Below are 54736 nucleotides of genomic sequence, written 5' to 3'. Positions count from 1 at the left end.
CGGATGCAAACATAGCCCTGGCCGGGAAGCCGCGCAATCGGTGGCCGCACCTTTTTTCGAGTTGTGGGCGATGATTGCACGCTTTGCGGCGGCGTCCCACAGGCGCCAGGGCCAGGCCCCGGCCCGACAACGGGCGCTCCACGCTCTTGCCGCCCCCGCGCCATTGGCCGCTCCCTCACCCATCTGACCCAGGAATTCAGGTTTTCATGCTGTATGCCATCACCGCCTTGTTCGCCTTCCAGTTGCTGGGGGAGGCCATCGTCCAGCTCACGGGGCTGCCGCTTCCGGGCGCGCTCGTGGGCACGCTGCTGCTGCTGGCGGCGCTGTTGCTGCACGGCCGCCTGCCCGAGTCGCTGGAGAAGGCCGCCGGCGTGCTGCTGCAAAACATGATGCTGCTGTTCATTCCCGTCATTGCAGGCGTGATGCTGGAGTTCGACCGGCTGTCGCGCGAATGGCAGCCCTTCGTGATCGCCTGCGTGGCGGGTGCGGCCATTACCTTCCTGGCCACGGCCTTCACCTTCCGCTGGTGCCTGGAGCGCCAGCGCGCCCGCGAAGCGGCCGCCAGCCGGGGAGACAAGGCATGAGCACGCTCACCACCCATTGGCAAAGCGCCTGGGAGTCGCTGTACGGCAATGCCTCCACCGCCCATCTGCCCTGGCTGGTGCTGACCATGGCCGTCTACCTGGCGGCCATGGCGCTGTACCGCCGAAGCGGCAACCATCCGCTCCTGATTCCCGTGTTCACGGCCGTCGTCGTCATCGTGGGCGTGCTGCTGGCCACGGGCACCTCCTATGCCAGCTACCGCAGCGGCGTCTCGCTGCTGGGGCTGCTGATCGGCCCGGCCACCGTCGCGCTGGCAATTCCGCTGTACGCCCAGCGCGAGCGCATCCGCGCGCTGTGGCTGCCCATCAGCGTGGCGCTGGCCGTGGGCTGCGTGGTGGCGTTGCTGTCGGCACTGCTGATCGGCTGGAGCCTGGGAGCGACGGTGCAGACGCTGGTGGCGCTGGCACCCAAGTCGGCCACCATTCCCATCGCCCTGCCCATGGCCGAGCGCTTTGGCGGGCCGGCCTCGCTGGCGGCCGTGGCCGTGGCCATCACCGGCATTGCGGGCACGATGATGGCGCCGCTGCTGATCCGCCTGGTGCGCAGCGATGACCCGGCCGTGCAGGGTTTTGCCCTGGGACTTACGGCCCACGCCATTGGCACGGCACGCGCGCTGCAGGTGAATCCGACCATGGGCGCCTTCTCGGCCCTGGCCATGGGCCTGAACGGCGTGGCCACGGCCGTGGTCATGCCGCTGTGCCTGGCCGTGCTGCCCTGGTTTTGAGCGCGATTGCGGGTTTTCCCCAGAGACACCCCCACAAGCCTGTGGACAAGCGCCACCAGCAGCAAGGATAAGTCAGTTAAGTGACTGTCATCGTTGAACAATCCGAAGCCTGCTTAATTTTCAGGCAGGCCGGTGCTCCCTGGCGCGCTGCTGCAGCCATGAAGAGAACACGCGCAGGGCGGGCGCGGGCTGCGCATCGGGCGCCAGGGCCGGCGTGACCAGGTAGTAGGCACGGTTGCCGCGCAGCGGCTGCGGGCAGGCAATGATGAGGTCACCGCGCGCCAGTTCCTGCTCGATCAGCATGGGTGGCATCAGCGCCACGCCCAGGCCCTGGCTGGCCGCCACGGCCAGCATGGAGAACAGCTCCAGCCGCATGCCGTCCAGCGCGCGCGGCGCGGCCACGCCCATGGCATCGAACCACTGCTGCCAGCCGTAGGGCCGCGTGCTTTGCTGCAGCAGCGGCATCCGGGCCACGATGTCCGCGCCCACGGGCAGCCAGGCGCGGCCCGGCTCGCGCGCCTGGGCCGTGGCCAGCAGTTGCGGGCTGCACACGGGCACCACCTCTTCGTCCATCAGCCATTGCGCCTGCACACCGGGCCAGCGCGCCACCTGCTCGGGCGTGCCTGCATAGAGCGCGGCGTCGAACACGGTATCGGCGAAAAGGAAGGGCCGCGTCTGCACGTCGATGTGCACCGTGACCTCGGGATGCTCGCGCGCCAGCTGGGGCAGGCGCGGCAGCAGCCAGCGCGTGGCGAAGGTGGGCACGGCCGCCAGATTGAGCGGGCCGCCTTCGCCCTGGTGGGCCATGATATCCAGCGTGTCGCGCTCCAGGCCGTGCAGCCAGCGCGAGACCTGCTGGGCGTACTGCGTGCCCGCCTCCGTCAGCAGCACGCCGTGGCGCGTGCGCCGGAACAGCTGCACGCCCAGGAACTCCTCCAGCGCAATGATCTGGCGCGATACCGCGCTTTGCGTGAGCGACAGTTCCTGCGCCGCACGCGTGTAGCTGATGTGCCGGGCGGCCGACTCGAAGCAGGCAAGGGCTTGGGTGGATGGCAGGGCTCTACGCATATCTCATGAATTCAATGCACTTCAGAGCCTCACATCATAGGGAATAACCCGCAACAACCCATTCATACATGCGTTTTACGCATTCATGGATGAACAAACATCGTTTGCGCCACGCGCAGGCCCGCTTCTAAGATGCGTCGCAACAACGCTCCATGGCCACAGCCTGCCCGGCTTTGGCATATGGCAGCGACCCGCCCTTGACCTCTTTGTTTTTTGGAGAAACCACGCCATGGCCCGCAACAGCTTCCAATGGGATGACCCCTTCCAGCTCGACCAGCAACTGAGCGAAGACGAGCGCATGATCCGCGACGCGGCCCATGCCTACTGCCAGGAGAAGCTGGCCCCCCGCGTGCTGGAGATGTTCCGCCACGAAAAGACCGACGTTAGCATCTTCCGCGAGATGGGCGAGCTTGGCCTGCTGGGCCCCACCATCCCCACGCAGTACGGCGGCGCCGGCCTGAACTATGTCAGCTACGGCCTGGTGGCGCGCGAGATCGAGCGCGTGGACTCGGGCTACCGCTCCATGGCCAGCGTGCAAAGCTCGCTGGTGATGGTGCCCATCAATGAATTCGGCACCGAAGACCAGAAGAACAAGTACCTGCCCAAGCTGGCCAGCGGCGAGTTCATCGGCTGCTTCGGCCTGACCGAGCCCGACCACGGCTCCGACCCCGGCAGCATGTCCAGCCGCGCCTACAAGGTGGACGGCGGCTACCGCCTCAAGGGCAACAAGATGTGGATCACCAACAGCCCCGTGGCCGACGTGTTCGTGGTCTGGGCCAAGGAAGTGACCGAGGACGGCCATGTGGGCGAGATCCGCGGCTTCATCCTGGACAAGGGCATGAAGGGCCTGTCGGCCCCGGCCATCCACGGCAAGGTGGGCCTGCGCGCCTCCATCACGGGCGAGATCGTGATGGACGATGTCTTCGTTCCCGAGGAAAACGCCTTCCCCGAGGTGCGCGGCCTCAAGGGCCCCTTCACCTGCCTGAACAGCGCACGCTTCGGCATCGCCTGGGGCGCCCTGGGCGCAGCCGAGTTCTGCTGGCACACGGCGCGCCAGTACACGCTGGACCGCAAGCAGTTCGGCCGCCCCCTGGCCGCCAACCAGCTCATCCAGAAGAAGCTGGCCGACATGCAGACCGAGATCACCCTGGGCCTGCAGGCCGCGCTGCGCGTGGGCCGCATGAAGGACGAGCACCAGAACGTGATCGAGATCACCTCGCTGATCAAGCGCAACAACTGCGGCAAGTCGCTGGACATTGCCCGCATGGCGCGCGACATGATGGGTGGCAACGGCATCAGCGACGAGTTCGGCGTGGCCCGCCACCTGGTCAACCTGGAAGTGGTCAACACCTACGAAGGCACGCACGATGTGCATGCGCTGATCCTGGGCCGGGCTCAGACTGGCATCGCAGCTTTTGCCAACTGACCCCCTGAGGCGCTTCGCGCCTTCCCCCTTCTCGCTTCGCGGAGGGGGACGACGCCCTCGACGCGAGGCGGCTCTTGCTCGGCGTCCCTGGCCTGTTCCACGCCCGTGTCACACGCTATGGGTGATGGAAGCTCAAGCCCTGAGCTGAACTACCAGCGGCATCGGGCGCGCTCATATTTCTTCCCTCTCATGTCCTCCACATCCTCCGCGCCGGCCGCATTGGCCGGCATCAAGGTGCTTGATCTTTCCCGCGTGCTGGCCGGGCCCTGGTGCACGCAGACGCTGGCCGACCTGGGCGCCGACGTGATCAAGGTCGAGCGGCCCGTGGCCGGCGATGACACGCGCCACTGGGGGCCTCCGTTCCTGGCGCGCGACGATGGCCAGGCCACGCAGGAGGCCAGCTATTTCACGGCCTGCAATCGCAACAAGCGCTCGGTCACCATCGACATGTCCACCCCCGATGGGCAGCAGCTGATTCGCCAGATGGCGGCCGGGGCCGACGTGCTGGTGGAGAACTTCAAGGTCGGTGGCCTGGCGCAGTACGGGCTGGACTACGAAAGCCTCAAGGCGCTCAACCCGCGCCTGATCTATTGCTCGGTCACGGGTTTCGGCCAGACCGGCCCGTATGCCGAGCGCGCGGGCTACGACCTCATGGTGCAGGCCATGTGCGGGCTGATGAGCATCACCGGCCATGCCGACGAGGCGCCCGGAGGCGGCCCGCTCAAGGTGGGCGTGGCCGTGATCGACGTCTTCACGGGCCTGTATGCCAGCAATGCCATCCTGGCCGCGCTGCATGCGCGCCAGGCCTCGGGCCGGGGCCAGCACATCGACATGGCCCTGCTGGACGTGGGCATGGCCGTGCTGGGCAACCAGGCCGCCGGCTTTCTGGCCACGGGCGAATCGCCGGGCCGTGCCGGCAACATCCACCCCAGCCTGGCGCCCTACCAGGACTTCGCCACGGCTAACGGCAACGTGCTGCTGGCCATTGGCAATGACGGGCAGTTCGCGCGCTTTTGCGCCGCCGTCGGCGAAGCCGGCTGGGCGCAGGACGAGCGCTTTGCCACCAACACCGCCCGTGTGCGCAACCGCCAGGCGCTGCTGGAGCGGATGGTGCCCCTCATGAAGACACGCGGCACGGCCGAATGGATTGCGCTGCTGGAAGACAAGGCCGTGCCCTGCGGCCCCATCAACACCATCGCCCAGGCCTTCGACGACCCGCAGGTGCGCGCACGCGGCATACGCGTCGAGCTGCCGCGCGAGGCCGGCGACGGCATCTCGCGCATCGCCGGCGTGGCCAGCCCCATGCGCCTGAGCGATACCCCGCCCGTGCTGCGCAGCGCACCGCCCTCCCTAGGCCAGCACACCGATGAAGTGCTGGGCGAGCTGGGCATTGCGCCCATGGCCATCCAGGCGCTGCGCTCGCGCGGCGTGGTCTGATCGCCAGCGCCGCGCAACACCTCCTCCACATTTCTCAGCCCAAGCACCGCCATACGAATGTCCTAAAGAATCACGCCCTCCCACCCGTCGGTGCCTCACAACAAACGTCCACAACATCCATTCAAGGAGACAACACCATGACTCACACCTCCCGCATCGCGCTCGCCGGCATCCTCGGCGCCCTCGCGCTTTCGGGCGCAGCCCATGCCCAGGGCTACCCCACCAAGCCCATCAAGCTGCTCGTGCCCTTCGCGGCCGGCGGCACCACCGACCTGATCGCGCGCATCGTGGCCGAGCCGCTGGGCCGCGCCCTGGGCCAGCCCGTGGTGGTCGAGAACAAGGGCGGCGGCGGCGGCAGCATCGGCGCGGCCGAGACGGCGCGCTCCCAGCCCGATGGCTACAGCCTGGGCATCGCCACCGTGTCCACCACGGCCACCAACCCGGCGATCAACCCCAAGATCCCGTACAACGTGCTGACCGACTTCACGCCCATCGTGAACATCGCAGCCACGCCCAACATCATTGCGGCCAACCCCAAGTTCGCGGGCAAGAACTACCAGGAGTTCCTGGCCGAGGTGAAGAAGAACCCCGGCAAGTACTCCTACGCCTCGCCCGGCAACGGCAGCATCACCCATCTGATGATGGAGATGTTCAAGCTGTCCACTGGCACCGACATCACCCACGTGCCCTACCGTGGCAGCGGCCCCGCGCTGAACGACGCCGTGGCCGGCCAGGTTCCGCTGATCTTCGACAACCTGCCCTCAGCCCTGGGCTTCGTCAAGGAAAAGCGCCTGGTGCCCATCGTGGTGGCCGCGCCCCAGCGCCTGGCAGCGCTGCCCGATGTGCCCACCTTCAAGGAAGTGGGCCTGGCCCCCGTCAACCGCATGGCCTACTACGGCATCGTCGGCCCCAAGAACCTGCCGCGCGACATCGTGGACAAGGTCAACGCCGCCACGCGCAAGGTGCTGCAGGACCCGGCCATCAAGAAGCGCATCGAGGAAACCGGCTCGCTGATCGTGGCCGACACGCCCGAGCATTTCTTTGAAGAGATCAAGGCCGAACTGGCGGTCTACAAGGACGTGGTGCAAAAGCAGAACCTGACGATGGATTGAGCCTGCGCGTCACCCACTGACCATCCCCGCCACGGCGGGGATTTTTTCAGGCTTCGCCAGCGGCAGGCGACAGCAACGCCTCGCACACCTCGCTCAGGCGCTCGGCCAGGCGCCGCCCCGGCGCCGACAACGGGGCGCGCACATGCAGTGCCACCTCCACATCAGGCACGGGGGCGAAGCCGGCCATGCCGTCGAGCAGGCGGTGGCCGGGCCCGACCAGCCGGCGCGGCAGCAGGCTGATGCCCAGGCCCTGCTCCACGGCGGCTTCCAGGCTGGCCAGGCTGGCGCTCACATAGGCCAGGCGCCAGCGCCGGCCGGCGGCATCCAGCGCATGCGTCATCTCGCTGCGGTACAGGCCGCCCTGCGGAAATACCACCAGGGGCAAGGGATCCATCCCGTGGCAGGGATGCCGCGCACTGTCTATCCAGGCCAGCGGTTCGGGCCAGCGCGCCATGCCGGGCGTGCTACCGCTGCGCTGCTTGACGATGGCCAGGTCCAGCTCGCCGGCCTGCAGTTGCTGCCATATCGCCTGCGACAACCCGCTGGTCAGCTCCAGGCGCAACTGCGGCTGGCTGCGCGCCAGCGCGCCCAAGGCGGGCATCAAGGCATGGCCGGCAAAGTCCTCTGGTACGCCGATGCGCAGCACGGCTTCGGTGGCGCCGGCCAACTGCTCCACGGCCTCGTCCATGAGGGCCAGGATGCGTTGCGCATAGGCCAGGAGGCGCTCTCCTTCCAGCGTGCATTCCACATGGCGCCCGCTGCGGTCCAGCAGCGTGCAGCCCATTTGCTCCTCCAGCCTGCGGATCTGCTGGCTGACCGTGGACTGGGTCAGGTGCACGCCCTGCGCCGCGCGCGTGAAGCTGCCGGTTTCGGCCACGGCGCAGAAGCTGCGCAGCAGGGTGGGGTCTATGGAAGAGGGTTGCATGGGGCGTGGGCGGATTTCAGTGGCTTTGTCACTGCCCGGCATTTGATCATTTAATTTTCCAATTGATGGCCCCCGTCCTAGACTGCGGCCTCAGCTCCCGATTGCCCAGCCATCCCCATGCAAGAACAAGAACACATCCGCCTGCTGCGCCATGCCGTGCAGTTGGCGCACGACAACCGCCTGCGGGGCGGCCGGCCCTTCGGCGCCCTGCTCGCGCGCGAGGGGCAGATCCTGTCCACCGGCGTCAACGAGATCGTGCAAAGCCATGACCCCAGCGCCCATGCCGAAATGCAGGCGCTGCGCGCAGGCACGCGCGCCCAGGCCAACCCCAGCCTGGCTGGCTGCACCATCTACGCCAGCGGCCACCCTTGCCCCATGTGCCTGGCGGCGCTGGTGATGGCCGGGGCCGAGCAGGTTTTCTTCGCCTTCGACAACGCGGACGCCCAGCCTTACGGCCTGTCCAGCGAAGGCGCCTACCAGCGGCTGCGCATGCCGCTGCAGCCGCCACCGCTGCCCCTGACGCGGCTGGACACGGGCATCACGGCGGCCCAGCTGTATGGCAACGCCCCCTGGGCCTGAAGCCATGTCGTCCATTGCGCCTGCACGCACCGAGGCGCCTGCCGCAGCGCACGCCATTCCAACGGCGCTGTGGCTGGCCACCGTGGTCCTGGTCACGCTGAACCTGCGCCCGTTTCTCACGGCCATCGGCCCGCTGGGCCCGCAGATACAGTCCGCCACCGGCATGGATCTGTCCACGCTGTCCTGGCTGACGCTGCTGCCCATGGCGTTGATGGGCGTAGGCGCCTGGCTGGCCCCGGCCGCGCTGCGGCGCCTGGGTCCGCGCCGCGCCGTGATCGGGTCCTTGGCGGTGATTGCGCTGGGCTGCGCGCTGCGCGTGGCGGGCTCCAGTGCGGCCACCCTGCTGGCCACGGCCGCGCTGTGCGGCGCTGGCGTGGCCCTGGTGCAAGGCGTGCTGCCGGGCCTGATCAAGCGCCAGTCGCCCGCACGCATGGCCCAGATGATGGGGTTGTACTCGGCCGCGCTCATGGGCGGCGGGGCGCTCGGTGCCCAGATTTCGCCGCTGGCCGTGCAATGGGGGCTGGACTGGCGCTTTGCGCTGGCGCTCTGGACTGCGCCCGCCCTGCTGGCCTTGGTGTTGGCGCGGCATGCGCTGAGCACATTGCCCGGTCCGGCGCCCATGGCGACCCAGGCCTCGCAAGACACCGGCTGGCTGCGCCAGCGCCCGCGCACCTGGCTGCTGATGGCCTGCTTCGGCCTCATCAACGGCGGCTATGCGGCCATGGTGGCCTGGCTTGCGCCTTTCTACCAGACGCACGGCTGGAGCCCCGCGCAAAGCGGCGGCCTGGTGGCCCTGCTGTCGGTGGCCCAGGCCAGCGCCGCGCTGGGACTGCCCGTGCTGGCTTCGCGCCATGCCGACCGGCGGCCATGGCTGGGGTTCACGCTGCTGTGCCAGATCATCGGCCTGGCCGCGCTGGCCTGGTGGCCCGATGCGGCGCCGCTGCTCAACATCGTCATCCTCGGCATCGGCCTGGGTGGCTGCTTCGCGCTGATGATGGTGGTGGCGCTGGACCATCTTCCCCACCCCACGCAGGCCGGTGCGCTCAATGCCTTGATGCAGGGCGGCGGCTTTCTGATTGCGGCGCTGGCGCCCTATGTGATTGCCCGGCTGCATCAGTTCACGGGCGGATTCGGCGCCGGCTGGCTGGCCCAGATGGCCGCCGTGCTCGTGGTCTGCGTGCTGGTGTCACGCCTGGCGCCGCAACGCTACGCCCAGGCCATGCGGTCACCCGGCGACTGACCTGCTTCAGTGCGCGGCCTGGAAGCCGGCCGACCAGCGCACAAAGGCCCAGATGCACCAGGCCAGGCCCAGCGCCACCAGGCCGCCGCCGATCCAGCCGATGTTCTGCATGCCCGCGTGCATGCTGACCTGGCTGCCCAGCAGCGCACCGCCGCCAATGCCGATGTTGAAGATGCCCGAGAACATGGACATGCCCACGTCGGTGGCGTCGGCCGCCAGCTTGAGCACCTGGGACTGCATGGCCAGGGCGAAGCAGATCATGGCGACACCCCAGACCGAACTCATCACGTAGAGCGATGCCTCATGGCCCGAGGCCGGCACCAGCATCAGCAGGCTGGCCGACAGCACGCCAATGGCGGCCAGCAGAAAGCCGCGCGGATGGCGCAGGCCCCACCAGCTGAACATCACGCTGCCCACGATGCCCATGCCGCCGTACAGCAGCAGCACGGCCGTGGTCACCTTGCCCTCGAAGCCCGCGATGTCCTGCACGAAGGGCTCGATATAGCTGTAGGCCGTGAACTGCCCGGTGATCACGACCACCAGCAGGATGTAGATGGACAGCAGCGCCGGGCGGCGCAGCAGCATGGGCACGCTGGCCAGGTTGCCCGCGTTCTCGCTGGGCAGGCGCGGCAGCAGCCGGGCCAGGGCCACCATGACGATGGCGGCCACCCCGCCCACGGCCAGGAACGTCGTGCGCCAGCCCAGCCATTCGCCCACGATGCGGCCCAGCGGAATGCCCAGCACCATGGCCATGGAGGTGCCGGTGGCCAGCAGGCTCAGCGCCACGGCCTTCCTGCCCGGCGGCGCCACGCGCACGGCCAGCGAGGCGGTGATGGACCAGAACACCGCGTGCGACAGCGCAATGCCGATGCGGCTGACCATGAGCGAGGCAAAGCTCCAGGCCACGCCCGACAGCACATGGCTGGCCACGAACAGCGCGAACACGCCCATCAGCAGCTTGCGCCGCTCCACATTGCGCGTGAGCAGCATGAAGGGCAGCGAGGCCAGGGCCACGATCCAGGCATAGATGGTCAGCATCAGCCCGACCTGCTCGGTGGGCATGCCAAAGCTCGCGCCAATGCTGCTGAGCAGGCCCACGGGCACGAACTCGGTGGTATTGAAGACGAAGGCGCCCAGCGCCAGCGCGATCACGCTGAGCCACGCCTGGGCGGCCGTGGGTGTGGATGACGCGGAAACGGAGCCGGCCGCAGCGGAAACGGAAGGGGGCATGGGGAACGTGGGGCCTTTTTTATTGCAGCGCAATATTGTGCTGCGCCATGCGACCGCCTGATGTCAGCTGCCGCGCAGGCCCCAGTGCCGCCAGGGGGACTCAGGCGGGCGGGAGGTGGCAGACCGCCTCGATGTTGTGGCCGTCGGGGTCGAGCACGAAGGCCGCGTAATAGTCGTCGTGGTAGTGCGGTCGCAGGCCGGGCTCGCCGTTGCAGCGCCCGCCTGCCGCCAGGGCCGCAGCATGGAAGTCATCGACCATGTGGCGGTTGTCCACGCGGAAGGCCACATGGATGGGCGGCTGGTTGGGCGTGCCCCCGCTGATCCAGAAGTCGGGCTTGGGCGGCTCGCCGAAGCCCGCAGTGTCCGTATGGCCCGTGACTTCGGCAGAAAGCTCCATGAGGATTTCATAGCCCAGCGGCGCCAGGGCGCGTGCATAGAAATCCTTGCTGCGCTCGAAGTCCGATACGAGGATTCCCGTGTGGTCGATCATGGCTGTGCTCCTGCCTGTTCATGACGGACACCAGCATGCCATGGAGACCGCTGCGGCACCAGTGGACTGGCGCAGGTGTTCAGTAAGCGACGGTGAAACGCTGGCGCAGGTGCAGGCCCTTGTCCAGCGCGTCGACCAGGGCCACGGCCAGGTCCGCTGCCGAAATCGTGCCGGGCTGGCCATCGGCCTGCATCAGCGGCTCATCCTTGCCCGTGCGGTACTGGCCTGTGCGTTCGCCATGGTCGCCCAGGTGCAGGGCAATGGGCGGGCTCAGCATCGTCCAGTCCAGGCCCTGCTCCTTTTGCAGATCGTTGAGGGCATCGCGGGCAGCCGAGGCGCCGGGCTTGATGGCGGCCGGGAACTCGGGCGTGTCCACCAGTTGCTTGCCGGGTGCGATGTAGAGGCTGCCTGCGCCGCCGACCACCAGGTAGCGCTTGATGCCGGCCGCCTTGGTGCCCGCCACGATGGCGCGCGAGCCGCGCATGAAGTCCTCATAGATGTCGGGATTGCCCCAGCCCGCGTTGTAGGCGCTGACCACGGCGTCCGCGCCCGCCACGGCGCGCTGCACGGCGGCGGCGTCCAGTACATCGGCCTGCACGGCCTGCAGCCGCGGCTGGGCCGCCAGCTTGGCGGGGTCGCGCACCAGGGCCACGACCTCATGGCCGCGCTGCAGCAGCTCCTTCAATACCGCCGAACCCACAAAACCGGTTGCGCCAATCAATGCCACTTTCATCTTCGGTCCTTTATGGCGCCAGGGCGCCTGTTCACGATGGCATTGAGATTACGCCGTTCACAATGCGTGCGGTAGACGGCAATTTTTACCAAGACCTTGAAGTGCAGCTTCACAATACAGCCCATGGATGACTACAAACGCATGGCCGTTTTCGCCGCCGTGGTGCAGCACGGCTCCATGAGCGCCGCCGCGCGTGCCCTGGGCATGAGCCCCTCGGCCGTGAGCCAGCAGGTGCGCCAGCTCGAACGCGATGGCGGCGTCACCCTGCTGCACCGCTCCACCCGGCAGATCGCGCTGACCGACACGGGCGAGCGCTACTACCAGCAGTGCGCCGCCATGGCCCAGGCCGCCAGCCAGGCGCGGGCCGAGCTGGCGGCCGCGCGCGACGAGCCCGGCGGCGAGCTGCGCCTGTCAGCCACCGTGGGCTTTGCCCGCCACATCGCGCCGGCCCTGGGCCACTGGCTGGCCCGGCACCCCGCACTGCGCCTGCACCTGGATGTGGACGACGCGCCCATCGACCTCATACAAAGCCGCATCGACCTGGCCTTGCGCTTCGGCCGGCTGGCCGATTCCGGCTGGGCCGCCCGGCGCCTGGGCGCCATGCGCAACTGGCTGTGCGCCTCGCCCGCATGGATACAGGCCCAGGGTGGCAGCGCGGCCTGGCGCCACCCGGCACCGCTGGCCAGCATGCGCTGGCTGGGCCTGGCGCGCGAGGGCCAGGGCCAGGCCCTGCGTGCCGAGGCGCGCCACCCTGACACGGGCGAGACCTACAGCCTGCAGGTGCTGCCGCATGTGGCCAGCAACAACCAGCTGTCCATCCAGCAGATGTGCGAGGCCGGCCTGGGCCTGGCCCTGCTGGGCAGCATGGACGTGGCCGACACGGTGGCCGAAGGCCGCCTGGTGCGCCTGCTGCCCGACTGGGACTTCGGCGGCCTGGACATCTGGGCCGTCACCCCGCAGCGCCAGGCCCAGCCCGCCAAGGTTCGCCAGGCCATCGCTGCCTTGCAGGCCTATCTGGCCCGGTTGCCGGGCGTGGTCGATGCGCCGGCGCCGGCCTGAGGATCATGGACGGCGCACGAAAAAAAGCCCGCACGGGGCGGGCATGAAAACGAAGGAAGGACGCTCGCTCAGTCGAGGGCTGTCTTCTGGCCGTTCTTGAACACGCTCAGCGTGTACGAGGGGTTCTTCATCTCGCCGTTCTTCTCGAAGGCGATCTTCGAGGTCACGCCCGAGTAGTCGGCCTTTTGCAGGAAGGGAATGTAGACCTTGGGGTCCCAGGAGTTGGCGCGCTTCATGGCGTCGGCCAGCATCATGGTGGCGTCGTAGAAGTACGGGCTGTAGACCTGGAACTGGCCGGGGTACTTGGCGTCGTAGCGCTTTTTCCATTCCGTGCCGCCGGGCATCTTGGCCAGCGAGGCGCCGCCATCGGCGCAGATCACGTTGTCCAGCGGCTTGGCACCGGCCGCCACCTTGGCCAGCTCGGGCACGCACAGGCCATCGCCGCCGAAGTACTTGGCATCGTTCAGGCCCAGCTGGGCCATCTGGCGCAGCATGGGGCCGGCCTGGCCGTACATGCCGCCGTAGAAGATGCCCTCGGGCTTCTTGGCCTTGATGGAGGTCAGGATGGCCATGAAGTCCGTGGCCTTGTCGTTCGTGAACTCCGAGGCCACGACCTTCACGCCCAGCTTTTCCGCATCCTTCTTGAACACATTGGCCAGGCCCTGGCCGTAGGCCGTGCGGTCATCGATGATGGCCACGGTCTTGAGCTTGAGCGTTTCGGCCGCGTACTTGGCCAGCGCCGCGCCCAGGGCGTTGTCGTTGGCGATCACGCGGTAGGTGGTGTTCCAGCCGGGCTTGGTCAGGTCGGGGTTGGTGGCCGCGCCCGTGATCATGGGAATGCCGCAGTCCTGGAAGACCTTGGACGAGGGAATGGCCACGCCCGAGTTGAGGAAGGCCACGGCGCCGGCGACCTTGTCGTCGCACAGCTTCTGCGCGGCGGCCGTGCCCTGCTTGGGATCGGCCACATCGTCTTCGGCCACCAGCTGGAACTTGACCTTCTTGCCGGCGATCTCCATGCCCTTGGCATTGAGCTCGTCGATGGCCATGCGTACGCCGTTTTCGTTGTCCTTGCCGAAATTGGCCTGGGGTCCGGACACCGGGCCGATGTGGCCGATGCGGATCACCTGCTCCTGGGCCATGGCCACGCCACCCATGCCGGCCACGACGGCCGCAATACACAACTTCCGGGACATCTTCATCGCGCACTCCTCAGTTGAAACAGGCCGTCACGTTATTCCCGTCATCGCGGCTTGGCAATGCCGCGTGACGGGGCCGCGACACTCGGCACCAACTCAGTGTTTACGAGCATCCGTCCCCACCCAAAGCTGTGCTGGGTGGCGCGCCGCAACCGGCGACGCAGGCGACGCTTGCAACTCAGGCCGCGCGGGCCTGGCCCAGCGCCTGCACCTGGGCCAGCTGGTCCAGGGCCGCCAGGCAGGCATGGGCCACCTCCACGCCCTTCTTCACGAAGTGGGCGCGGAAGAACTCCACATGGTCGCCGTGCTCGTGGAAGTCGCGCGGCGTGAGCACGGCGGAGAACACCGGCACCTCGGTGTCGAGCTGCACGCGCATCAGCCCGTCGATCACGGCCGAGGACACGAACTCATGACGGTAGATGCCGCCATTGACCACCAGAGCGCAGGCGATGATGGCGTCAAAGCGGCCAGTGTCGGCCAGCTTCTTGGCCAGCAGCGGGATCTCGAAGGCGCCGGGCACATTGAAGTGGCTGATGTTCTGCGCGGCCACGCCCTGGGCCTGCAGCTCGGCCGCCATGGAGTCGCGCGCCTGGTGCACGACATCGGTATGCCAGCTCGCGCAGATGACGGCCACGCGGCTGCGGCCCGCGACGGCCCTCCACGGTGTGCCCGAGGCCGTGCCGTGTGCGGAGAAATTCAAGGAGACAGGAGTCTGATTCATGGTGCTCTTTCAAGATGAGACAAATGAATCAGGGCGCGCGCCATGGCGCCGCATGGCGCGGCGCAGCCCATGGGACAACCATGGGAATGGCGCCTGCCATGCAGGTGCTGCGCGATCTCTTTCATCCGGACTGTGACCGTCGGCTCTGGCATCTCACCAGATCTGCTGACCCCGGCCGGCCTTGCGGCTTGCCGGGCGCTCGCGGGCTGCTGGACACATGCCGAAAGGCAGATCCAGATACCGCCGGTGGGGAATTTCGCCCCGCCCTGAGAACGCTGCTTTGCGGCGCACGGACTGCGCACCGCCAAAGACAGAGGTCATTCTAGCCGCGCCCGCAAGCCATTGCCGGGACCGGGGCGCCAGGCGCGCTTGCGCACCACGCCTGCGCGATTCATCTTGCGACACCTACAGAATATGGGCGAATTGCTATCAAAATAGAAGTTTCGCTGTCACCCTTGTTGCCTTGCAAGGACGACCCAGGTCAACCAATACGGCCTGTCAAACGTCATAGGAAGAGATCCAGACAGGAAACACGCCTTTGCCCGGACCCCATACCATGCCCCGTTCCAACGCCCCCACCGCGCAGCCACACCAGCAGCGTGACCTGCGCCCCCTGCGCATGCTGCGCCTGCTGGCCGGCCTTGGCCTCGCCGCCCTGGTCACCGCCTGCGCCGTGCCGCCCGATGGCTACTCGGACATGGGCTCCGGCTACCCCAGCTATCCCAGCTACCCAAGCTATCCGACCTACCCCAGCTACCCCTCTGGCGGCGGCGTCATCTACCCCTCCTATCCCACGCAGCCCGCCTATCCCGATAACGGCTGGTACGAGCGCCAGCGCCTGCAGCGTGAGCGTGATCGCCTGCAGTACGAGCGCGAGCGCATTCAGCAGGAGCGCAACCGCGACGCCTGGCGCGACCGCCAGGAGCGCGAGCGTGAAATGCGCGAGCGCGACCGGGACCGTGACCGCCAGGCACAGGACCGCGACCGCCAGTTGCGCGAACGCATGCAGGAGCAGCAGCGCCGCGAAGCCGAGCGCCAGCAGCGGGACCGCGAGCGCGACCAGGGCCAGCAGCAACGCGATCGTGAACGCCAGCAACGCGACCGGGAGCAGCAGCAGCGTGACCGCGAGCAGCAGCAACGCGCCATCGAGCGCATGCAGCGCGAAAACCAGGGCGGCGGCAACCCCTACCCCACGCAGGATCCGCGCCACTGGCGTTGAACGGCTGACCGGCGGCATGTCCAGCCCCCTGGGCTCCGCACCATAATCGGCAATGCACCACATCCCTGTGCCGCTTGTGATGGGAAAGGAAACCGCCATGCACCGCACCCAAGACCTTTGCCAGCGCCCTGCGCTTGTACCGATGCTTGTACCGATGCTTGCAACGCTGATGGCGGCGCTCATCGCAGGCCCGGCCTCGGCCCAGGTCATCCGCTGCACGGATGCCAAGACCGGCCGCGTCACCTACACCAACAGCAGTTGCAAGGACGGCGAAAACCGCGTGCAGGTGCAGGAAGCCCCCAGCCCCGAAGAGCTGGAACGCGAGCGCGCGCAGTCCGCCGCCGCCATAGAGCGCAAGAACCAGCAACTGGCCCGCGAAGAGGCCGAGCGCCGCACGCGCGCCCAGCAGCAGGAGCGCGAGGCACGCAGCCGGCGCGAGCGCGAGAACTCTGCACAGCGCGACAGCGGCGACTCACCTGCCTGCCTGCAGGCGCGCCGCCGTCTGGACACCATCCTGGCCGAGTCCAATCCCGATCCCGCCACCTGGGGCCCGCGCAGCCAGGCCGCCCAGCAGCAAATGGAAATGGCCTGCCTGGGCCCCAAGGCCTATGAGCAGCTGCAGCAATCGCGCGCATTGCAGCCCAACGCCATCAACCGGCCGTGGATCGTCGGGCGCCCCGTGCCGCCGCAGCCGCTGCCGCCTTCGGCGCCCATCTCGCACTGCAACGTGTTCCGCTGCTACGACACCAACGGCGGCATCCATCCGCGCTGATTCACGCGCGCAGGCCCTGCTCCACGGTGGGGTAGCGCAGGCGCAGGCCCAGCTCGGCCTTCAGGCGCTGGTTGCGCAGGCGGCGTGACTCCCCCATGAAGCTCAGCAGGCTGGCCGGCAGCTCGCGCTGTGCCTGCTCGCGCGTGATGCGCGCGGGGCGCGGCAGGCCATAGAGATCGGCCGCAAAGTCGAAATACTCCCCCATGCGCAGCTGCGTATCGTCGCTGGCGTGGTAGATGCGCTGCGGCCGGCCGCGCCACAGCGCCCGCACGCAGGCGCGGGCCAGGTCGTCGGCATGGATGTGGTTGGTGTAGACATCCTCTGCGGCGCACAGCAGGGGCGTGCCGCGCAGCAGGCGCCCGCGCGGCGTGCCGTTTTCCCGGTCCGGCGCATAGATGCCCGGGATGCGCAAAATGCTGGCGCGCAGCCCGCCGCGCCCGGCAAAGCGCACGGCACGCTCGGCGTTCACGCGGCGCTGGGCACGTGCCGTGGCCGGTGCGGGCGGGCGGCTTTCGTCGATCCAGGCGCCCTCGCAGTTGCCGTAGACACCGGAGGTCGAGCCATAGACCAGGCTCGCCGGCCGGCCGCGACGGCGCAACACGCGCAGCAGGGCCGTGGTGCGCGGGTCCAGCCACCAGCCCTCTTCGCCAGCGGGCGGATTGGGCGGCGGCGCCAGGTGGACGACGCGCGTGGCCAGGCCGGCCAGACGGCGCAGCGTGGCAGGCGCGTCCAGATCGCCCAGCAGCGGCGTGATGCCGCGCCCGCGCAGATCCTGCAGGCGCTCGGTGCCACGCGTCAGGGCCAGCACGCGCGGGCCCCGCCGTGCGGCACCGGAGCGCGCGCCGGGCGCGCCCGCCAATGCACCAGCCACGCGCAGCCCCACGTCGCCGCAGCCGACGATGAGCACGCGTTCGCGTCGAAAGCGCGCCGGCAGCGCGCCCAATGGGTTTTGGTTTGAGGGCAAAATCCTGGCCTGTTGCGAGGGCGGCCACCCGCGCGCCGCCGGTCGCGGCAGCGGCATGTCCGTCCGGGAAAGAAGATCGCCGGCGCGCTCCACGCGCCCGCCAGCGCCCCCGAGGATACCGAGAACATGACCGAGATAGCCAACGCTTCCCACGAAATCACCGTACAGCCCAGCGGCCGCGCCTTCGCCACGCAGGGCAGCGAGACCATCCTGGCCGCCGCCATCCGCTCCGGCGTGGGCCTGCCCTATGGCTGCAAGGACGGTGCCTGCGGTTCCTGCAAGTGCAAGAAGCTCAGTGGCGATGTCACCCATGGCCCGCATGCCGACAAGGCGCTGACCGCCCAGGAAGAGGCCGACGGCTATGTGCTCACCTGCTGCGCCAGGCCGGCCACCTCGGTGGTGCTGGAGTCGCGCCAGGTCACCGATGCCAGCGCCTTCCCCATCAAGAAAATGCCCGTGCGCGTGGCCACGCTGGAGAAGAAGTCGCACGACGTGATGCAGGTGCGCCTGCAACTGCCCGCCGCAGACAAGTTCCGCTACCACGCAGGCCAGTACGTGGAGTTCATCCTGCGCGACGGCGCCCGCCGCGCCTACTCCATGGCCACGGCCCCCCACGTGCAGGACACGGCGCCGGGGCTGGAGCTGCACATCCGCCACATGCCCGGCGGCAAGTTCACCGACCATGTGTTCGGCGCCATGAAGGAAAAGGAAATCCTGCGCGTGGAAGGCCCGTTCGGCAGCTTCTTCCTGCGCGAGGACAGCGACAAGCCCGTCATCCTGCTGGCCTCGGGCACGGGCTTCGCGCCCATCAAGGCGCTGCTGGAGCACATCCGCCACAAGGACATCCACCGCTCCGTCACCCTGTATTGGGGCGGCCGCCGCCCCGAAGACCTCTACATGGACGCCTGGGTGCGCGAACAGGCCGAAGCCATGCCGCAGCTGTGCTACGTGCCCGTGGTCTCGGATGCCCTGCCCGAAGACGCCTGGACCGGCCGCACGGGCTTCGTGCACCAGGCCGTGCTGGACGATTTTGCCGACCTCTCGGGCCACCAGGTCTATGCCTGCGGCGCGCCCATCGTGGTCGATTCCGCGCACCAGGCCTATGTGCACCAGCGTGGACTGCCCGACGAAGAGTTCTACGCCGACGCATTCACCACGGAAGCCGACAAGGCAGCCTGAAGCCAGGGCAGATCAATCAATACGCAGAAAAACTGCTCTGCATACCTGCGCGCAGCCAGGTGTCGCAATTTTTTTGCACAATAGCGCCCCTATGAACCGTAGAAACAGCCTTCTCTCGGTCATGGCGGCCGCTGCTGCCCTGGCCTCCCCGCTTGCCCTGGCGCAAGAGCCCATCCGCCTGATCGTGCCCTATGCGCCCGGCGGTCCGCTGGACATCACCTCGCGCGCGCTGGCCGAGCGGGTGCGTGACTCCCTGGGAGTGGTGATCATCGACAACAAGGCCGGCGCCGGCGGCAACATCGGTGCCGACGCCATTGCCCGCGCCACGCCGGACGGCATGACCATCGGCCTGGCCGCCACGGCCACCCATGCCGTCAATCCCTGGCTGTACGCCAAGATGCCCTATGACGCGGGCAAGGACTTCGCCGGCATCACCCAGATGGTGCGCGTGCCCAATGTGCTGGTGATGAACGCGGCCCGTGCCGAGCAGCTCAAGATCCACAGCGTGGCCGACCTGATCGCCTACGCCAAGGCCAACCCCGGCAAGCTCAACTACGGCAGCGGCGGCAACGGCAGCGCGGGCCACCTGGCTGGCGAAATGCTCAAGCAAAAGGCCGGCATCTTCGCCCTTCACGTGCCCTACCGCGGCGCCAACCCGGCCCAGCTGGCCCTGCTGTCGGGCGAGGTGGACTTCAACATCGACAACCTGGCCGCCGCTGCACCCAACATCCGCTCGGGCAAGCTCAAGGCGCTGGCCGTGACCACGCTGAACCCCACCACGCTGCTGCCCGGCGTGCCCGCACTGTCCAAGACCTTCCCCGGCTTTTCCATCGACACCTGGTGGGGCCTGGTGGCCCCGGCCGGCACGCCCAAGCCCGTGCTGGACAAGCTGAGTAAGGCCTTTGGCGATGCACTGGCCGCGCCCGAGACCAAGACCCGCTTCGAGACCCTGATGGCCGAGCCCGTGTCCTCCACGCCCGCCGAATTCGACAGGTTCATGGCCGCCGAGCGCGCCAAGTACCAGCCCATCGTCAAGGCCTCCGGCGCCAAGGTGGACTGACGCCCGGCCTCAGGGACGGGTGCCGCAGCCCAGCGCTGCGGCCATGCCGGGCTCCCGGCTGTCCACGCGCCACAACGCTGCAGCCTGGTCCCTCGCCAGGGGCTGCTGCACCAGAAACGGATAGTTGCGGCGCGCGTTCTGGTCTCCCACGACCCAGCTGACCCCGGCCGCGCACAGCCGGGCCGGCAACTGCTCAGGCTGCGGCAGCAGCCAGCGCCCCAGTTGCGGCGCAAAGCCTGCGGCATCCTTCATCTCCTTGCGCCAGTTGTCATGCAGGTCGATGGACGCCTCATCCCAGCGCCCCACCACGGGGACGGGCTCGCGCAGCCGCGCATAGAACGGCACGTCATACCAGTAGCCGTCCAGCATGTAGACAGGCTCGCCCATATGGCGCTGGGACTTCAGGGCAAGGCCCAGTTCGCGCGATGAATGCACATGGCTGACGGCCAGGCCCGCCACGGCCGCCAGCCCCAGGGCCGCGCTCAGGGCCATGCTGCCCAGCCAGGCACGCCGGCGCCCCGCCGGGCCGGAGGAGCCTGTGGCCGCCAGGCTGGCATCCGCCATCAGCCATGCCAGCGGCGGCACGGCCGGCAGGATGTAGCCAATGAGCTTGGACTGGGGCAGCGAGAAGAACACCAGCACGCAGCCGGCGGCCACGGCCATCAGCAGGCGCACCGATGCGAGGAGCCCGTCGCCACCGGCGCGCCAGTAGTCCCGCTGCAGCAGGGCGCGCGACCACAGCAGGCCGGGCAGGCCCATCACCACCAGCACGGCAACGTAGAACCACCAGGGCTGCACGTTGTTGAAGCCAGAGGATGCAAAGCGCTGCAGATGCTGCACCACGAAGAAATAGTGGAAAAAGCCATCGAAGCGCTGCTGCATGGCAAGAAACCAGGGCACGGCAATGGCAGCGAACAACGCAAAACCCGGCAGCGACAGCAGCGAAGGCAGCAGCCGCCACCGCCCGCGCATCAGCATCCAGCTGCCGATGACCAGCGCGGGCAGCACAAAGCCTATGAGGCCCTTGGCCAGCACGCCCAGGGCCGCCAGTGCATACGCCAGGACCAGCACATGCCGGGCAGGCAGGCCACGCTCCAGGCACAGCGCCACATGGGCCAGGGCCAGGACCGTCGCGACGATGATCCCGGCCACCAGCATGTCGAGATTGGCGAACTGGCCGCCGACGAAAAACAGGGGCTGCACCGCCAGCACCAGCAGCACCCGGCGCGCCAATGCCCGGCCCAGCCAACGCTGCGTGAACGCATACAGGGCCAGCGCGCCCAGCGTCGCACCCAGGATGGGCGCCGCACGCGCGGCCAGTTCACCCATGCCGAACAGCTTCAGCGAGGCGGCCGTGATCCAGTAGAAAAGCGGTGGCTTGTGGAAAAAGGGCAGGCCGTCCAGCGTGGGCGTGAGCCACTGTCCCGAATGGAGCATTTCCCAGGCGGCTGCCACATAGCGCCCCTCATCGGGCAGCATCAGCGGACGCGCCCATGCCGTGGCGGCCAGCCATGCCAGCACCAGCAGGGCCATGCAGGCGAGGTCGCCGGCCAGCCCGCTGGCATCCCTGGTCCGGTGCGACAGATCCGGCACGGGCAGCGCCTCGGCCATGCCGGCTGGTGAGAAGAACCTCATTGCCACAGCCCGCCCCCGGCCCCGGCCCCAGCCCCAGCCCCAGCCCCAGCCCCAGCCCCAGCCCTTGCAGCCTCATACACACGCTGGCGCGCCAGCCTTCCGAATCCATGATGCATATCGTGCTCCCGGCCCGCCGATTGCGGGCCCGCGCACAATGTCGTGGCCGGCTCTTAAATCCGCCTTAACGGGAGCCGTTCGCCAGGGCCCCGCCATCCCGAAGATGCCAGCCGGGCCCGGCGCTGCGCACGATGCCCTGCCCCGCCACGGCCTGCAGCTGCGCGGGTGTGATGCGCTCAGGCGCGATCTCGGCCAGCGGCACGAGCACGAAGGCGCGCTCGTGCATGCGCGGGTGCGGCACGCTCAGGCGCGGCAGCGCGATGCGCTCGTCGTCCCACAGTTCGATGTCCAGGTCCAGCGTGCGCGGCGCGTTGCGGTAGGGACGCTCACGGCCGGCCGCCAGTTCGATGGCCTGCAGCGCATCGAGCAGGGCCAGCGGCTGCAGCGTGGTGTGCACGGCGGCCACGGCGTTCAGATAGTCCGGACCGCTGGAATCGACGGGTGCCGTGCTGTAGAGCGAGGACACGGCCACAAGGCGCGTGCCCGGCAGGCCGCCAATGGCCTGCAGCGCCTGGGCCAGCGCCTGGCCCCGGTCGCCCAGATTGGCGCCCAGGCCAATGGCGACCCAGTGCCCCGGCTCAGTCATCCCCGCCCACGGCGCCATCACCACCGCCCTGGGGCTTGCGGCGACGGCGGCGGCGCTTCTTGGGCGCTGACCCTTCCTCACCCTCCACCTGGGGCAAGGCGGCGGCAGGTGCGTCGGCCTGCTGCGCTTCGCCAGCGCCGGCGTCCTCGCGCGCAGGGCGGGCCTTGGCCACGCGGTGCACCTTGGGCTCGGCGCTGCGCTGGCGGGCGCGCTGCTCGTCGCGGGCCTGGGCGATCAGGTCGTCGCGGCGCGCGTCGTCGGCGTTCTGGAACTCCTGCCACCAGCTGGCCAGGCTTTCATCGACCTCGCCGATGTCGGCGCGCAGGCGCATGAAGTCGAAGCCCGCGCGAAAGCGCGGCTGGGCCACCAGGCTGAACGGCGTGGCGCCCGTGCGCTTGTCAAAGCGCGGCTGCATGACCCAGATCTCGCGCATGTCGGCGGCCAGCTTGCCGCGGCCCGAGACATCGCCGATGCGCTGGTCGAACACTTCGTCGATGGATTCCTGCAGCGCGGGGAAGGGGTGCTGGCGCTGGTTCAGGCGGCGTTCCCAGCCGGTCTTGACGTCATGCCACAGCACGCAGGCCAGCAGGAAGCTGGGCGCCACGGGCTTGCCTTCCTCGACACGGCGGTCGGTGTCGGTCAGCGCGGCGCGCACAAAGGGCTGCTCCGCGCGCTCGACCACCACATCCAGCAGCGAGTAGATGCCGCGTGCCAGGCCCAGGCCGCGCAACTGCTCCACCGAGGCCAGCGCGTGGCCGGTCTGCAGCAGCTTGAGCATTTCATCGAACAGGCGGCTTTGCGGCACATCGGCCAGCAGCGGCTCGCACTCCACCAGGGGCTTGGCGGTCTTGGGCTCGATCTTGAAGCCCTTGCCCGCCAGCTTGGCCGCGAAGCGCACGGCGCGGATGATGCGCACCGGGTCTTCGCGGTAGCGCGTGGCCGGGTCGCCGATCATGCGCAGCATGCGCTTCTTGGCGTCGTCGATGCCCTTGTGATAGTCCACCACGATCTGCGTGCGCGGGTCGTAGTACATGGCGTTGATGGTGAAGTCGCGGCGCGTGGCGTCCTGGTCCTGCGGGCCCCAGACGTTGTCGCGCAGCACGCGGCCGCTGGCGTCCACCGCATGGTGCATGCCGGCGAGCTGGGCCTTGCTGGTGCGCTCGTTGCCGCTCACGGCCTCGGCCGCGCTGTTGTCCAGGAAGGCGCGGAAGGTGGAGACTTCGATGACCTCGTTCTCGCGCCCGCGGCCATAGACCACGTGCACGATGCGAAAGCGCTTGCCGATGATGAAGGCGCGGCGGAACAGGCCCTTGACCTGCTCGGGCGTGGCATTGGTGGCCACGTCGAAGTCCTTGGGGCGCAGGCCCAGCAGCAGGTCGCGCACGGCGCCGCCGACGATGTAGGCCTCGTAGCCGGCGTCCTGCAGCGTCTCGACCACGTCGATGGCACGCCGGTCCACCAGGTTGGGGTCGATGCCGTGCACCTGCACGGGCACTTCCTGGCGCTTGCCGAAGGGGGACTTGCGGGCGCGGGGGGCAGCCGAGGTCTTGCCCAGCAGCTTGTCGATGATGTTCTTGATCATGGTGCTTCGCCAAACAGGTCCAGAATGCGCCAGCCACGTTCCTGGGCCAGGGCGCGCAGCCTTGCGTCGGGGTTGGTGGCCACGGGATGGTCCACGCGCTCGAGCAGGGGCACGTCGTTCCAGGAGTCGCTGTAGAAGAAGCTCTCCACGCCGCCCCAGTCCAGGCCACGCGCATCCAGCCACTGCTGCATGCGCTGGACCTTGCCGTCGCGCATGCTGGGCGTTCCACGGATCTCGCCCGTGAACCAGCCCTGGGCGTCGCGCTCCAGTTCCACGGCAATCAGCTCCTGCACGCCCAGTGCGGCGGCAATGGGGCGCGTCACGAACTCGTTGGTGGCCGTGACGATGATGATCTGGTCGCCCGCCTGCTGGTGCGTGCGCAGCAGCTCCAGTGCCTGGGGACGGATCGCGGGGGTGATCACCTCGCGCATGAAGCGCTCATGCGCCTCGCCGGCCTGTTGCGCGCCACGGCCGCAGAAGGCCTCAGTGGCAAAGCGCACATAGTCGTGCACGTCGAGCGTGCCGGCCTGGTAGTGCGCGAAGAACTCGGCGTTGCGGCGGCCGAACTCGGCCGGATCGGTCCAGCCGATGCGCGTCGTGAACTCGCCCCACTCGTAGTCCGAATCGAGCGGCAGCAGCGTATGGTCCAGGTCGAACAACGCCAGCCGGGGCCGGAGTTGCTTCTGATCAGAGGTCATGCATATCCTAAAAAAATGGGTCCCGCGCTGCCCTTGCAACGCAGGCTCCGCCGGCTCCCGCAGTCCCTGCCCACACGAGAATGTGGGCTCATTCGGTTTCCAGCATCGTCTTGAGCAACGGGATGGTGATGGCGCGCTTGTTGCGAAGCGCAAAGCCGTCGAGCATGTCGAGCAGCTGCATCAGGCTGCCCAGGTCGCGTGAGAAGCGCTTGAGCATGTAGTCCATCACATCGTCGCCCAGAAAAACGCCACGGGCATCGGCCTCCTGGCGCAGCACCGCGCGGCGCGCGGTTTCATCGAGCAGTTGCAGCTGGAACACATGGCCCCAGCCCAGCCGCGTGCGCAGATCCTCGCGCAGCTTGAGGTCGGCCGGCGGCAGGGGGCCGGCTCCCAGCACCCAGCGCGGCGAGCCCGTGGCCGGGCTCGTCGCATTCACGAACCAGTTGAAGGCCCGCGCCTGCTGCAGCGGAGTGTAGATGTCCACGTCGTCCATCAGCACCGCCGCCCAGCGCTCGTCGAACGGCGGCGGGAACAGGGTGGATGCATCCATCCAGCCCACCATGGCGCCCTGCTCGCGCAGCGCCTCGCGCACGGCCTTGAGCAGGTGGGTCTTGCCCGAGCCCGACTCGCCCCAAAGATAGGTGGGCACCGGCGTGCGGGCGGTCTGCATGCGGCCGTCGCCCACCCAGTGGCGCAGATGATCGATCACTGCGGCATTGGGACCGACGAAAAAGCGCGACAGCGTCGGACTCGACGCCATGCTGATATCCAGAGCCAGCTGCTTCATCTGCGACATACGCGCAGCGCCCCCTTTCCTGTATCCAGGCGGGTCCATGCGGCAAAAGCAGGCAGAGGAATCGGCAACGGCATTGGGTTGAGAGCAAAGACAGGCCCGCCTCGGCGCAGCGCTGCGGCAAGGCGGACAACGCCCGGGAGCTCCCGGGCGGACGAGGGATTTTAGTCTGCGCGGCGCCCGGCACGGCGGCAGCCGGCCCGCATGTGCAACGAAAGCCCCCTCGAAGCCCACTGGCGCGCGCGCCTGCCGGCGGCCGGCGCCGTAGAATCCCGGGGTTCCAGCCCGGCATCGGGCCTACCGCACCGTACCCATCCATGAGCTCTTCTGCCCCCTCCTCTACCCCGATTTCCTACAAAGACGCCGGCGTCGACATCGTCGCTGGCGATGCGCTGGTCGAGCGCATCAAGCCGCTGGCCAAGAAGACCATGCGCGAAGGCGTGATGGCCGGCATCGGAGGCTTCGGCGCGCTGTTCGAGGTGCCCAAGCGCTACAAGGAACCCGTGCTGGTCTCGGGCACCGATGGCGTGGGCACCAAGCTCAAGCTGGCCTTCGAGTGGAACATGCACGACACCGTGGGCATCGACCTGGTGGCCATGAGCGTCAACGACGTGCTGGTCCAGGGCGCCGAGCCCCTGTTCTTCCTCGACTATTTCGCCTGCGGCAAGCTGGACGTGGACACGGCCGCTGCCGTGGTCGGCGGCATTGCACGCGGCTGCGAGCTGTCGGGCTGCGCACTGATCGGCGGCGAAACCGCCGAAATGCCCGGCATGTACCCGGCCGGTGAATACGACCTGGCGGGCTTTGCCGTCGGCGCCGTCGAAAAATCCAAGATCCTCACGGGCCAGAGCGTGGCCGCAGGCGACGTGGTGCTGGGTCTGGCCTCGGCCGGCGTGCACTCCAATGGCTTTTCCCTGGTGCGCAAGTGCATCGAGCGCGCCGAAGCCCAGGGCAGCCTGCCCGAATCGCTGGACGGCAAGCCGTTCAAGCAGGCCATCATGGAACCCACGCGCCTGTACGTGAAGAACGTGCTGGCCGCACTGGAGCAGCACCCCATCAAGGCGCTGGCCCACATCACCGGCGGCGGCCTGCTGGAGAACATCCCCCGCGTGCTGCCCGAAGGCCTGGCCGCCCACCTGGATGCCGGCAGCTGGCCCCAGACCGAGCTGTTCGCCTGGCTGCAGAAGACGGCCGGCATCGACGCCGTGGAAATGAACCGCACCTTCAACAACGGCATCGGCATGGTCGTTGTTGTGCCTGCAGAGGCTGCCGAAGCCACGGCCGCCACGCTCAAGCAGCTGGGCGAGACGGTCTACACCATCGGACGCATCGCCGCACGCGGCGAGGGCGAGCCTGTCGAGGTCCGCTGACCACGGGCCCGCAGCGCATGACCCAGCACCTGCCCTCGCCCATCATCTCCCCGCAGCCCGCGCCCACGCGCGGCGTGACGCTTTCCAGCTATGTGCTGATGGCAGGCGCCCTGCTGCTGATCATGTGGCAGGGGCTGTTGCCGGGCATGCTCTGTGTCTGCGTGGGCTTTCTGGTCACGCGCGCCCTTGCCGGGCTGCTGGCACGTGCCCAGCCCAAGGCCCGGCGCGGCTCGCTGCCGCGCTGGACCCAATTGGTGGCAGCCACCATCGTCATTCTTGCGCCGCTGGCCCTGCTGAGCGGCGCGCTCTCGCATACACGCACCTACATCACCGACGCGCCGCAGCAGTACCGCGAACTGCTCGACTATCTGGCCCACACGGTGCTGGAGCTGCGTGACAAGCTGCCCGCCGACATGGCCGACCAGTTGCCGGACGGCGCGCAGGAAATCCAGCACCTGCTGGCCAGCTACCTGGCGGCCAAGGCCGGCGCCCTGGCCCATGCGGGCCGCGCCTGGCTTACCGGCCTGCTGTACGCCTATGTGGGCCTGATCATCGGCGCGCTGGCCGCCGTGCGCCCCATCACCACGCGCCGCCCGCCCCTGGTGGCTGCGCTGCGCGAACGCATCCGGCTCATGGGGCTGGCCTTCCGCCAGATCGTGGCGGCGCAGTTCTGGATTGCGGCCTTCAACACTTTCCTGACGGCCATCTTCCTGCTGGGCGTGCTGCCGCACTGGAACCTGACCCTGCCCTACACGCCAGCCCTGATCACGCTGACCTTCATCGCGGGCCTGGTGCCCATCGTGGGCAACCTGCTGTGCAATGCGGTGATCACCATCGTGGGGCTGTCGGTCTCCCCGGTGGCCGCCGCGGCCTGCCTGGGCTTTCTGATCCTGATCCACAAGGCCGAGTACGTGATCAACGCCAAGGTGGTGGGCCAGCGCACGCACATGGGCGTGTGGGAGCTGCTGGCCGTGATGTTCGTGGCCGAGTCGGTGTTCGGCCCCGCAGGCCTGGTGGCGGCGCCGCTGTTCTACGCCTATCTCAAGAAAGAGCTGGAAGCCGTCCGGCTGGTCTGAGCAGCGCTCCGACCCTGGGGGCTGCCGCCGCTACAGCCCCCTGAGCCGCCGGATCACCTCGCGCACGGCCACGGCCTGCGCGCCCTGCTGGGAATGCAGGAAGCGCTCCAGGTCTTCGAGCGCACGCTCGGTCACTCCCCATTGCGCATAGGCCAGCCCCCGGTCCCGGAAGATCTCCGGCATGTCGGGCCGCAGCACGGCCAGCCGGTTGAGCACGGCCACCAGCAGCGGCCAGTCGCGCCGCGCATGGTGGATCTCCTGCAGATTGCGCAGCATGCGCTCCAGGATGTCGCGCGGCGATGCGCCCTGCAGGTACATGCCCAGCGGAGCCGCCTCCTCGGCGGACAGGCCGGCGTTCTGCCAGAAGGGCTCCAGCCGCTCGGCCAGGCTGTTGGCCGAGAAGGATTCACCGCTCAGCGGGTCCATCACCACCTGCCCCTGGGGCAGGCGCAGTTTGACCAGGAAATGCCCGGGAAAGCTCACGCCCTGTGCCGGCAGATCGATGGCCGCAGCCAGCTCCAGCCAGATCAGCGCCACACTGATGGGAATGCCGCGCCGCGTCTGCAGCACATGGTGGATGTAGCTGTTGGCCGGGTCGTAGTAATCGTTGAGATTGCCGCCAAAGCCCAGCTCGCCATAGAAGAACTGGTTGAGCACGCGCAGGCGCTGCAGCGAATCGGTTTCGCCGGCCAGGCGCTGGAGCAGGCGCACCTGCAGCCGGTCCAGCTCGGCGCTGGCCGCCTGCAGGTCGAGATCGGGCACGGCATCCTGAGCGATGCTGATTGCCGCCTCCATCAACGGCAGGTGGTCATCGCTTTGCACCAGCGCTGCAAAGTATTGCAGGGCCGTTGGCGTGTCTTCGTAACTCCAGCTCATGATGCTTTGTATATTGCAGCGCCCAAGCCTGCAATTATGCGGGTTTGGGCGATGCCTCTCAGCGCCGCAGCAGCGCGCGCAGCTTGAGCCCCGCCGCCCACAGCGCACCGAAGTACAGCAGCACCGAGGCGGCCATCAGCGCAGCGAGCAGGCCCACACGCTGCCAGCCGTTGGCGCGCAGCGCGATCCAGTCGAAATGCTGGCTGCCCCAGGTCAGCAGCACGGCCAGCAGGCTGCTGGCCGCGACCACCTGCAAGCCCAGCCGGCCCCAGCCCGGCTTGGGACGGTAGACGCCCCGGCGCAGCAGACCCCAGAGCAGCCAGCCCGCATTGACCAGGGCCGCCAGGCCGATGGACAGCGCCAGGCCGGTATGCGCCATGAAGGGCACCAGGACCAGGTTGAGCAGTTGGGTGATGACCAGCACCACGATGGCGATCTTGACGGGCGTGCGGATGTCCTGGCTGGCGTAGTAGCCCGGCGCCAGCACCTTGATGGCCACCAGGCCCACCAGGCCTGCGCCGTAGCCGACCAGCGCCAGGGCGATCTGGCCCACGTCGCTGTCCTGCAGCGCACCGCGGTGGAACAGCGTGGCCACCAGCGGCTCGGCAAAAGTGAGCAGGCCCACGGCGCACGGCACGGACAGCAGCACCACCAGGCGCAGCCCCCAGTCCAGCATGGCCGAGTAGCGCTCCGAGTCGTCGGCCGCCTTGGCAGCGGCCAGCTGGGGGGTCAGCACCACGCCCAGCGCCACGCCCAGCAGCGCCGTCGGAAACTCCATGAGCCGGTCGGCATAGAACAGCCACGTCACGCTGCCCGGTTGCAGATAGGAGGCGATCTGGGTGTTGATCATCAGCGAGACCTGGGCCACGCCCACGCCCAACAGGGCCGGCGCCATCAGCTTGAGGATGCGGCGCACGCCGGCCTCGGCCCAGGCTTGGCGCAGCGCAGCTGGCGAAAAGCCGATGCGCGGCAGCAGGCCCAGGCGCGCCAGCGCAGGCAGTTGCACCGCCAGCTGCAGCACGCCGCCCAGCATCACGCCACCGGCCATGGCGTAGATGGGCTCGATGCCGCGCGCCTGCAGCCAGGGCGCGCCCCAGAAGGCGGCGGCGATCATGGCCAGGTTCAGCAGCACCGGCGTGGCGGCCGAGACGGCAAAGCGCCGCCAGGTATTGAGCACGCCGGCCGACAGCGCCACCAGCGACATGAAGCCGATGTAGGGGAACATCCAGCGTGTCATCAGCACGGCGGCGTCATAGCCCTCGGGCGACTGGCGCAGGCCGCTGGCCAGCAGCCAGACCAGCAGCGGCGCGCCGACCACGCCCAGCACGCAGGTCACCAGCAGCACCCAGAACAGCAGCGTGGCCACGTGCGAGATCAGCCTGCGCGTGGCCTCGTCCCCCTCCTTGGCCTTGCTGGCGGCCAGCACCGGCACGAAGGCCTGGCTGAAAGCACCCTCGGCGAACAGCCGCCGAAAGAGATTGGGAATCCTGAAGGCGACATTGAACGCATCGGTCAGCGCATTGGCTCCGAACATGGAGGCCATGAGCAGATCGCGCACCAGCCCGGTGATACGGGAGGCCAGCGTCAGCAGGGAAACGGTGGAGGCGGCTTTGAACAGTGACACCGTGGGGAGTGTATGCGCTGGCATGCCCCGCCGGCCGGCACGCCAGGCGGGCCTGGCCGCTCTTGCACTCCGTTGCAACAGGCGGGCCCGTGCGGCCTGGGCCCTCAAGGCCCTGTCCGGGCCGCGTGCTATAATCCCGCGCTTCGCCGACAACATCCTCAGACACTAGGAATACATATCATGGCATCCAAGCCCGCAAAGAAGAACCCCCGTCTCGCCTCCGGCCGCAAGCGCGTCCGCCAGGACACCAAGCTCAACGCAGCCAACACCTCGCTGCGTTCCAAGTACCGCACCGCCGTCAAGAAGGTCGAAAAGGCCGTTCTGACTGGCGACAAGGCCAAGGCAACCGAACTGTTTGCCGCAGCCCAATCCGTTCTGGACACGATCGCCGACAAGGGCATCTTCCACAAGAACAAGGCCGCTCGCGACAAGAGCCGCCTGTCCGCCAAGGTCAAGGCCCTGGCCGCCGCCTAATCCAATTAGGCAACCGCACGGATGGCTCCGGCCATCTGCCGTTTGTAACGGGTGCGCTGTCAGCGAACGAGAAAACCGCCTTCGGGCGGTTTTTTTGTGCCTGAACGATGCCCCTGCATCCGCAGGATCCAGCAAAAAAGCCCCACCCTCCGGAGCACAGGCGAAAAAAAACGCACCCCAGGCGCGCTTCACATCGGACGGGAACGACCCGCAAAAAAAGAAGCCGGCCTCAGCGGGCCGGCTCGTCCGGTATCAGGCAGGCCTCGGCAACCTGCAGGTTGTTGTCCTTGGCGAAATTCAGGCAGAAATCCCAGGCCATGGGCTCGTAGTCGCGCAGGTCGCGGTGCACGACCACGCACTTGACGCCATTGAGCGTTGTGGGAACACACCAGGGCGAGTAGCTCAGGTGGCTGCCGCGCTGGGCACCACCGGGGCGAAACTGGCTCATGACGCCTGCCAGCCGCTCGGCCCAGTCGCTGGGCCGGAAAGTCTTGCCTTCGTGGGTGATGCCCTGGATGAACAGTTCTTTGCTGGAGGGAGAGACCATCAGGATGCACGCCAAAATACGACTTGCGCAACAAGGAACAACACAGGCGACCTGCCAAGGGGCACGGCGCCCTGCCACGTCCTGTTTGCGCAAGTCCTTCAAAAAAGTCAGAGCCCACAGGCAGAATCGCTGCCAGCAGGCCAAGCCGGCATTTTATCTCTTATATAAGAGCTGAGGCCTTGTTGCAGCGCACTACCCAAGTGTGGCGTAGGCTCATTGCATGGCTGTGATGCGCAAACCGCAACGGTAGGCCATCTCGCGGCCCCTAGAATCGGGCTTCGCTGTTTTTCAGGCATCTGCGGCGGCAACGCCCGGATGCCGTTTACTTTCCAGCTCAGGAGATTTTTGCAATGACCGCTTTCATTGAGGCTGCCTCGCCCCACGTGATGAACACCTATGGCCGCGTACCGATCGCTCTGGAGCGAGGCCAGGGCTGCCGCGTGTGGGACGTCAACGGCAAGCAGTACCTCGATGCGCTGGGCGGCATTGCAGTGAACACGCTGGGCCACAACCACCCCAAGCTGGTGCCTGCGCTGCAGGACCAGGTGGCCAAGCTCATCCACACCTCCAACTACTACCACGTGCCCGGCCAGGAAACGCTGGCCAAGCTGCTGACCGAGCGCGCGAAGATGACCAATGTCTTCTTCTGCAGCACGGGCCTGGAGGCCAACGAGGCCGCCATCAAGATCGCGCGCAAGTACGGCGTGGACAAGGGCATCGCCAAGCCGGTGATCGTGGTCTACGAGCATGCCTTCCACGGCCGCTCCATCGCCACCATGACGGCCACGGGCAACCCCAAGGTGCGCGACGGCTTCGGCCCGCTGCTCGACGGCTTCCTGCGCGTGCCGGTCAATGACTTCGAAGCGCTGCAGCAGGCCACGGCCGGCAACCCCGACGTGGTGGCCGTGATGATGGAGCCCATCCAGGGCGAAGGCGGCCTGCACCCCATGCGCATCGAGTACATGCAGCAGGTGCGCGCACTGTGCGATGCCAACGGCTGGCTGATGATGTTCGACGAAGTCCAGGCCGGCATGGGCCGCACGGGCAAGTGGTTCGCCCACCAGTGGGCCGGCATCATCCCCGACGTGATGACCCTGGCCAAGGGCCTGGGCTCGGGCGTGCCCATCGGTGCCGTCGTGGCCCATGGCAAGGCGGCCACCGTGCTGCAGCCGGGCAACCATGGCTCCACCTTCGGCGGCAATCCGCTGGCCATGCGCGCGGGCATCGAAACCATCCGCATCATGGAAGAGGACGGCCTGCTCGCCCACACCACCAAGGTGGGCGACCACCTGAAGGCCACGCTGCAAAAGGAACTGGCCGACGTCAAGGGCGTGGTCGATGTGCGCGGCCAGGGCCTGATCATCGGCATCGAGCTGAACAAGCCCTGCGGCGCCCTGCTGGGCCGTGGCGCCGAAGCCGGCCTGCTGTTCAGCGTGACCGCCGACACCGTGGTGCGCCTGGTGCCGCCGCTGATCATGACCGAGGCCGAAGCCGACGAAGTGGTCGCCAAGCTCAAGCCCCTGATCGTGCAATTCCTGTCCGAATGAGTACCTGCCTATGACTGCCATCAAGCACTATCTGCAGTTTTCCGACTTCACGGCCGACGAGTACGCCTATGTGCTCGAACGCGCGGCCTTGATCAAGAAGAAGTTCAAGGGCTACGAAAAGCACCACACGCTCAGCGACCGTACGCTGGCCATGATCTTCGAGAAGGCCAGCACGCGCACCCGCGTGAGCTTCGAGGCGGGCATGTACCAGCTCGGCGGCTCGGTGGTCCACCTGACCACGGGCGACAGCCAGCTGGGCCGCGCCGAGCCCATCGAAGACAGCGCACGCGTCATCAGCCGCATGACCGACCTGGTGATGATCCGCACCTATGGCCAGGACAAGATCGTGCGCTTTGCCGAATACTCGCGCGTTCCCGTCATCAACGGCCTGACCAACGAGTTCCACCCCTGCCAGATCCTGGCCGACATCTTCACCTTCATCGAGCACCGCGGCTCGATCCAGGGCAAGACCGTCGCCTGGGTTGGCGACGGCAACAACATGGCCAACACCTGGCTGCAGGCGGCCGACCTGCTGGGCTTCACCGTCCACGTCAGCACGCCGGGCGGCTACGAGGTGGACGAGAAGCTGGCCTTTGGCGGCAAGACCCCGCGCGAGGGCTGCTACAAGGTCTTCAAGGACCCGCTGGACGCCTGCAAGGGCGCCGACCTGGTGACCACCGACGTGTGGACCAGCATGGGCTACGAGGCCGAGAACGAAGCCCGCAAGAAGGCCTTTGCCGACTGGTGCGTGGACGCCGAAATGATGGCCGCGGCACGTGGCGATGCCCTGTTCATGCACTGCCTGCCCGCCCACCGCGGCGAGGAAGTGGAGGCCGAGGTCATCGACGGGCCGCAGTCCGTGGTCTGGGATGAGGCCGAGAACCGGATGCATGTGCAGAAAGCTCTGATGGAGTACCTGCTGCTGGGCCGCCAGCCGAACTGATAACGCAGTCCGCTCAAAAAAGAATGCCTGCAGGCTTTGCGCCTGCAGGCATTCTTTTTTTCCCGGTGGAAGTTCGGGCCGTGGCCTTACGGTCCTCGCTTGTCCGGTGCGCAACTGTCCCCGCCGCAGGCACTGCAGCCGCCACAGCCGCCCGCATCCTTGGGCGCCAGTGCCGGATGCATCTGCCCGGCCTTCTGGCGCCAGCGCGCGGGCAGATAGCGCCAGACGAGAGACATGCCGGCCAGCGCCACGATCAACCCTACGATGATGTTCTGCCACATGGTGCTTGTTCCTTTCAGCCCGCGCCCAATGCGATGGCCACGCGGTAGGTGATGAAGCTGGCAAGGTAGGCCAGCGCGAACAGATAGCCGGTCATCAGCAGCGGATAGCGCCAGCCGTTGGTCTCGCGCCGCACGGCGGCCAGCGTGGAGATGCACTGGGGCGCGAACACGAACCAGGCCAGCAGCGACAGCGCCGTGGCCATAGACCAGGTGTGGGCGATCAGCGGGCCCAGTTGCTCGGCCATGGCCTCGTCGCTGGCGGCGGACAGGGCATAGACCGTGCCCATGGCGCTGACGGCCACTTCGCGCGCGGCCATGCCGGGCACCAGGGCGATGGCGATCTGCCAGTTGAAGCCGATCGGCGCCAGCACCACCTCCAGCCAGCCGCCGATGCGGCCTGCAAAGCTGTAGCGGATGGCCGCTTCGGTGACGCCATCGGGCGGCGCCGGGTAGCTGGCCAGGAACCACAGCACGATGCTCACGGTCAGGATGATGCCGCCGACGCGGCGCAGGAAGATCATGGCGCGCTCGTACAGGCCCAGGGCCAGGCTGCGCGGGCTGGGCCAGCGGTAGGAGGGCAGCTCCATCAGCAGCGGCGTGGGTCCGGCGCTGCGGCCGGCCAACTTGGCCACGCCGGCCACGGCCATGGCGCTGGCGATGCCGGCCACATACAGCGCGAACAGCACCAGGCCCTGCAGGTTGAAGATGCCGCCCACCGTGCGCTCGGGGATGAAGGCGCTGATCAGCAGCGCATAGACCGGCAGGCGCGCCGAGCAGGTCATCAGCGGCGCGATCATGATCGTCACCAGGCGGTCGCGCCAGCTGGTGATGGAGCGCGTGGCCATGATGCCGGGCACGGCGCAGGCGAAGCTGGACAGCAGCGGAATGAAGGAGCGGCCCGACAGGCCGACCTTGCCCATGATGCGGTCCAGCATGAAGGCGGCACGCGGCAGGTAGCCCGAATCCTCGAGTGCAAGGATGAACAGGAACAGGATCAGGATCTGCGGCAGAAAGACCAGCACGGCGCCGGTGCCCGCGATCACGCCGTCGGCCAGCAGACTGCGCAGCGCGCCTTCGGGCATGTGCTCGTTGACCAGGGCCGAGACGGCCGAGACGCCGCCCTCGATGCCGTCCATCAGCGGCTGCGCCCAGCTGAACACGGCCTGGAACATCAGGAACAGCGTGGCCGCCAGCAGCAGCATGCCCCACAGCGGGTGCAGCACCACGGCGTCGATGCGGTCGTCGCGCCGGGTGTCCACCACGGGCTCCTTGACGCAGTCGGCCATGATGCGGGCCACCTGCTGGTGCAGGGCCAGCACCTGCTCGCGCGCATCGCCCGGGCGGGCCGGGGCCTGCAGCTGCGGCGCCGCCAGGGCGCGCGCTTCGGGGCCGTCCAGCCATTGCAGCAGTTCGCGCGCGCCGTCCTGGCGCACGCCCACCGTGGACAGCACGGGCATGCCCAGGGCGCGTGACAGCGCCTCGCGGTCGATATCGATGCCCTGGCGCCTGGCCATGTCGCTCATGTTGAGCACCAGCAGCATGGGCAGGCCCAGGCGCTGGGCTTCCAGCACCAGGCGCAGGTTCAGGCGCAGATGGGTGGCGTCGGTGACGCAGACCAGCAATTCGGGAGGCGCCTCGCGCGCGTGGCGGCCCGAGACGATGTCGCGCGTGATGCGTTCGTCCTCGCTGTGGGCGTGCAGGCTGTAGGTGCCCGGCAGGTCCAGCACGCGCACACGCCGGCCGCTGGCCGTGCTCAGCCAGCCTTCCTTGCGCTCCACGGTCACGCCCGCGTAGTTGGCCACCTTCTGGCGTGCGCCGGTCAGCAGGTTGAACAAGGCCGTCTTGCCGCAGTTGGGGTTGCCCAGCAAGGCCAGGCGCAGTGCGGAATCACCACTGCCGCCGCCACCCTGGGCAGGCTGCAGCGGCTGGATGAGCTTGGGAGAGGACGACGCGCTCATGCCACCGCCTCCGGCGCCACGCGCACCAGGGCCGCCTCATGGCGGCGCAGCGCGAATGTGGCCTGGCCCACGCGCACGGCCAGCGGGTCGTCGCCCGGAAAGCCTGCGGCCAGGATGCGAACGGGCTCGCCCGGCAGGAAACCGATTTCCATGAGACGCAGCAGCAGTTCCTGCTCGGCCGTGTCGCGCGCCGCATGGAGCTCGACCACGCGCGCCGGAACCTGGCGCGGCAGCGCATCCAGGGTGATGGCCGCAGCGGTGGCCGGGCTGGGGGAATGGGGAGGCGCGGACAGCGCGGACGGAGCCGTGGCGTCCGTCCCGGGGTTCATCGAATGCATGGCGTGTTGTATCAACTGATTTTTATTCTCATTTTGATTTTGATCGAATCCCCGTGGGAAGCCCGCGCATGGTATCGGAGTAAGAGGCAGGGTCTTGCCAAAGGGCCGTCATGGTTTTTGGCCGGTTCCAGGCGCCCCGCACGCGTGCGCGCGACAATCGCGCTCCCACGATCCGCACCTGCACCTGCTTGCCCACGCCATGACCCATCCCTGCCTGAGCTGCGGCGCCTGCTGCGCATCGTTTCGCGTGGACTTTTCCGTGCATGAGTCGCAGGAGCATGGCGGCCGCGTGCCGGCCGGGCTGATCGAGGAAGTCACCGACCACACCTGCCGCATGCGCGGCACGGACTGGTCGCGCCCGCGCTGCGCAGCGCTGGTGGGCAAGGTGGGCGAGAAGGCCCATTGCGGCATCTACGAGTGGCGGCCCTCTCCTTGCCGCGAATTTGCGGCCGGCAGCGATGCCTGCAACCGCGTGCGCGTGCGCCATGGCATGCAGGCGCTGGACAGCGGCCTGCTGTAGCAACCAGCCAGGCGCAGCCGGCCACCACCTGCGGCCACCACCAGCCGTTATTCCACGGGCAGCCCCGCCAGTTGCCCCTTGAACTCCTGCAGCGAGAAATGCGTGTGCACCTGACGCACGCCGGGCAGCCGGTGCAGGCGGGTGAGCAGCAGGTCCGAATAGGCATCGAGATCGCGCGCCACGACGACCAGCAGGAAGTCCTCCGGCCCCGAGATGCCGTGGAACATCACGACCTCGGGGATGGCGCAGACCGCTTCCTGGAAGTGGCGCGATGACTCCTCGTTCTGATGGTCTATGCCCACCATCACGAAGGCCAGCACGCCAAAGCCGATGGCGCGCCGGCTCAGCGCGGCGTGGTAGCCGGTGATCACGCCCTCATCCTCCAGCCGCTTGATGCGCCGCCACGACGGCGATTGCGACAAGTGCACGCGTTGCGCCAATTCGCCCGAGGTCAGCCGCGCGTTGTCCTGCAAGGCGCGGATCAGCAGCCGGTCCGTTCTGTCGATCTCGATTGACATAAACCACCTATGAATTCATGTTTCACAGAATAACTTATCCAAGATCAAGCGCATTTAGGGATAACTACTAAACGCCCTGCGAAGGTCGTAACTAGCATCCGCCTCCGAAGCCCCCCACAGCAACGGAGACAACAACCCATGCCAGCCTTCGAAGACATCGTCCAGCGCGAAGCCGGACTCCAACAGCAGCTGTCCGCCGGACAGATGACCATGATCGCCATCGGCGGTGCCGTCGGCACCGGCCTGTTCCTGGGCAGCGGCTTTGCCATCGGCTTCGCCGGGCCCAGCGTGCTGATCAGCTATGCCATCGGCGCGGTGATTTCGCTGCTGCTCATGGGCTGCCTGGCCGAGATGACGGTGGCCCACCCGACCTCGGGCTCGTTCGGCGCCTATGCCGAGCACTACATCGCCCCCTGGGCCGGCTTCGTGGTGCGCTATGCCTACTGGGCCTGCGTGGTGCTGGCCGTGGGCACCGAGGTGACGGCCGTGGGCCTGTACATGGGCTACTGGTTCCCCGAGGTGCCGCGCTGGGCCTGGGTGGTGATCTTCTCGGGCGCGCTGATCGGCGTGAACATGATGAGCGTCAAGGCCTTCGGCGCCGTGGAGTACAGCTTCTCCATGATCAAGATCATCGCCATCGTGGCCTTCATCGTGGTCGGCGCCTGGGTGGTGTTCGGCACCCGGCCGGCCGGCGTGGGCTTTGCCAACTACGTCAACAACGGCGGCTTTTTCCCCAACGGCCTGTGGGGCACCTGGGTGGGCGTGATCATCGCCATCTTCAGCTACCTGAGCATCGAGATGATCGCCGTGGCCGCTGGCGAGGCCAAGGACCCGCAGCGCGCCGTCACCAGCGCCTTCCGCTCCACCATGGTGCGCCTGGTGGTGTTCTACCTGGCCACGATCGCGCTGATGCTGGCCATCGTGCCGTGGTCGGCCGCCGGCAAGGACGGCAGCCCCTTCGTGAAGGTGATGGAGATCATCGGCCTGCCCGGCGCGGCCAGCGTGGTCAATTTCGTGGTGCTGGTGGCCGCCCTGTCGGCCATGAACAGCCAGCTGTACATCACCACCCGCATGATGTTCAGCCTCTCGCGCGCCGGCCATGCCCCCGCCGTGCTGGGCCGCGTGAATTCGCGCGGCGTGCCGCTGCCGGCGCTGCTGCTGTCCTGCCTGGGCATTGCCGTGGCCACGCTGTTCAACATCGTCAACCCAGAGCAGTCCTTCATGCTGATGATGGCCGTGGCCATGTTCGGCGCCATGTTCACGTGGTTCATGATTTTCGTGACCCACCTGTTCTTCCGCATCCACTGGGTGCGCCAGGGCAACAAGCCGCTGGCCTTCCGCATGTGGGGCTTTCCGGTGCTGACGCTTCTGGGCGCGGCTTTGATGCTGGCCGCCCTGGTGTCCACGCTGTTCACCGACGTGTTCCGCCTGACCGTGCTCACCGGCCTGCCCTTCCTGCTGCTGCTGGGCGCCATCTACGCCATCTGGTACCGCAAGCCGGCCGGCCAGCCCGCCCCTCAGACCCAAACCTCAACCCAAGCCCAAGCGCAAGCCCAGGTTCCCGCCCGGTGACATCCGGCCTCCCGTTTTTCCCCCTCCCTTAGAAACATGACGACTTTTGCCCCCCTCGATACCGCACGCGCCTCGATGTTCAGCCACGTCCCGCCCTACCCCGGAGATCCCATCCTGTCGCTGATGGAAGCCTTTCAGCAGGACCCGCGCGCCGACAAGGTCAGCCTGAGCATCGGCCTGTATTTCGACGAGGCCGGCCGCCTGCCCGTGCTGGACTCCGTGCGACAGGCTGGCGATGCCCTGGCCCGCGAGCAAAGCCCCAGCGGCTACCTGCCCATCGAAGGCATTGCTCCCTACCGCCAACTGGTGCAGAACCTGGTGTTCGGCGCGCAGCACGAGGCCGTGCGCGCGCAGCGCATCGCCACCGTGCAGACCCTGGGCGGCTCGGGTGCGCTCAAGCTGGGCGCGGACTTCATCAAGCACTATTTCCCCGACGCCGAGGTCTGGCTCAGCGATCCCACCTGGGACAACCACCTGGCCATCTTCCAGGGCGCGGGCCTGCGCACCCACAGCTACCCCTACTACGACGCGGCCACGGGCAGCCTGCGCTTCGACGCCATGCTGCAGACGCTGCGCGGCCTGCCCTCGGGCAGCGTGGTGCTGCTGCATGCCAGCTGCCACAACCCCACGGGCGTGGACCTGTCGCGCGAGCAGTGGCAGCAACTGATCCCCGTGATCGTGGAGCGCGGCCTGATCCCCTTCGTGGACATGGCCTACCAGGGCTTTGGCGATGGGCTCGATGAAGACGCCTGGTCCGTGCGCGCGCTGGCCGATGCGGGCGCCCAGGCCTTTGTGGCCAATTCGTTTTCCAAGAACTTCTCGCTGTATGGCGAACGCGTGGGCGGCCTCAGCGTGGTCTGCAGCGACGCGGCCACGGCCGGCAATGTGCTGGGCCAGCTCAAGGCCACGGTGCGCAGCAACTATTCCTCGCCCCCCACCCGTGGCGCGCGCCTGGTGCAGCAGGTGCTGGCGTCGCCCGAACTGAGCGCCCAATGGGCGCAGGAGCTGGCGCAGATGCGCGGCCGCATCAAGGACATGCGCGCCCAGCTGCACGGCGCGCTGCATGAACGCTTTGGCGAGCGGCGCGACTTCGGCTTCCTGCTGACCCAGCGCGGCATGTTCAGCTACACCGGCATCAGCGAGCCCCAGGTCCACCGCCTGCGCGACGAGCACGGCGTGTACCTGATCCGCTCGGGCCGCATGTGCATGTCGGGCCTGTCGGGCGCCAACGTGCAGTACGTGGCCGACGCCATTGCCACGGTGCTGGAGGCACCGCAATGAGCGGCTGCCCCGTCCATGGCGGCCTGACCGAGCGCATCGTCGCCGAGGAAAGGGCGCAGCTGGATTTCAGCCAGTCCATGAGCTATGGCGACTACCTGCAGCTGGACGCCATCCTCGGCGCCCAGCAACTGCTGTCGCCCACGCATGACGAGTTGCTGTTCATCATCCAGCACCAGACCAGCGAGCTGTGGATGAAGCTGATGCTGCACGAGCTGGGCGCGGCCACGGCCGCCGTGGCGGCCGACCGCCATGCCGATGCCTTCAAGATGCTGGCCCGCGTGAGCCGCATCATGGAGCAGCTGGTGGGCGCCTGGTCCGTGCTGGCCACCATGACGCCTACCGAGTACACGGCCATGCGCCCGTATCTCGCCAGCTCCAGCGGCTTCCAGAGCTACCAGTACCGCTGCATCGAGTTCGCGCTGGGCAACAAGAACGCCGCCATGCTCCAGCCCCATGCCCACCGCCCGGACCTGCTGGCCCGGGTGGATGCCGCATGGCGCGCACCTTCCCTGTACGACGAAGCCCTGCGCCTGCTGGCACGCCAGGGCCTGGCCATTCCTGCCGGGCACCTGGAGCGCGACTGGACCCTGCCCTACACGGCCAGCCCCGAGGTCGAGGCCGCCTGGGCCCAGGTCTACCGCGACCCGCAGTCGCACTGGGACCTGTACCAACTGGGCGAAAAGCTGGCCGACATCGAGGACGCCTTCCGCCTGTGGCGCTTTCGCCATGTGACCACGGTGGAGCGCGTCATCGGCTTCAAGCGCGGCACGGGCGGCACCGGCGGCGTCAGCTACCTGCGCAAGATGCTGGATGTGGTGCTGTTCCCCGAAATCTGGTCCGTGAGAACGAAACTGTGACCCCTGAGCGGCTTTGCCGCTTCCCCCGCTCTCGCTGCGCGGGCGCGGGACGACACCATCGCTGCGGGACGGCCCTTGCTCGGCGTCCGCCGATGGGCCGCGCCAAGTTTCCGGCGCAAGAACACCATGCCTTCGCATGCAGTCAAAACACAAGGAAATCCATGAAGCAAATCATCGACGTGGGACTGCCGCCGCTCAAGCAGCCCTTCTCCTGGGCCGTCAAGGCCAGCGGCCAGATGCTGTTCACGGCCCACGGCCCCGTGCGGCCCGACGGCAGCATCGACACCGGCCCCATCGAACAGCAGGCGCGCCTGACCTTCACCAACCTGCGCAACGCGCTGCAGGCCGCAGGCGGCACGCTGGCGCATGTGACCCAGGTGCTGATCTACATGACCGACGTGGCCGACATGCCGGCCATCGACGCCGTGTACCGCGAGTTCTTCGAGGCGCCCTACCCCAACCGCTCCAGCATGGGGATTTCGGCGCTGGTGGTGCCGGGCATGAAGCTGGAGATCGTGGCCTACGCCATGCTCCCCTAGAGGATGTGACGGACATGCCGGCGCCCCGCAATTGCGTTCAATACAGGGGCGGCGTGCGGGACGAGACTGCGGGCCTTGTGCAGTCCTGCGTCCGCGCGAAATCTCATGTCCTCCTCGCTGCTCGCCATGGGCGTCTTCACCCTCGTCGGCGCCATCACGCCCGGCCCCGTCAATGTGCTGGCCCTGCGCCACGGCGCAGCCCGCTCGCGCCTGGTCTCTGCCGCCTATGTGCTGGGCGCCAGCGCCAGCTATGCGGCCGTGGTCTGGGTCATGGGCCAGGGCGCACAGTGGCTGCTGCAGACGCTGCCGCAACTTTCCACGGCCGCACAGTGGCTGTGCGCCGCCTATCTGCTGTGGCTGGCCTGGCGGCTGGCCAACGCGCCTGTGGGCCAGGCCGGTGCGCAGCAGCAGGCCGGATCGCAGCGCACGCTGCAGGCCCTGCTGCAAGCGCTGTTGCAGGGTACGGCCGTGCAGACGCTCAACCCCAAGGCCTGGCTGGTGGCGCTGGCCGGCGTGGGCCTGTTCGTGCTGCCCCACGCGAATGCGCCGTGGGCGCTCCTGCAGTTTTGCGCCATTTCGCTGCTGGCCTGCCTGGTGGGGGTCGGCAGCTGGGCGCTGCTGGGGCAGCTGCTTTCGGGCTGGCTGCGCACCGAACGCCGCCAGCGCCTGTTCCACCGCCTGCTGGCCCTGCTGCTGGTCGCCAGCGTGGCGGCCATGCTGGCATGATGGCTGGCCGCCATGACTTCAACCTCTCCCCACCGCTTCCACCGCCATCCGGCCGCCCCCTGGGCCGAGCTGCGCGACAGCGCGCGCTCGCCACACTGCTTTCGGCTGCACATGCATGCCGAGTACTCGATCGGCATCGTGGACGCGGGCCGCACCGTGTTCCACCATGCCCACGGCCCGCAGCCTGTGGAGGCGGGCGGCGTGGTGCTGATCGAGCCCGGCGCCTGGCATGCCTGCAATCCCGACCCCGGCGCGCCGTGGTCCTACCGCATGCTGTTTGTCGATGCCGACTGGCTGCACGCGCGGCTGGGCGTGGCCGCGCTGCGCTTTCCCCGGCGCACGCTCACGGATGCGGACATCGCCAGCCTGGTGGATGGCCTGTGCCGCCCCGTCGATGGCACGGCGGCCGCCGACCGCCTGGCCCTGGGCCTGGAGCACCTGCTGGACCGCTGTGCCCAGCCCGCGGCCTTGCCCCTGCCCGGCGATGCGGCGGCCCTGGCCCCCGCGCTGCAGCGCCTGCATGCGGGGCCCGATGCGGGCCTGACCGTGCAATCGCTGGCCCAGGAATGCGGCATGAGCGCCACGCGCTTCATCCGCCGCTTCAAGGCGGCCACGGGCATGACGCCCGGCAGCTACCGCCTGAACCTGCGCATCAACGGCGCGCGCCGCCTGCTGGCCACGGGCGCAGCGCTGTCCGAGGCCGCCTATGCCATGGGCTTTGCCGACCAGGCGCACCTGCAGCGCGCCTTCAAGGCCCACCATGCGCTGACGCCAGGCTGCTACGCACGCGGCGCCTAGGCCGGTACCTGGGCCGGCCGCACCTGAGCCGCCCACATCTGGGCCGGACCCTCCCATGGTTTTGCAGCGGCCAGCCCGGGCCCGGCGGTGAAAGCGCAGATACTTACGCCTTCCGCTTTCAGCCCCCACCTGCCGCGCACCATGGCCGCCTTCCAAGACATTCAGCAACGAGAAACCGGCCTGCGCCAGCAGCTGTCCGCCGCCCAGATGGTGATGATCGCCATTGGCGGCGCCATCGGCACCGGCCTGTTCATGGGCAGCGCCTTCGCCATCGGCTTCGCCGGGCCCAGCGTGCTGGTCAGCTATGCCATCGGCGCGCTGATCTCGCTGCTGCTCATGGGCTGCCTGGCCGAGATGACGGTGGCGCACCCGACCTCGGGCTCGTTCGGCGCCTATGCCGAGCACTACATCAGCCCGCTGGCCGGCTTCATGGTCCGCTATGCCTACTGGGCCGCCGTGGTGCTGGCCGTGGGCATGGAGGTGACGGCCATCGGCATCTACATGGGCTACTGGTTCCCGGACGTGCCGCGCTGGATCTGGGTGGTGGTGTTCTCGGGCGCGCTGGTGGCCGTCAACGCCAGCAGCGTCAAGGCCTTCGGCCAGGTGGAGTACGGCTTTTCCATGGTGAAGATCATCGCCATCGTGGCCTTCATCCTGATCGGCGCCTGGGTGGTGTTCGGCTCGCAGCCCCAGGGCATCGGCTTTTTCAACTACACGGCCGATGGCGGCTTCTTCCCCAAGGGCCTGTGGGGCACCTGGGTGGCCGTGATCATCGCCATCTTCAGCTACCTGAGCCTGGAGGCCGTGGCCGTGGCGGCCGGCGAGGCCGAGGACCCCAAGCGCGCCATCACCCGGGCCTTTCGCACCACCATGGCGCGCCTGGTGATCTTCTACCTGGCCACGATCGCGCTGATGCTGGCCATCGTGCCCTGGCAGCAGGCCGGCACGGACAAGAGCCCCTTCGTGAAGGTGATGGAGATCATCGGCATCCCGGGCGCTGCCAGCATCATCAACTTCGTGGTGCTGGTGGCCGCGCTGTCGGCCATGAACAGCCAGCTGTATGTGACCTCGCGCATGATGTTCAGCCTGTCGCGCGGCGGCTATGCGCCCTCGGTGTTCGGGCGGCTGAACAGCCGGGGCGTGCCCGTGGCGGCCATTGCCATCTCCTGCCTGGGCATTGCCGTGGCCGTGGCCGTGAACCTGTGGAAGCCCGAGGGCTCGCTGCTGTGGATGATGTCCGTGTCCATGTTCGGCGCCATGTTCACGTGGTTCATGATCTTCGTGACCCATCTGTTCTTCCGCGCACGCTGGTCGCGCGAGCATCCGGGCCAGCGCCTGCAGTTCCGCATGTGGGGCTTTCCGCTGTTCACGCTGGCCGGCGCCGCGCTGATGCTGGGCGTGATCGTCACCACCTATTTCACCGAGGTCTTCCACATGACGCTGCTCACGGGCCTGCCCTTCCTGGGCCTGCTGGCCCTGGTGTACGCGCTGTGGTACCGGCCCCGCGCGCAAGCGCGCAAGAAGGACTGAAGCCATGACCCGCAGACTCTGGGACATCTCCCCGGCCGTGCAGGCCGCCAGCCCCGTCTTTCCCGGCGACACGGCCTACAGCCAGCAGTGGTGCGCCACCATCGGGCCGGGCTGCCCGGTCAATGTCAGCGCCATCACGCTGTCGCCCCATGTGGGAGCGCATGCCGATGCACCGCTGCACTATGACGCCGACGGGGCATCCATCGGCAACGTGGATCTCGACGCCTTCCTCGGCCCCTGCCGCGTGATCCACGCCATCGGCAAGGGACCGCTGGTCGAATGGGAGCACATCGCCCACGCCGTGGAGCATCTTCCGGCACGCGTGCTGGTGCGCACCTACGGGCGCGCCCCCACCACCTGGGACCAGGAACTGGCAGCCTATGCACCGGCAACGGTGGAGCGCCTGGCCGATCTGGGCGTGAAGCTCATCGGCATAGACACGGCCAGCATCGATCCGGCCAGCAGCAAGAGCCTGGACAGCCACCAGGTGATCCGCCGGCGCGGCCTGCGCGTGCTGGAGAACCTGGTGCTGGACGAGGTGGCCGAGGGCGACTACGAGCTCATCGCCCTGCCGCTCAAGCTGGTCGAGGCCGATGCCTCGCCCGTGCGCGCCGTGCTGCGCGCCCTGGCCTGATCCCTGCCCGCATTGCGGCGCCGGCCCTGCCCGCGCTTTTCGCCTTTCGCCTTTTCGATACCCAAGGAGACCCCGTGACGAGCCTGCAAGACTGCCTCACCCTCGATGCGCAAGACCCGCTGCGCGCCCTGCGCGACCAATTCACGCTGCCCGAAGGCGTGATCTACCTTGACGGCAACTCGCTGGGCGCCAGCCCCCGCGCCGCCGCCGCGCGCGTGGCCGAGGTGGTGCAGCAGGAATGGGCGCAGGGCCTGATCCGCTCGTGGAACGATGCCGGATGGATCAGCCTGCCCCAGCGCCTGGGCGACCAGTTCGCCCCCTGGCTGGGCGTGGGCGCGGGTGAGCTGGTGTTCACCGACACGGCCTCCATCAACCTCTACAAGGTGCTGACAGCGGCGGCCCGCATTGCGCGCGAGGACGCGCCGCAGCGCAAGCGCCTGATCAGCGAGCGCAGCAACTTCCCCACCGACCTCTACATCGCCCAGTCGGTCTGCCAGGAATACGGGCTGGAGCTGGTGCTGCTCGAACCCGAGGAAATTGCCGGCGCGCTGACCGACGAGGTGGCCATCTGCATGCTCACCCATGTCAACTACCGCACGGGCGCCATGCACGACATGGCTGCCGTGACGGCTGCCGCGCAGGGCAAGGGCATTCTCTGCGTCTGGGACCTGTGCCACAGCGCGGGTGCCGTGCCTGTCGATCTCAAGGGCGCGAATGCCGACTTCGCCATCGGCTGCAGCTACAAGTACCTCAACGGCGGCCCGGGCGCGTCGGCCTTTGTCTGGGCCAACCCGCGCCTGATCAACCGCTTCTGGCAGCCGCTGTCGGGCTGGTTCGGCCATGCCGAGCCTTTCAAGTTCGTGCCGGACTACCACCCGGCCCAGGGCATACAGCGCTACCTGTGCGGCACCCAGCCCATGGTCAGCCTGAGCGTGCTGCAGTGCGGCCTGGACGTGTTCACGGCCGTGGAGCCGCTGGGCGGCATGGAAGCGCTGCGCAACAAGTCGCTGGCGCTGACCGACCTGTTCATCGCCCTGGTCGAGGAACGCTGCCAGGGCCACGGCCTGGGCCTGGCCACGCCGCGCGAGCACGGCCGGCGCGGCTCCCAGGTCTGCCTGACGCGCGAGGAGGGACTGGGCGTTGACGGCAAGGACAGCGGCGCCTATGCCATCGTGCAGGCGCTGATCGCGCGCGGCGTGATCGGCGACTTCCGCAAGGGCGACGGCACGGGCCTGCACAAGGACATCCTGCGCTTCGGCTTCACGCCGCTGTACGTGGGATTCGAAGATGTCTGGCATGCCGTGGAGCACCTGCGCCAGGTGCTGGAATCGGGCGAATGGCGCAAGCCGGAGTTCAACCGCATCAATGCGGTGACCTGAAGCCTGAGGCCCGGCGCTCAGAACGCCGTGGATGACAGCGAGGCCCAGAGATGGGCCGCGACCAGGGCGCGCCAGGGTGCGAAGTCCCGCAGCCACAACTCGGTCTGCACCGCGTCCATGGCGTCCGTCTTCAGCAGCAGGGCCAGGGCCCGGCGCACGGCCACATCGCCGTGCAGCGGGCCGTCCAGGTGGCCATAGCCGCGCAGCAGCATGTAGTTCACGGTCCACGGGCCTATGCCCTTGAGGGCCAGCAGCCGCTCGCGGATCTCGGCCACCGGCAGTTCAGGCAGGGCCGCCCAGTCGTCCAGCGGCAATTCCCCCGACTGCACGGCCTGCGCCAGCAGGCGCAGCGTGTGCGTCTTGCTCCGCGAAAAGCCGGCGGCGCGCAAATCCTCCTCACCGAGCTGCGCCAGCTGGGCGGCCTCCGGCATGCACCACAGCTGCTGCGGCGCGTCGGCATGGCCATCGTGCAGCGCCACCGGCTGGCCGGCTGCGGCAATCAGGCGGCGGCGCAGCGACACGGCTGCCGCTACGCTGATCTGCTGCCCGGTGACGGCCCAGCTCAGCGCCTCCCAGGGCGTGCAGGCCGCCGGCACATGCAGGCCACGCTGGCGCGCCAGCAGCGGCCCCAGCCGCGCATGGCGGCCAAAACGGCGCTCGAATTCGCCCACATCCTGGGACAGTCCGAACATGCGCCGCAGCATGGCGGCCAGCACATCGTCCATGCCGGCGATGGCGCCTGCACCGGCGGGCAGGCGCCATCGGGCCTGCACCACGGCCGCCTCTTCGCAATGCTGCGTCAGCTCCAGGGTGAGCAGCGTGGGAAGGCCTTTCCACATCAGGCCCTTGTGCATGCGGATGGTGTCGCCGTCCTGCAGATCGCATTCGGACAGGCGCTGGGCATCGCGCCGGTGAAAGCCCCAGAACTCGTTCATGCGGTAGCCGGCCGGCAGCGTCAGTTGCTGCTCTGCGCCAAGGCTGTGGCCGCCACGCCGCCCGCTCATGCCTTGCCGGCCTGGCGCAGCGGGGCTCGGCCGCTCTCCCGCCCTGTCTCCCGGCCAGCGGCCTCCTGCGCCTGGCGCGCCTCGCGCAGCAGCAGGGCACGCTTGCGCTCCACGCCCCAGCGGTAGCCGGAGATGCTGCCGTCGTTGCGCACCACGCGATGGCAGGGCACGGCCACGGCAATCGGGTTGGCAGCGACGGCGCTGGCCACGGCGCGCGCGCCCGTGGGCATGCCCAGGCGCAGGGCCAGTTCCGAGTAGCTCAGGGTCTGGCCGGCCGGAATGGCGCACAGCGCCTGCCACACGCGCTGCTGGAAGACCGTGCCCTGCACGTCCAGCGGCAGCGCCAGGCCGCGGCGCGGCTGCTCGACCAGGGCCACGACCTGGGCCACGGTGTGCTCGAAGCCCGCATCGCCGCCCACCAGCTCGGCCAGCGGAAAGCGCTGCTGCAGGTCCTGCACCAGGGCCTCTGCGTCGTCGCCCAGCAGCACGCAGCAAACACCGCGCTCGGTGCTGGCCACGAGGATGCTGCCCAGCGTGCATTCGGCCACGGCAAAGCGGATGGTCTGGCGCATGCCGCCGCGCCGGTAGTCGCCGGGTGCCATGCCCAGCATGGCGCCTGCGTCGCGGTAGAAACTGCTGCTGGCCGCATAGCCGCTGGAGTAGGCTGCATCGGTGACCGAGTCGCTCTGGCCCGGCTGCAGCGCCGCGCGCAGGGCATGCGCGCGATGGGCCTTGGCATAGGCCTTGGGCGTGAGGCCTGTGGCCTGCTTGAACAATCGGTGCAGTTGCCAGGGGCTCAGGCCCGAGCGTTCGGCAAGCTGGCCCAGGGCAGGCGGGGGCTCCTCGGTCTCCAGCCAGCGGCAGCATCGGGCCACCAGGGCCGTGGGGTTGGCAGTGGCATCGCTGGCTTGATTCATGGCTTGGTTGGACACGGCATGTCTTTCTGGGTCATCGGATGCCCTACTCTACGCAGCCCGGAGCACCCGCGCATCCCGCTTCTTGCAACCCGCAGGATTTCAGCGCGGGATTCGGTTACGCTGCGCCCTGCATTTTCCGCGTCGAGACTTGCGAGACTCCCACATGACCACCGAACACTCCGGCTGCCCCATGAACAGCCCCGGCCGCACCGAATCCATCGTCAAAGAGGAGCGCGCCCAGCTGGACTTCAGCCAGTCCATGAGCTATGGCGACTACCTGCACCTGGACCAGATCCTCACGGCACAGCATCCGCTGTCGCCCGCGCATGACGAGATGCTGTTCATCATCCAGCACCAGACCAGCGAGCTGTGGATGAAGCTGATGCTGCATGAGGTCCGAGCCGCCACGGCCGCCATCGCAGGCGGCACGCGTGCCGACGCCTTCAAGATGCTGGCCCGCGTGAGCCGCATCATGGAGCAACTGGTCAGCGCCTGGACCGTGCTGTCCACCATGACCCCGCCCGAGTACACGGCCATGCGCCCCTACCTGGCCAACTCCAGCGGCTTCCAGAGCTACCAGTACCGCTGCATCGAGTTCTCCCTGGGCAACAAGAACGCCGCCATGCTCCAGCCCCATGCCCACCGGCCCGACCTGCTGGCCCAGGTGGAGACGGCATGGCGCTCGCCCTCGCTCTACGACGTATCCCTGCAGCTGCTGGCGCGCGAGGGCATCGACGTGCCCGCCGACCGGCTGGAGCGCGACTGGACCCAGCCCTACGAGGCCAGCGAGGGCGTCAAGCAGGCCTGGATCACCGTCTACCGCGATCCCCACAAGCACTGGGACCTGTACCAGCTCGGCGAAAAGCTGGCCGACATCGAGGACGCCTTCCGCCTGTGGCGCTTCCGCCACCTGACCACGGTGGAGCGCGTCATCGGCTTCAAGCGCGGCACAGGCGGCACGGGCGGCGTCAGCTATCTGCGCAAGATGCTGGACGTGGTGCTGTTCCCCGAAATCTGGGCGCTGCGCACCGAGCTGTAGGGACTGGCGGGCGCCACCGACGGCAGGCCGCTGCGGTGGCGACAGCGCGCAGGCGCGCAAACGGGTAAGCTGCGGCGCCAGGAGAAATACCGTGTCCGCAGCGCCACAACAGCCCCCACACAACAACATACACACAGAGGCTTCGCAGACCTCCCCCGCAGCACCGCCGCCGCGCAGCCAGCTGCTGTGGGCCATGCTGCTGTCCCTGCTCTCGGCCTTTGCGCTGAGCCAGGCCTTTCGCACCATCACCTCGGTCATGGCCACGGGCCTGCAGCAGGATTTCGGGCTCACGGCCCAGTCGCTGGGCGCCTTCGCCGGCCTGTTCGGCCTGTCCTTCGGCGTGGCCCAGCTGCTGATGGGCATCGGCATGGACCTCTACGGCCTGCGGCGCACGGTGCTGCTGTCGTTTCCGCTGGCGATTGCGGGGTCGGCACTGTCCGCCGCCGCACCCAACTACGGCTGGCTGATGGTGGGCCAGTTGCTGATCGGCGTGGGCTGCTCGCCCGCCTTTCTGGCCTGCACCATGTTCATCTCGCGCCACTTTCCCATGGACCGCTTTGCCTTTCTGTCGGGCGTGGGCATGGGTGTCGGTGGACTGGGGCTGCTGTTCACAGGCACGCCACTGGCCTGGCTGGTCCAGCATTTCGGCTGGCGCTCGGGCTTTGCGCTGCTGGCCGTGATGTCGGCCCTGTCGTGGCTGCTGATCTGGTGGCGCGTGCACGAGCCTGCCCGCAGCGGAGCACAGACCGCCGCACGGGAAAGCTGGGGCGTGGCGGCACGCCGCATGGCCGAGCTGTTCACGCTGCCGCACACGCTGGGCATCGTCCTGCTGGCCATGGCCTGCTATGCATCGTTTCTGGCGCTGCGCGGCCTGTGGCTGGGGCCGCTGCTCATCCATCGCTATGGCTTTTCGCTGGTGGAAAGCGGCAATGTGGCGCTGGTCGTATCGATGATCTCGCTGTTCAGCCCCGCGATTTTCGGGCGCATGGACCCCGGCCCAGGACGGCGCCGGCGCTGGCTCACCAATTACTCGCTGCTCATGGGCAGCCTGTTCATGCTTATGGCCTTTTTGCACCATGGCTGGACCAATGTGGCGCTGATCTTCGCCATGGGCCTGCTGTCGGGCTATTCGGTGCTGCAGTACGCCGATGTGCGCGCTTCCTACCCCCCAGAGATGACCGGCCGCGCGCTGTCGCTGTTCACCATGGCCATGTTCCTGGGCGTGGCCCTGGTGCAATGGTTCACGGGCTGGGTGGCGGCCTGGGCCGAGGCCTGGGGCGTGGAGCCCTACAAGGCCGTGATGATCTCGATTGCAGCCACGCTGGTGGGCGCGTCAACCGCGTTCCGTTTCCTGCCCTCCTCGCCGCTGCTGCGCCAGGCCTCCGCCGCCTAGCAGCCGAAGTCTCTACAGGGCGTTGGCGGCCGAGCCATCGCCACGGTACAGCCAGGGCAGATCCATCAGCCGGGAGCCCAGCAGGCGCAGCGACAGGTCACGCCCCCAGCGCACGGGACCCGTGGCATGGAAGATGCGGCCATTGCGCTGCGAGCGTGCCTGCACGCGCGCATTGCGCTGCCAGCGGTTAAGCGCGTAGCGGCGCAGGCGCATGTTGACGTCGAGATCGTGCATGGACAGGGCGCGCTGCAGCTCCGCTGCATCTTCAATCGCCATGCCGGCGCCCTGGGCCAGATAGGGGCGCATGGGATGGGCCGCATCGCCCAGCAAGGCCACCACGCCGCGCGCCATCTGCGCGGCCGATTGCACGGGCGGACGGTCCCCCACCGGCCACAGCCGCCAGTCGCCACCGGCCGCCGGCACATGCTGGACCAGGTCCAGCAGCTGGGGGCAACTGCCCTGCAGCACCCGCACCAGATCGTCGAGATTGCCCGCATGGTCCCAGTTCGCCAGATCCTCGGGCGCCGGGCCCTGGATGATGATCACCAGGTTCTGCAGCTCGCCCCGGCGCACGGGGTACTGGATGGCATGCATGCGCGAGCCCAGCCAGGCCGTGACATCGGTGGCCCGCAGGCGCTTGGGCAACTGGGCCTGGTGCACCAGGGCGCGGTAGGCCAGGTGCCCGGTGACACGCGGCGGGCCGTCGCCCAGCAACTGCTGGCGCAGAATGCTGCGCACGCCGTCGGCGGCGACCAGGGCATCGCCTTCGATCAGCTTGCCGGCCCGGGTGCGCACGGTGACCACGCCGTCGGTCTCGGAAAAGCTCTCGATGGGCTGGCCCAGGTTCAGGTGCATGCCCGGATAAGTCTGAGCGGCTTCCCGCAGCAATTGCTGCAGATCGGCCCGGTGGATGGTGGCGTAGGCCGCGCCATAGCGTTGCACGGACTCGCTGCCCAAGGGCATATGCGCCAATTCCTGCCCGGTGACTGCGCTGCGCACGCGCAGGCTGCCCGGCAATGCCACCACCTGCTGCAGCGGCTTTTGCAGGCCCCAGGCCTGAAGCCGCCGCACGACATTCGGACCGATCTGGATTCCGGCGCCCACTTCACTGAGCGCGGGCGCCTGCTCGAAAAGGCGCACTTCCCAACCCGCCCGCGACGCACCGATAGCGGCGGCCAGGCCACCAATGCCGCCGCCGGCAATCAACACCTGCTTGTTCATGTGCGTATTGTGCCCCTGCCGCCACCCATGGCGGCCGGGGCCTGATTATTCAAGTCGGACACCGCTGAAGAAAATCAAAGAATGCTCGGAATCTTCTGAAACATGCGCGCATCCCCCAGGCATTGAGGCGCATCAAGATCCCAAAAACGGGCATCTCGCCACGCACCAGACTGCCATAAAGGACATCGCCCCACCATCACCTGTGCGGCGCGGCCAAAAATCGGCCTTTGCATCGCCGCTCTGGAAATGTCCATACACGGATCCACACTTTACGCCGCGGATGATAGAGATTCTCAACTGAGACAATCTTTTGACAAATGGCCGTGACAATGAAAAAAGCCCGCACTGGGCGGGCTCTTTCATGCGCGACGGGAAAATCAGATGACAAATTTCTCACGGTCCTGATTCTGAATCCACTTTGGCGGTTTGCCGCGTCCGGTCCAGGTTTGGCCGGTTGCGGGATCGCGGTACTTGGGAGCCACTTTGGCGCCGGTTGTGCCAGCGGTACGACCACGAGCTGCAGGAAACACGTCATCGGCAGTCAGACCATATTCGGCAATCAAGTTGCGAACCTGGCCCACGGCGTCGGCAAGCTCGCGCTTGCGTGCTTCCTGGATCTGTTGCTCCAGTTCCTGTCGCTGCTTCAGCAGTTCCTTGTAAGAGCTCATGGTATGCGCCTTGAAAGTAGTTTAAGAGCTTTCATTATAAAAACATAATCAGCCCATGGCGCAAGACGCATGTAAGCAAAACCCACAATATCGCTGCTGCCTATTGCGAAGAGTAGTTCTCGGATAAATCCGATATGGCCAGCACCTTGTCAATGCGTTTGCCATCGAGATCGATGACCTCGAAGATCCAGCCCGCACAGCTGACCCGTTCCCCCAGAATGGGCAAATGACCGCTTTCTGCCATGAGAAGCCCCGCCACGGTGTTGTATCTGCCGCGGTGCTCATCGGGAAGATCACGAATATCGAGGCGCGCCTTCAGCTCCGATATGGGCATCAGACCGTCCAATAGCCAGGAGCCATCCTCGCGCTGCATGGCCCAGGCTTCTGCCTCGGTCACAGGCTGTAACTCGCCGGTAATCGCCTCGAGCAAATCCCGGGGCGTCATGATGCCCTGCACCACGCCATATTCATCCACCACAAACACCATGCGCCCGGACCGGGCACGCAATTGCTCCAGCAGCTCCATGGCGCTGAGCGTCTCGGGCAGGAAAGAAGCCGGCAGCACATGTTCGTACAGCGTGGTGCCGGCGGCATCCGAGCCCAATGCCAGCAGGCGCGCCACGCTGATGATGCCGACCACGTCATCCAGCGAATTGCGGCACACCGGGTACCAGGAATGCCCACCCTTCGAGTGGTCGTCGGCCGAGGCCTGCAATGCCTCGGTGACGGTCATGTCGGCGTCCAGCCATTGCACGTCGCCGCGCGGGACCATGATCGACGTCAGTGAGCGGTCATCGAGGTGAAAGACGTTTTGCACCATCTGGTGCTCGTTGGCCTCGATCACTCCGGCATCCCGCCCTTCGGCCAGGCTTGCCACGATTTCCTCTTCGGTCACGGCGCGCGCTGCGGATTCATTGATGCGCAGCAGAGTCAGCATGGCGCGCGTGGAAAAGGCCAGCAGCCGCACAAAGGGCTTTGCAGCCGACGCCACCCAGGTCATGGGCCGGGAAACCACCGTGGCCACGGTTTCGGGATAAAGCTGGCCAATGCGCTTTGGCACCAGCTCGCCGAAGACGATGGTGACGAAGGTGATCACGGTCACGACGAGCGCCGTGGCAGAAATGCTGGCCGCGCGTTCCGGAATTCCCAGGCCCAGCAGCCATGCGGCCAGCCCGTCACTGAAGGCCGCCTCGCCCAAAATGCCGTTGAGCAGGCCGATGGAGGTGATGCCCACCTGCACCGAAGAAAGAAATTGCGTGGGGTTTTCGAGCAAGGCCAGTGCTGCCACCGCACCCTTGTCGCCTGTTTCAGCCAGTGCCACCAACCGAGCCTTGCGGCTGGAGGCCAGTGCCAATTCGGACATTGCAAACACCCCATTGAGCAGCGTAAGCAACGCGATCAGCAGAAAATCCATGGTTCGTATATCAGAAAGAAGACCATGGCACTTTACTGTATCGGCGATATCCAGGGATGCCACGACGCCTTTGAGCGCCTGCTGCACCGCGTGGACTTCTCCGCCAGCCGCGATACCTTGTACATCCTGGGCGACCTTGTGAACCGCGGTCCGGAATCGGACAAGGTGTTGCGCACCTGCATGGCCGCCGGCGACTCCATGCGCGCCCTGCTGGGCAACCATGACCTGCACCTGCTGGCCGCCGCCCAGGGCGTGCGACGCAGCAGCCGGCGCGACACGCTGGCCCGGGTGCTGGATGCGCCCGATCGCGATCAGCTGCTGGACTGGCTGCGCCACCAGCCGCTGGCGCGCAGCCACCGCATGGCGCATGGCGAGGAACTGCTGATGGTCCATGCCGGCGTGCTGCCGCAGTGGAGCAGCCAGGAAGTGATGGCGCTGGCGGGCGAGGTGCATTCAGTACTGCGCAGCAAGCAGTTGCCCGATTTCTTGCAGGCCATGTACGGCAACCAGCCCGATCGCTGGTCACCCGACCTGCAGGGCTGGG

At 67.8% G+C, this 54736-nt stretch carries 56 protein-coding genes and 1 riboswitch (1 of these 57 only partly in view); of the genes, 30 read left to right on the top strand and 26 right to left on the bottom strand.

Annotation, left to right across the window (positions count from 1 at the left end):
• Positions 1 to 206: 206 nt before the first annotated feature.
• Both DACI_RS11060 and DACI_RS11055 read left to right on the top strand, forming a co-directional pair.
• Positions 207 to 584: a CidA/LrgA family protein gene (locus tag DACI_RS11060; RefSeq protein WP_012204133.1), complete on the top strand. Its 378-nt coding sequence runs from the start codon at positions 207 to 209 to the stop codon at positions 582 to 584.
• Positions 581 to 1327, top strand: coding sequence for an LrgB family protein (locus DACI_RS11055; protein WP_012204132.1), 747 nt, complete (start codon positions 581 to 583; stop codon positions 1325 to 1327). The genes DACI_RS11060 and DACI_RS11055 overlap by 4 nt, the downstream gene beginning before the upstream one ends.
• 120 nt (positions 1328 to 1447) lie before the next feature.
• Here the strand turns inward: DACI_RS11055 and DACI_RS11050 are convergent, their stop codons facing one another.
• Positions 1448 to 2395 carry a LysR substrate-binding domain-containing protein gene (locus DACI_RS11050; protein WP_012204131.1) on the bottom strand — a complete coding sequence of 316 codons (948 nt, stop codon included), beginning with the start codon at positions 2393 to 2395 and terminating at the stop codon, positions 1448 to 1450.
• A 229-nt stretch (positions 2396 to 2624) separates the two neighbouring features.
• On the opposite strand from DACI_RS11050, the gene DACI_RS11045 reads away from it, so the two are divergent.
• The 3 genes from DACI_RS11045 (at position 2625) to DACI_RS11035 (ending at position 6370) form a co-directional block, all read left to right on the top strand.
• A complete protein-coding gene (locus DACI_RS11045) occupies positions 2625 to 3821 on the top strand; it encodes an acyl-CoA dehydrogenase (protein WP_012204130.1) in 1197 nt (398 codons plus the stop codon).
• A 189-nt stretch (positions 3822 to 4010) separates the two neighbouring features.
• A complete protein-coding gene (locus tag DACI_RS11040; RefSeq protein WP_012204129.1) occupies positions 4011 to 5258 on the top strand; it encodes a CaiB/BaiF CoA transferase family protein in 1248 nt (415 codons plus the stop codon).
• A 137-nt stretch (positions 5259 to 5395) separates the two neighbouring features.
• On the top strand, positions 5396 to 6370 hold the full coding sequence (locus DACI_RS11035; protein WP_012204128.1) for a tripartite tricarboxylate transporter substrate binding protein BugE: 975 nt from the start codon (positions 5396 to 5398) through the stop codon (positions 6368 to 6370).
• Between the two features lie 46 nt (positions 6371 to 6416).
• On the opposite strand, the gene DACI_RS11030 is transcribed toward DACI_RS11035, so the two are convergent.
• Positions 6417 to 7295, bottom strand: coding sequence for a LysR family transcriptional regulator (locus DACI_RS11030; RefSeq protein ID WP_043781180.1), 879 nt, complete (start codon positions 7293 to 7295; stop codon positions 6417 to 6419).
• A gap of 117 nt (positions 7296 to 7412) precedes the next feature.
• Between DACI_RS11030 and DACI_RS11025 the strand changes: the two genes are divergently transcribed.
• Positions 7413 to 7874, top strand: coding sequence for a nucleoside deaminase (locus DACI_RS11025; RefSeq protein ID WP_012204126.1), 462 nt, complete (start codon positions 7413 to 7415; stop codon positions 7872 to 7874).
• A gap of 4 nt (positions 7875 to 7878) precedes the next feature.
• The gene (locus DACI_RS11020; protein ID WP_043781177.1) at positions 7879 to 9114 is read left to right on the top strand and encodes a cyanate transporter; all 1236 of its coding nucleotides are present in this window, start codon (positions 7879 to 7881) and stop codon (positions 9112 to 9114) included.
• Between the two features lie 6 nt (positions 9115 to 9120).
• Here DACI_RS11020 and DACI_RS11015 read toward each other — a convergent pair whose 3' ends face one another.
• The 3 genes from DACI_RS11015 to DACI_RS11005 form a co-directional block, all read right to left on the bottom strand.
• Complete coding sequence (locus tag DACI_RS11015) at positions 9121 to 10344, bottom strand: sugar transporter (protein WP_012204124.1); 1224 nt, start codon at positions 10342 to 10344, stop codon at positions 9121 to 9123.
• Positions 10345 to 10444: 100 nt separating this feature from the next.
• Positions 10445 to 10834 carry a VOC family protein gene (locus DACI_RS11010; protein WP_012204123.1) on the bottom strand — a complete coding sequence of 130 codons (390 nt, stop codon included), beginning with the start codon at positions 10832 to 10834 and terminating at the stop codon, positions 10445 to 10447.
• A 79-nt stretch (positions 10835 to 10913) separates the two neighbouring features.
• Positions 10914 to 11567, bottom strand: a complete 654-nt coding sequence (locus DACI_RS11005; RefSeq protein WP_012204122.1) for an NAD(P)-dependent oxidoreductase — start codon at positions 11565 to 11567, stop codon at positions 10914 to 10916.
• A gap of 123 nt (positions 11568 to 11690) precedes the next feature.
• On the opposite strand from DACI_RS11005, the gene DACI_RS11000 reads away from it, so the two are divergent.
• Positions 11691 to 12626 carry a LysR family transcriptional regulator gene (locus DACI_RS11000; protein WP_012204121.1) on the top strand — a complete coding sequence of 312 codons (936 nt, stop codon included), beginning with the start codon at positions 11691 to 11693 and terminating at the stop codon, positions 12624 to 12626.
• Positions 12627 to 12694: 68 nt separating this feature from the next.
• On the opposite strand, the gene DACI_RS10995 is transcribed toward DACI_RS11000, so the two are convergent.
• The gene (locus tag DACI_RS10995; RefSeq protein WP_012204120.1) at positions 12695 to 13825 is read right to left on the bottom strand and encodes a branched-chain amino acid ABC transporter substrate-binding protein; all 1131 of its coding nucleotides are present in this window, start codon (positions 13823 to 13825) and stop codon (positions 12695 to 12697) included.
• Between the two features lie 175 nt (positions 13826 to 14000).
• Positions 14001 to 14543, bottom strand: a complete 543-nt coding sequence (locus DACI_RS10990; RefSeq protein WP_012204119.1) for a 6,7-dimethyl-8-ribityllumazine synthase — start codon at positions 14541 to 14543, stop codon at positions 14001 to 14003.
• Between the two features lie 109 nt (positions 14544 to 14652).
• Positions 14653 to 14821: riboswitch (FMN riboswitch) on the bottom strand.
• Positions 14822 to 15099: 278 nt separating this feature from the next.
• Between DACI_RS10990 and DACI_RS10985 the strand changes: the two genes are divergently transcribed.
• Together DACI_RS10985 and DACI_RS10980 are read left to right on the top strand one after the other, a co-directional pair.
• Positions 15100 to 15762: a hypothetical protein gene (locus tag DACI_RS10985; protein ID WP_012204118.1), complete on the top strand. Its 663-nt coding sequence runs from the start codon at positions 15100 to 15102 to the stop codon at positions 15760 to 15762.
• A 97-nt stretch (positions 15763 to 15859) separates the two neighbouring features.
• The gene (locus DACI_RS10980; protein ID WP_012204117.1) at positions 15860 to 16534 is read left to right on the top strand and encodes a DUF4124 domain-containing protein; all 675 of its coding nucleotides are present in this window, start codon (positions 15860 to 15862) and stop codon (positions 16532 to 16534) included.
• A 1-nt stretch (position 16535) separates the two neighbouring features.
• Here the strand turns inward: DACI_RS10980 and DACI_RS10975 are convergent, their stop codons facing one another.
• On the bottom strand, positions 16536 to 17555 hold the full coding sequence (locus tag DACI_RS10975) for an SDR family oxidoreductase (protein ID WP_192812317.1): 1020 nt from the start codon (positions 17553 to 17555) through the stop codon (positions 16536 to 16538).
• A 69-nt stretch (positions 17556 to 17624) separates the two neighbouring features.
• Between DACI_RS10975 and DACI_RS10970 the strand changes: the two genes are divergently transcribed.
• On the top strand, positions 17625 to 18677 hold the full coding sequence (locus DACI_RS10970) for a CDP-6-deoxy-delta-3,4-glucoseen reductase (protein WP_012204115.1): 1053 nt from the start codon (positions 17625 to 17627) through the stop codon (positions 18675 to 18677).
• 91 nt (positions 18678 to 18768) lie between these two features.
• The gene (locus tag DACI_RS10965; protein ID WP_043781175.1) at positions 18769 to 19737 is read left to right on the top strand and encodes a Bug family tripartite tricarboxylate transporter substrate binding protein; all 969 of its coding nucleotides are present in this window, start codon (positions 18769 to 18771) and stop codon (positions 19735 to 19737) included.
• A 9-nt stretch (positions 19738 to 19746) separates the two neighbouring features.
• Here the strand turns inward: DACI_RS10965 and DACI_RS10960 are convergent, their stop codons facing one another.
• The 5 genes from DACI_RS10960 to hda all read right to left on the bottom strand — a co-directional run bounded on the left by DACI_RS10960 (position 19747) and on the right by hda (position 25142).
• The gene (locus DACI_RS10960; protein ID WP_012204113.1) at positions 19747 to 21372 is read right to left on the bottom strand and encodes an ArnT family glycosyltransferase; all 1626 of its coding nucleotides are present in this window, start codon (positions 21370 to 21372) and stop codon (positions 19747 to 19749) included.
• Between the two features lie 181 nt (positions 21373 to 21553).
• Entirely contained in the window at positions 21554 to 22093 is a 540-nt protein-coding gene (gene folK / locus DACI_RS10955) for a 2-amino-4-hydroxy-6-hydroxymethyldihydropteridine diphosphokinase (RefSeq protein WP_012204112.1), read from the bottom strand.
• Complete coding sequence (gene pcnB / locus DACI_RS10950; RefSeq protein WP_012204111.1) at positions 22068 to 23657, bottom strand: polynucleotide adenylyltransferase PcnB; 1590 nt, start codon at positions 23655 to 23657, stop codon at positions 22068 to 22070. The genes folK and pcnB overlap by 26 nt, the downstream gene beginning before the upstream one ends.
• The gene (locus tag DACI_RS10945) at positions 23654 to 24355 is read right to left on the bottom strand and encodes a histidinol-phosphatase (RefSeq protein WP_012204110.1); all 702 of its coding nucleotides are present in this window, start codon (positions 24353 to 24355) and stop codon (positions 23654 to 23656) included. Before DACI_RS10945 ends, pcnB begins: the two co-directional genes overlap by 4 nt.
• Before the next feature lie 88 nt (positions 24356 to 24443).
• Positions 24444 to 25142, bottom strand: coding sequence for a DnaA regulatory inactivator Hda (gene hda / locus DACI_RS10940; RefSeq protein WP_026062235.1), 699 nt, complete (start codon positions 25140 to 25142; stop codon positions 24444 to 24446).
• A 323-nt stretch (positions 25143 to 25465) separates the two neighbouring features.
• Between hda and purM the strand changes: the two genes are divergently transcribed.
• Together purM and DACI_RS10930 are read left to right on the top strand one after the other, a co-directional pair.
• On the top strand, positions 25466 to 26518 hold the full coding sequence (purM, locus tag DACI_RS10935) for a phosphoribosylformylglycinamidine cyclo-ligase (RefSeq protein WP_012204108.1): 1053 nt from the start codon (positions 25466 to 25468) through the stop codon (positions 26516 to 26518).
• A gap of 17 nt (positions 26519 to 26535) precedes the next feature.
• On the top strand, positions 26536 to 27594 hold the full coding sequence (locus tag DACI_RS10930) for an AI-2E family transporter (protein WP_012204107.1): 1059 nt from the start codon (positions 26536 to 26538) through the stop codon (positions 27592 to 27594).
• A gap of 30 nt (positions 27595 to 27624) precedes the next feature.
• On the opposite strand, the gene DACI_RS10925 is transcribed toward DACI_RS10930, so the two are convergent.
• The gene (locus tag DACI_RS10925; protein ID WP_012204106.1) at positions 27625 to 28470 is read right to left on the bottom strand and encodes a SirB1 family protein; all 846 of its coding nucleotides are present in this window, start codon (positions 28468 to 28470) and stop codon (positions 27625 to 27627) included.
• 58 nt (positions 28471 to 28528) lie between these two features.
• A complete protein-coding gene (gene murJ, locus DACI_RS10920; protein WP_043781170.1) occupies positions 28529 to 30094 on the bottom strand; it encodes a murein biosynthesis integral membrane protein MurJ in 1566 nt (521 codons plus the stop codon).
• A 180-nt stretch (positions 30095 to 30274) separates the two neighbouring features.
• On the opposite strand from murJ, the gene rpsT reads away from it, so the two are divergent.
• Positions 30275 to 30568, top strand: coding sequence for a 30S ribosomal protein S20 (rpsT, locus tag DACI_RS10915; RefSeq protein ID WP_012204104.1), 294 nt, complete (start codon positions 30275 to 30277; stop codon positions 30566 to 30568).
• A 229-nt stretch (positions 30569 to 30797) separates the two neighbouring features.
• Here the strand turns inward: rpsT and DACI_RS10910 are convergent, their stop codons facing one another.
• The gene (locus DACI_RS10910) at positions 30798 to 31115 is read right to left on the bottom strand and encodes a DUF3579 domain-containing protein (protein WP_012204103.1); all 318 of its coding nucleotides are present in this window, start codon (positions 31113 to 31115) and stop codon (positions 30798 to 30800) included.
• A 350-nt stretch (positions 31116 to 31465) separates the two neighbouring features.
• Between DACI_RS10910 and DACI_RS10905 the strand changes: the two genes are divergently transcribed.
• Both DACI_RS10905 and argF read left to right on the top strand, forming a co-directional pair.
• Complete coding sequence (locus tag DACI_RS10905) at positions 31466 to 32662, top strand: aspartate aminotransferase family protein (protein WP_012204102.1); 1197 nt, start codon at positions 31466 to 31468, stop codon at positions 32660 to 32662.
• A 10-nt stretch (positions 32663 to 32672) separates the two neighbouring features.
• Positions 32673 to 33605 (top strand): ornithine carbamoyltransferase, encoded by a 933-nt coding sequence (gene argF / locus DACI_RS10900; RefSeq protein ID WP_012204101.1) that lies wholly within the window; start codon positions 32673 to 32675, stop codon positions 33603 to 33605.
• A gap of 86 nt (positions 33606 to 33691) precedes the next feature.
• On the opposite strand, the gene DACI_RS10895 is transcribed toward argF, so the two are convergent.
• From DACI_RS10895 to DACI_RS10885, 3 genes are read right to left on the bottom strand one after another with little or no spacing between them, the layout of a single operon-like run.
• On the bottom strand, positions 33692 to 33886 hold the full coding sequence (locus DACI_RS10895; protein WP_012204100.1) for a hypothetical protein: 195 nt from the start codon (positions 33884 to 33886) through the stop codon (positions 33692 to 33694).
• Positions 33887 to 33900: 14 nt separating this feature from the next.
• Positions 33901 to 35844: a ferrous iron transporter B gene (gene feoB, locus DACI_RS10890; protein WP_012204099.1), complete on the bottom strand. Its 1944-nt coding sequence runs from the start codon at positions 35842 to 35844 to the stop codon at positions 33901 to 33903.
• Entirely contained in the window at positions 35841 to 36182 is a 342-nt protein-coding gene (locus DACI_RS10885; RefSeq protein WP_012204098.1) for a FeoA family protein, read from the bottom strand. Before DACI_RS10885 ends, feoB begins: the two co-directional genes overlap by 4 nt.
• 199 nt (positions 36183 to 36381) lie before the next feature.
• On the opposite strand from DACI_RS10885, the gene DACI_RS10880 reads away from it, so the two are divergent.
• On the top strand, positions 36382 to 36702 hold the full coding sequence (locus tag DACI_RS10880) for a YkgJ family cysteine cluster protein (protein WP_013803664.1): 321 nt from the start codon (positions 36382 to 36384) through the stop codon (positions 36700 to 36702).
• 47 nt (positions 36703 to 36749) lie between these two features.
• Here the strand turns inward: DACI_RS10880 and DACI_RS10875 are convergent, their stop codons facing one another.
• Positions 36750 to 37220 (bottom strand): Lrp/AsnC family transcriptional regulator, encoded by a 471-nt coding sequence (locus DACI_RS10875; protein ID WP_012204096.1) that lies wholly within the window; start codon positions 37218 to 37220, stop codon positions 36750 to 36752.
• 138 nt (positions 37221 to 37358) lie between these two features.
• Between DACI_RS10875 and DACI_RS10870 the strand changes: the two genes are divergently transcribed.
• From DACI_RS10870 to kynU, 9 genes are all read left to right on the top strand, one after another.
• Positions 37359 to 38792, top strand: a complete 1434-nt coding sequence (locus tag DACI_RS10870; protein WP_012204095.1) for an amino acid permease — start codon at positions 37359 to 37361, stop codon at positions 38790 to 38792.
• A gap of 75 nt (positions 38793 to 38867) precedes the next feature.
• On the top strand, positions 38868 to 40073 hold the full coding sequence (locus tag DACI_RS10865) for an amino acid aminotransferase (protein WP_012204094.1): 1206 nt from the start codon (positions 38868 to 38870) through the stop codon (positions 40071 to 40073).
• Positions 40070 to 40930, top strand: coding sequence for a tryptophan 2,3-dioxygenase (gene kynA / locus DACI_RS10860; protein ID WP_012204093.1), 861 nt, complete (start codon positions 40070 to 40072; stop codon positions 40928 to 40930). The genes DACI_RS10865 and kynA (DACI_RS10860) overlap by 4 nt, the downstream gene beginning before the upstream one ends.
• A 161-nt stretch (positions 40931 to 41091) precedes the next feature.
• Positions 41092 to 41469 carry a RidA family protein gene (locus tag DACI_RS10855; RefSeq protein ID WP_013803668.1) on the top strand — a complete coding sequence of 126 codons (378 nt, stop codon included), beginning with the start codon at positions 41092 to 41094 and terminating at the stop codon, positions 41467 to 41469.
• A 105-nt stretch (positions 41470 to 41574) separates the two neighbouring features.
• Positions 41575 to 42195, top strand: a complete 621-nt coding sequence (locus DACI_RS10850; RefSeq protein ID WP_012204091.1) for a LysE family translocator — start codon at positions 41575 to 41577, stop codon at positions 42193 to 42195.
• Between the two features lie 12 nt (positions 42196 to 42207).
• Positions 42208 to 42993: a helix-turn-helix domain-containing protein gene (locus DACI_RS10845; RefSeq protein ID WP_012204090.1), complete on the top strand. Its 786-nt coding sequence runs from the start codon at positions 42208 to 42210 to the stop codon at positions 42991 to 42993.
• Between the two features lie 141 nt (positions 42994 to 43134).
• The gene (locus tag DACI_RS10840; protein WP_012204089.1) at positions 43135 to 44523 is read left to right on the top strand and encodes an amino acid permease; all 1389 of its coding nucleotides are present in this window, start codon (positions 43135 to 43137) and stop codon (positions 44521 to 44523) included.
• A 4-nt stretch (positions 44524 to 44527) separates the two neighbouring features.
• Complete coding sequence (gene kynB, locus DACI_RS10835) at positions 44528 to 45157, top strand: arylformamidase (protein WP_012204088.1); 630 nt, start codon at positions 44528 to 44530, stop codon at positions 45155 to 45157.
• A gap of 74 nt (positions 45158 to 45231) precedes the next feature.
• Positions 45232 to 46536 carry a kynureninase gene (gene kynU, locus DACI_RS10830; RefSeq protein ID WP_012204087.1) on the top strand — a complete coding sequence of 435 codons (1305 nt, stop codon included), beginning with the start codon at positions 45232 to 45234 and terminating at the stop codon, positions 46534 to 46536.
• Positions 46537 to 46553: 17 nt separating this feature from the next.
• Here kynU and DACI_RS10825 read toward each other — a convergent pair whose 3' ends face one another.
• A complete protein-coding gene (locus tag DACI_RS10825) occupies positions 46554 to 47540 on the bottom strand; it encodes a DNA-3-methyladenine glycosylase family protein (RefSeq protein WP_012204086.1) in 987 nt (328 codons plus the stop codon).
• Complete coding sequence (gene ada / locus DACI_RS10820; protein ID WP_012204085.1) at positions 47537 to 48457, bottom strand: bifunctional DNA-binding transcriptional regulator/O6-methylguanine-DNA methyltransferase Ada; 921 nt, start codon at positions 48455 to 48457, stop codon at positions 47537 to 47539. Before ada ends, DACI_RS10825 begins: the two co-directional genes overlap by 4 nt.
• A 163-nt stretch (positions 48458 to 48620) precedes the next feature.
• Between ada and kynA (DACI_RS10815) the strand changes: the two genes are divergently transcribed.
• Positions 48621 to 49496, top strand: coding sequence for a tryptophan 2,3-dioxygenase (kynA, locus tag DACI_RS10815; RefSeq protein WP_012204084.1), 876 nt, complete (start codon positions 48621 to 48623; stop codon positions 49494 to 49496).
• 91 nt (positions 49497 to 49587) lie between these two features.
• On the top strand, positions 49588 to 50889 hold the full coding sequence (locus tag DACI_RS10810) for an MFS transporter (protein WP_012204083.1): 1302 nt from the start codon (positions 49588 to 49590) through the stop codon (positions 50887 to 50889).
• Positions 50890 to 50901: 12 nt separating this feature from the next.
• On the opposite strand, the gene DACI_RS10805 is transcribed toward DACI_RS10810, so the two are convergent.
• The 4 genes from DACI_RS10805 to DACI_RS10795 form a co-directional block, all read right to left on the bottom strand.
• Positions 50902 to 52110, bottom strand: a complete 1209-nt coding sequence (locus DACI_RS10805; RefSeq protein ID WP_012204082.1) for an FAD-dependent monooxygenase — start codon at positions 52108 to 52110, stop codon at positions 50902 to 50904.
• A gap of 74 nt (positions 52111 to 52184) precedes the next feature.
• Entirely contained in the window at positions 52185 to 52364 is a 180-nt protein-coding gene (locus tag DACI_RS31940; protein ID WP_143290083.1) for a hypothetical protein, read from the bottom strand.
• A 123-nt stretch (positions 52365 to 52487) separates the two neighbouring features.
• Positions 52488 to 52778, bottom strand: coding sequence for an H-NS histone family protein (locus DACI_RS10800; protein WP_012204081.1), 291 nt, complete (start codon positions 52776 to 52778; stop codon positions 52488 to 52490).
• A 100-nt stretch (positions 52779 to 52878) separates the two neighbouring features.
• A complete protein-coding gene (locus DACI_RS10795; protein ID WP_012204080.1) occupies positions 52879 to 54192 on the bottom strand; it encodes a hemolysin family protein in 1314 nt (437 codons plus the stop codon).
• Between the two features lie 24 nt (positions 54193 to 54216).
• Here DACI_RS10795 and DACI_RS10790 point away from each other — a divergent pair, with 24 nt between their 5' ends.
• A protein-coding gene (locus DACI_RS10790; RefSeq protein WP_012204079.1) for a symmetrical bis(5'-nucleosyl)-tetraphosphatase crosses the window boundary here: on the top strand, positions 54217 to 54736 show its 5' portion. The gene runs 326 nt beyond the window's last position; 520 of the gene's 846 nt are visible here — the first part of the coding sequence; its start codon is at positions 54217 to 54219; its stop codon lies off the right edge, out of view.

It is taken from the genome of Delftia acidovorans SPH-1 (genome assembly GCF_000018665.1).
Classification (GTDB): Bacteria; Pseudomonadota; Gammaproteobacteria; order Burkholderiales; family Burkholderiaceae_C; genus Comamonas; species Comamonas acidovorans.
Note: the sequence above shows the minus strand (reverse complement) of the source record. Positions and strands in the feature narration are given on the sequence as shown.

Coding starts and splice junctions, on each gene's coding strand:
- DACI_RS11060 (WP_012204133.1), top strand. CDS start 207: ATGCTGTATGCCATCACCGCCTTGTTCGCCTTCCAGTTGCTGGGGGAG.
- DACI_RS11055 (WP_012204132.1), top strand. CDS start 581: ATGAGCACGCTCACCACCCATTGGCAAAGCGCCTGGGAGTCGCTGTAC.
- DACI_RS11050 (WP_012204131.1), bottom strand. CDS start 2,395: ATGCGTAGAGCCCTGCCATCCACCCAAGCCCTTGCCTGCTTCGAGTCG.
- DACI_RS11045 (WP_012204130.1), top strand. CDS start 2,625: ATGGCCCGCAACAGCTTCCAATGGGATGACCCCTTCCAGCTCGACCAG.
- DACI_RS11040 (WP_012204129.1), top strand. CDS start 4,011: ATGTCCTCCACATCCTCCGCGCCGGCCGCATTGGCCGGCATCAAGGTG.
- DACI_RS11035 (WP_012204128.1), top strand. CDS start 5,396: ATGACTCACACCTCCCGCATCGCGCTCGCCGGCATCCTCGGCGCCCTC.
- DACI_RS11030 (WP_043781180.1), bottom strand. CDS start 7,295: ATGCAACCCTCTTCCATAGACCCCACCCTGCTGCGCAGCTTCTGCGCC.
- DACI_RS11025 (WP_012204126.1), top strand. CDS start 7,413: ATGCAAGAACAAGAACACATCCGCCTGCTGCGCCATGCCGTGCAGTTG.
- DACI_RS11020 (WP_043781177.1), top strand. CDS start 7,879: ATGTCGTCCATTGCGCCTGCACGCACCGAGGCGCCTGCCGCAGCGCAC.
- DACI_RS11015 (WP_012204124.1), bottom strand. CDS start 10,344: ATGCCCCCTTCCGTTTCCGCTGCGGCCGGCTCCGTTTCCGCGTCATCC.
- DACI_RS11010 (WP_012204123.1), bottom strand. CDS start 10,834: ATGATCGACCACACGGGAATCCTCGTATCGGACTTCGAGCGCAGCAAG.
- DACI_RS11005 (WP_012204122.1), bottom strand. CDS start 11,567: ATGAAAGTGGCATTGATTGGCGCAACCGGTTTTGTGGGTTCGGCGGTA.
- DACI_RS11000 (WP_012204121.1), top strand. CDS start 11,691: ATGGATGACTACAAACGCATGGCCGTTTTCGCCGCCGTGGTGCAGCAC.
- DACI_RS10995 (WP_012204120.1), bottom strand. CDS start 13,825: ATGAAGATGTCCCGGAAGTTGTGTATTGCGGCCGTCGTGGCCGGCATG.
- DACI_RS10990 (WP_012204119.1), bottom strand. CDS start 14,543: ATGAATCAGACTCCTGTCTCCTTGAATTTCTCCGCACACGGCACGGCC.
- DACI_RS10985 (WP_012204118.1), top strand. CDS start 15,100: ATGCCCCGTTCCAACGCCCCCACCGCGCAGCCACACCAGCAGCGTGAC.
- DACI_RS10980 (WP_012204117.1), top strand. CDS start 15,860: ATGCACCGCACCCAAGACCTTTGCCAGCGCCCTGCGCTTGTACCGATG.
- DACI_RS10975 (WP_192812317.1), bottom strand. CDS start 17,555: ATGCCGCTGCCGCGACCGGCGGCGCGCGGGTGGCCGCCCTCGCAACAG.
- DACI_RS10970 (WP_012204115.1), top strand. CDS start 17,625: ATGACCGAGATAGCCAACGCTTCCCACGAAATCACCGTACAGCCCAGC.
- DACI_RS10965 (WP_043781175.1), top strand. CDS start 18,769: ATGAACCGTAGAAACAGCCTTCTCTCGGTCATGGCGGCCGCTGCTGCC.
- DACI_RS10960 (WP_012204113.1), bottom strand. CDS start 21,372: ATGAGGTTCTTCTCACCAGCCGGCATGGCCGAGGCGCTGCCCGTGCCG.
- folK (WP_012204112.1), bottom strand. CDS start 22,093: ATGGCGCCGTGGGCGGGGATGACTGAGCCGGGGCACTGGGTCGCCATT.
- pcnB (WP_012204111.1), bottom strand. CDS start 23,657: ATGATCAAGAACATCATCGACAAGCTGCTGGGCAAGACCTCGGCTGCC.
- DACI_RS10945 (WP_012204110.1), bottom strand. CDS start 24,355: ATGACCTCTGATCAGAAGCAACTCCGGCCCCGGCTGGCGTTGTTCGAC.
- hda (WP_026062235.1), bottom strand. CDS start 25,142: ATGAAGCAGCTGGCTCTGGATATCAGCATGGCGTCGAGTCCGACGCTG.
- purM (WP_012204108.1), top strand. CDS start 25,466: ATGAGCTCTTCTGCCCCCTCCTCTACCCCGATTTCCTACAAAGACGCC.
- DACI_RS10930 (WP_012204107.1), top strand. CDS start 26,536: ATGACCCAGCACCTGCCCTCGCCCATCATCTCCCCGCAGCCCGCGCCC.
- DACI_RS10925 (WP_012204106.1), bottom strand. CDS start 28,470: ATGAGCTGGAGTTACGAAGACACGCCAACGGCCCTGCAATACTTTGCA.
- rpsT (WP_012204104.1), top strand. CDS start 30,275: ATGGCATCCAAGCCCGCAAAGAAGAACCCCCGTCTCGCCTCCGGCCGC.
- DACI_RS10910 (WP_012204103.1), bottom strand. CDS start 31,115: ATGGTCTCTCCCTCCAGCAAAGAACTGTTCATCCAGGGCATCACCCAC.
- DACI_RS10905 (WP_012204102.1), top strand. CDS start 31,466: ATGACCGCTTTCATTGAGGCTGCCTCGCCCCACGTGATGAACACCTAT.
- argF (WP_012204101.1), top strand. CDS start 32,673: ATGACTGCCATCAAGCACTATCTGCAGTTTTCCGACTTCACGGCCGAC.
- DACI_RS10895 (WP_012204100.1), bottom strand. CDS start 33,886: ATGTGGCAGAACATCATCGTAGGGTTGATCGTGGCGCTGGCCGGCATG.
- feoB (WP_012204099.1), bottom strand. CDS start 35,844: ATGAGCGCGTCGTCCTCTCCCAAGCTCATCCAGCCGCTGCAGCCTGCC.
- DACI_RS10885 (WP_012204098.1), bottom strand. CDS start 36,182: ATGCATTCGATGAACCCCGGGACGGACGCCACGGCTCCGTCCGCGCTG.
- DACI_RS10880 (WP_013803664.1), top strand. CDS start 36,382: ATGACCCATCCCTGCCTGAGCTGCGGCGCCTGCTGCGCATCGTTTCGC.
- DACI_RS10875 (WP_012204096.1), bottom strand. CDS start 37,220: ATGTCAATCGAGATCGACAGAACGGACCGGCTGCTGATCCGCGCCTTG.
- DACI_RS10870 (WP_012204095.1), top strand. CDS start 37,359: ATGCCAGCCTTCGAAGACATCGTCCAGCGCGAAGCCGGACTCCAACAG.
- DACI_RS10865 (WP_012204094.1), top strand. CDS start 38,868: ATGTTCAGCCACGTCCCGCCCTACCCCGGAGATCCCATCCTGTCGCTG.
- kynA (WP_012204093.1), top strand. CDS start 40,070: ATGAGCGGCTGCCCCGTCCATGGCGGCCTGACCGAGCGCATCGTCGCC.
- DACI_RS10855 (WP_013803668.1), top strand. CDS start 41,092: ATGAAGCAAATCATCGACGTGGGACTGCCGCCGCTCAAGCAGCCCTTC.
- DACI_RS10850 (WP_012204091.1), top strand. CDS start 41,575: ATGTCCTCCTCGCTGCTCGCCATGGGCGTCTTCACCCTCGTCGGCGCC.
- DACI_RS10845 (WP_012204090.1), top strand. CDS start 42,208: ATGACTTCAACCTCTCCCCACCGCTTCCACCGCCATCCGGCCGCCCCC.
- DACI_RS10840 (WP_012204089.1), top strand. CDS start 43,135: ATGGCCGCCTTCCAAGACATTCAGCAACGAGAAACCGGCCTGCGCCAG.
- kynB (WP_012204088.1), top strand. CDS start 44,528: ATGACCCGCAGACTCTGGGACATCTCCCCGGCCGTGCAGGCCGCCAGC.
- DACI_RS10825 (WP_012204086.1), bottom strand. CDS start 47,540: ATGAGCGGGCGGCGTGGCGGCCACAGCCTTGGCGCAGAGCAGCAACTG.
- ada (WP_012204085.1), bottom strand. CDS start 48,457: ATGAATCAAGCCAGCGATGCCACTGCCAACCCCACGGCCCTGGTGGCC.
- kynA (WP_012204084.1), top strand. CDS start 48,621: ATGACCACCGAACACTCCGGCTGCCCCATGAACAGCCCCGGCCGCACC.
- DACI_RS10805 (WP_012204082.1), bottom strand. CDS start 52,110: ATGAACAAGCAGGTGTTGATTGCCGGCGGCGGCATTGGTGGCCTGGCC.
- DACI_RS31940 (WP_143290083.1), bottom strand. CDS start 52,364: ATGGACATTTCCAGAGCGGCGATGCAAAGGCCGATTTTTGGCCGCGCC.
- DACI_RS10800 (WP_012204081.1), bottom strand. CDS start 52,778: ATGAGCTCTTACAAGGAACTGCTGAAGCAGCGACAGGAACTGGAGCAA.
- DACI_RS10795 (WP_012204080.1), bottom strand. CDS start 54,192: ATGGATTTTCTGCTGATCGCGTTGCTTACGCTGCTCAATGGGGTGTTT.